Source organism: Streptomyces sp. NPDC048182 (genome assembly GCF_043202555.1).
In the GTDB taxonomy this organism is placed as follows: domain Bacteria; phylum Actinomycetota; class Actinomycetes; order Streptomycetales; family Streptomycetaceae; genus Streptomyces.
On the sequence record NZ_JBIDAQ010000005.1, the window covers coordinates 340,854 to 397,253 of the forward strand.

The 56,400-nt window shown below is 75.1% G+C and carries 47 protein-coding genes (2 of these 47 running past the window's edge); 29 read left to right on the top strand and 18 right to left on the bottom strand.

Annotation, left to right across the window (positions count from 1 at the left end):
• Positions 1-592: the 3' portion of a dihydroxy-acid dehydratase gene (ilvD, locus tag ACGFZL_RS12860; RefSeq protein ID WP_393691046.1), read on the top strand. Its footprint begins 1,055 nt before the window's first position; 592 of the gene's 1,647 nt are visible here — the last part of the coding sequence; its start codon lies off the left edge, out of view; its stop codon occupies positions 590-592.
• Between the two features lie 98 nt (positions 593-690).
• Here ilvD and ACGFZL_RS12865 read toward each other — a convergent pair whose 3' ends face one another.
• Both ACGFZL_RS12865 and ACGFZL_RS12870 read right to left on the bottom strand, forming a co-directional pair.
• On the bottom strand, positions 691-1,893 hold the full coding sequence (locus ACGFZL_RS12865) for a saccharopine dehydrogenase family protein (protein WP_393691048.1): 1,203 nt from the start codon (positions 1,891-1,893) through the stop codon (positions 691-693).
• Between the two features lie 64 nt (positions 1,894-1,957).
• Positions 1,958-2,947, bottom strand: coding sequence for a hypothetical protein (locus tag ACGFZL_RS12870; RefSeq protein ID WP_393691050.1), 990 nt, complete (start codon positions 2,945-2,947; stop codon positions 1,958-1,960).
• Positions 2,948-3,103: 156 nt separating this feature from the next.
• Between ACGFZL_RS12870 and ACGFZL_RS12875 the strand changes: the two genes are divergently transcribed.
• Together ACGFZL_RS12875 and ACGFZL_RS12880 are read left to right on the top strand one after the other, a co-directional pair.
• Complete coding sequence (locus tag ACGFZL_RS12875) at positions 3,104-3,706, top strand: hypothetical protein (RefSeq protein ID WP_393691052.1); 603 nt, start codon at positions 3,104-3,106, stop codon at positions 3,704-3,706.
• A 78-nt stretch (positions 3,707-3,784) separates the two neighbouring features.
• A complete protein-coding gene (locus tag ACGFZL_RS12880; RefSeq protein WP_355171231.1) occupies positions 3,785-4,555 on the top strand; it encodes a DeoR/GlpR family DNA-binding transcription regulator in 771 nt (256 codons plus the stop codon).
• A gap of 22 nt (positions 4,556-4,577) precedes the next feature.
• On the opposite strand, the gene ACGFZL_RS12885 is transcribed toward ACGFZL_RS12880, so the two are convergent.
• A complete protein-coding gene (locus tag ACGFZL_RS12885) occupies positions 4,578-4,907 on the bottom strand; it encodes a hypothetical protein (protein WP_393691054.1) in 330 nt (109 codons plus the stop codon).
• A 207-nt stretch (positions 4,908-5,114) separates the two neighbouring features.
• On the opposite strand from ACGFZL_RS12885, the gene ACGFZL_RS12890 reads away from it, so the two are divergent.
• From ACGFZL_RS12890 to ACGFZL_RS12925, 8 genes are all read left to right on the top strand, one after another.
• Positions 5,115-6,416: an ABC transporter substrate-binding protein gene (locus ACGFZL_RS12890; RefSeq protein ID WP_393691056.1), complete on the top strand. Its 1,302-nt coding sequence runs from the start codon at positions 5,115-5,117 to the stop codon at positions 6,414-6,416.
• A 29-nt stretch (positions 6,417-6,445) separates the two neighbouring features.
• The gene (locus ACGFZL_RS12895) at positions 6,446-7,399 is read left to right on the top strand and encodes a carbohydrate ABC transporter permease (RefSeq protein WP_393691058.1); all 954 of its coding nucleotides are present in this window, start codon (positions 6,446-6,448) and stop codon (positions 7,397-7,399) included.
• A 63-nt stretch (positions 7,400-7,462) separates the two neighbouring features.
• Positions 7,463-8,335, top strand: coding sequence for a carbohydrate ABC transporter permease (locus ACGFZL_RS12900; RefSeq protein WP_355171239.1), 873 nt, complete (start codon positions 7,463-7,465; stop codon positions 8,333-8,335).
• Positions 8,335-9,342, top strand: coding sequence for a D-2-hydroxyacid dehydrogenase (locus ACGFZL_RS12905; protein WP_393691060.1), 1,008 nt, complete (start codon positions 8,335-8,337; stop codon positions 9,340-9,342). The genes ACGFZL_RS12900 and ACGFZL_RS12905 overlap by 1 nt, the downstream gene beginning before the upstream one ends.
• Positions 9,332-10,105 (top strand): DeoR/GlpR family DNA-binding transcription regulator, encoded by a 774-nt coding sequence (locus ACGFZL_RS12910; RefSeq protein ID WP_393691062.1) that lies wholly within the window; start codon positions 9,332-9,334, stop codon positions 10,103-10,105. Before ACGFZL_RS12905 ends, ACGFZL_RS12910 begins: the two co-directional genes overlap by 11 nt.
• Positions 10,106-10,151: 46 nt before the next feature.
• Entirely contained in the window at positions 10,152-10,991 is an 840-nt protein-coding gene (locus tag ACGFZL_RS12915; RefSeq protein ID WP_393691064.1) for a class II fructose-bisphosphate aldolase, read from the top strand.
• A 45-nt stretch (positions 10,992-11,036) separates the two neighbouring features.
• Positions 11,037-11,318 carry a hypothetical protein gene (locus tag ACGFZL_RS12920; protein WP_393691066.1) on the top strand — a complete coding sequence of 94 codons (282 nt, stop codon included), beginning with the start codon at positions 11,037-11,039 and terminating at the stop codon, positions 11,316-11,318.
• A complete protein-coding gene (locus tag ACGFZL_RS12925; protein WP_393691068.1) occupies positions 11,315-12,007 on the top strand; it encodes a polysaccharide deacetylase family protein in 693 nt (230 codons plus the stop codon). Before ACGFZL_RS12920 ends, ACGFZL_RS12925 begins: the two co-directional genes overlap by 4 nt.
• 10 nt (positions 12,008-12,017) lie before the next feature.
• On the opposite strand, the gene ACGFZL_RS12930 is transcribed toward ACGFZL_RS12925, so the two are convergent.
• Entirely contained in the window at positions 12,018-12,980 is a 963-nt protein-coding gene (locus ACGFZL_RS12930) for a polysaccharide deacetylase family protein (RefSeq protein ID WP_355171251.1), read from the bottom strand.
• A gap of 249 nt (positions 12,981-13,229) precedes the next feature.
• On the opposite strand from ACGFZL_RS12930, the gene ACGFZL_RS12935 reads away from it, so the two are divergent.
• Positions 13,230-13,403, top strand: coding sequence for a CsbD family protein (locus ACGFZL_RS12935; RefSeq protein WP_355171253.1), 174 nt, complete (start codon positions 13,230-13,232; stop codon positions 13,401-13,403).
• 158 nt (positions 13,404-13,561) lie between these two features.
• Here the strand turns inward: ACGFZL_RS12935 and ACGFZL_RS12940 are convergent, their stop codons facing one another.
• Positions 13,562-15,034, bottom strand: a complete 1,473-nt coding sequence (locus ACGFZL_RS12940) for an MFS transporter (RefSeq protein WP_393691071.1) — start codon at positions 15,032-15,034, stop codon at positions 13,562-13,564.
• Positions 15,035-15,197: 163 nt separating this feature from the next.
• On the opposite strand from ACGFZL_RS12940, the gene ACGFZL_RS12945 reads away from it, so the two are divergent.
• The 4 genes from ACGFZL_RS12945 to ACGFZL_RS12960 all read left to right on the top strand — a co-directional run bounded on the left by ACGFZL_RS12945 (position 15,198) and on the right by ACGFZL_RS12960 (position 20,251).
• On the top strand, positions 15,198-15,845 hold the full coding sequence (locus tag ACGFZL_RS12945; RefSeq protein ID WP_355171588.1) for a helix-turn-helix domain-containing protein: 648 nt from the start codon (positions 15,198-15,200) through the stop codon (positions 15,843-15,845).
• A gap of 324 nt (positions 15,846-16,169) precedes the next feature.
• Entirely contained in the window at positions 16,170-16,940 is a 771-nt protein-coding gene (locus ACGFZL_RS12950) for a DUF2382 domain-containing protein (RefSeq protein ID WP_393691073.1), read from the top strand.
• A 268-nt stretch (positions 16,941-17,208) separates the two neighbouring features.
• Positions 17,209-19,314 carry a hypothetical protein gene (locus tag ACGFZL_RS12955; protein ID WP_393691075.1) on the top strand — a complete coding sequence of 702 codons (2,106 nt, stop codon included), beginning with the start codon at positions 17,209-17,211 and terminating at the stop codon, positions 19,312-19,314.
• A 16-nt stretch (positions 19,315-19,330) separates the two neighbouring features.
• Complete coding sequence (locus tag ACGFZL_RS12960) at positions 19,331-20,251, top strand: AEC family transporter (protein ID WP_393691077.1); 921 nt, start codon at positions 19,331-19,333, stop codon at positions 20,249-20,251.
• Between the two features lie 67 nt (positions 20,252-20,318).
• Here the strand turns inward: ACGFZL_RS12960 and ACGFZL_RS12965 are convergent, their stop codons facing one another.
• The 5 genes from ACGFZL_RS12965 to ACGFZL_RS12985 are packed head-to-tail and all read right to left on the bottom strand — an operon-like array spanning position 20,319 to position 24,951.
• A complete protein-coding gene (locus ACGFZL_RS12965) occupies positions 20,319-21,125 on the bottom strand; it encodes an ABC transporter permease (protein ID WP_393691079.1) in 807 nt (268 codons plus the stop codon).
• Position 21,126: 1 nt separating this feature from the next.
• The gene (locus ACGFZL_RS12970; RefSeq protein WP_393691081.1) at positions 21,127-21,936 is read right to left on the bottom strand and encodes an ABC transporter permease; all 810 of its coding nucleotides are present in this window, start codon (positions 21,934-21,936) and stop codon (positions 21,127-21,129) included.
• The gene (locus ACGFZL_RS12975) at positions 21,933-22,922 is read right to left on the bottom strand and encodes an ABC transporter ATP-binding protein (RefSeq protein ID WP_393691083.1); all 990 of its coding nucleotides are present in this window, start codon (positions 22,920-22,922) and stop codon (positions 21,933-21,935) included. The genes ACGFZL_RS12970 and ACGFZL_RS12975 overlap by 4 nt, the downstream gene beginning before the upstream one ends.
• Positions 22,919-23,716 (bottom strand): hypothetical protein, encoded by a 798-nt coding sequence (locus ACGFZL_RS12980; protein WP_393691085.1) that lies wholly within the window; start codon positions 23,714-23,716, stop codon positions 22,919-22,921. Before ACGFZL_RS12980 ends, ACGFZL_RS12975 begins: the two co-directional genes overlap by 4 nt.
• Complete coding sequence (locus ACGFZL_RS12985) at positions 23,713-24,951, bottom strand: M16 family metallopeptidase (RefSeq protein WP_393691087.1); 1,239 nt, start codon at positions 24,949-24,951, stop codon at positions 23,713-23,715. The genes ACGFZL_RS12980 and ACGFZL_RS12985 overlap by 4 nt, the downstream gene beginning before the upstream one ends.
• 464 nt (positions 24,952-25,415) lie before the next feature.
• On the opposite strand from ACGFZL_RS12985, the gene ACGFZL_RS12990 reads away from it, so the two are divergent.
• The 8 genes from ACGFZL_RS12990 (at position 25,416) to ACGFZL_RS13025 (ending at position 34,248) form a co-directional block, all read left to right on the top strand.
• Complete coding sequence (locus tag ACGFZL_RS12990; protein ID WP_393691089.1) at positions 25,416-26,618, top strand: hypothetical protein; 1,203 nt, start codon at positions 25,416-25,418, stop codon at positions 26,616-26,618.
• Positions 26,615-27,751: a hypothetical protein gene (locus tag ACGFZL_RS12995; protein WP_355171273.1), complete on the top strand. Its 1,137-nt coding sequence runs from the start codon at positions 26,615-26,617 to the stop codon at positions 27,749-27,751. The genes ACGFZL_RS12990 and ACGFZL_RS12995 overlap by 4 nt, the downstream gene beginning before the upstream one ends.
• A gap of 28 nt (positions 27,752-27,779) precedes the next feature.
• Complete coding sequence (locus ACGFZL_RS13000; RefSeq protein ID WP_393691091.1) at positions 27,780-28,616, top strand: sugar phosphate isomerase/epimerase family protein; 837 nt, start codon at positions 27,780-27,782, stop codon at positions 28,614-28,616.
• On the top strand, positions 28,610-29,596 hold the full coding sequence (locus ACGFZL_RS13005) for a cyclase family protein (protein WP_393691094.1): 987 nt from the start codon (positions 28,610-28,612) through the stop codon (positions 29,594-29,596). The genes ACGFZL_RS13000 and ACGFZL_RS13005 overlap by 7 nt, the downstream gene beginning before the upstream one ends.
• Before the next feature lie 20 nt (positions 29,597-29,616).
• On the top strand, positions 29,617-30,714 hold the full coding sequence (locus ACGFZL_RS13010) for a Gfo/Idh/MocA family oxidoreductase (RefSeq protein WP_355171279.1): 1,098 nt from the start codon (positions 29,617-29,619) through the stop codon (positions 30,712-30,714).
• Positions 30,715-30,844: 130 nt separating this feature from the next.
• Positions 30,845-31,843 (top strand): hypothetical protein, encoded by a 999-nt coding sequence (locus tag ACGFZL_RS13015; protein ID WP_393691096.1) that lies wholly within the window; start codon positions 30,845-30,847, stop codon positions 31,841-31,843.
• Positions 31,840-32,937 carry a hypothetical protein gene (locus ACGFZL_RS13020; protein ID WP_393691098.1) on the top strand — a complete coding sequence of 366 codons (1,098 nt, stop codon included), beginning with the start codon at positions 31,840-31,842 and terminating at the stop codon, positions 32,935-32,937. The genes ACGFZL_RS13015 and ACGFZL_RS13020 overlap by 4 nt, the downstream gene beginning before the upstream one ends.
• A 111-nt stretch (positions 32,938-33,048) precedes the next feature.
• A complete protein-coding gene (locus tag ACGFZL_RS13025) occupies positions 33,049-34,248 on the top strand; it encodes a methionine adenosyltransferase (protein WP_393691100.1) in 1,200 nt (399 codons plus the stop codon).
• Positions 34,249-34,255: 7 nt separating this feature from the next.
• On the opposite strand, the gene ACGFZL_RS13030 is transcribed toward ACGFZL_RS13025, so the two are convergent.
• Positions 34,256-35,107: a phosphotransferase family protein gene (locus ACGFZL_RS13030; RefSeq protein WP_393691102.1), complete on the bottom strand. Its 852-nt coding sequence runs from the start codon at positions 35,105-35,107 to the stop codon at positions 34,256-34,258.
• Positions 35,108-35,273: 166 nt separating this feature from the next.
• Here ACGFZL_RS13030 and ACGFZL_RS13035 point away from each other — a divergent pair, with 166 nt between their 5' ends.
• The gene (locus tag ACGFZL_RS13035; RefSeq protein WP_393691104.1) at positions 35,274-36,023 is read left to right on the top strand and encodes a coenzyme F420-0:L-glutamate ligase; all 750 of its coding nucleotides are present in this window, start codon (positions 35,274-35,276) and stop codon (positions 36,021-36,023) included.
• Between the two features lie 138 nt (positions 36,024-36,161).
• Positions 36,162-37,169, top strand: coding sequence for a shikimate dehydrogenase (locus ACGFZL_RS13040; RefSeq protein ID WP_393691106.1), 1,008 nt, complete (start codon positions 36,162-36,164; stop codon positions 37,167-37,169).
• Here the strand turns inward: ACGFZL_RS13040 and ACGFZL_RS13045 are convergent.
• Positions 37,056-37,754: a helix-turn-helix domain-containing protein gene (locus ACGFZL_RS13045; protein WP_393691108.1), complete on the bottom strand. Its 699-nt coding sequence runs from the start codon at positions 37,752-37,754 to the stop codon at positions 37,056-37,058. The genes ACGFZL_RS13040 and ACGFZL_RS13045 overlap by 114 nt on opposite strands.
• Before the next feature lie 183 nt (positions 37,755-37,937).
• Between ACGFZL_RS13045 and ACGFZL_RS13050 the strand changes: the two genes are divergently transcribed.
• The 3 genes from ACGFZL_RS13050 to ACGFZL_RS13060 all read left to right on the top strand — a co-directional run bounded on the left by ACGFZL_RS13050 (position 37,938) and on the right by ACGFZL_RS13060 (position 40,452).
• A complete protein-coding gene (locus ACGFZL_RS13050; protein ID WP_355171295.1) occupies positions 37,938-38,228 on the top strand; it encodes a helix-turn-helix transcriptional regulator in 291 nt (96 codons plus the stop codon).
• A 782-nt stretch (positions 38,229-39,010) separates the two neighbouring features.
• Positions 39,011-39,679, top strand: coding sequence for a response regulator transcription factor (locus ACGFZL_RS13055; protein ID WP_355171299.1), 669 nt, complete (start codon positions 39,011-39,013; stop codon positions 39,677-39,679).
• A complete protein-coding gene (locus ACGFZL_RS13060) occupies positions 39,667-40,452 on the top strand; it encodes a thioesterase II family protein (RefSeq protein ID WP_393691111.1) in 786 nt (261 codons plus the stop codon). Before ACGFZL_RS13055 ends, ACGFZL_RS13060 begins: the two co-directional genes overlap by 13 nt.
• Before the next feature lie 8 nt (positions 40,453-40,460).
• Here the strand turns inward: ACGFZL_RS13060 and ACGFZL_RS13065 are convergent, their stop codons facing one another.
• The 6 genes in view from ACGFZL_RS13065 to ACGFZL_RS13090 are tightly spaced (at most 2 nt apart) and all read right to left on the bottom strand, a layout consistent with a single transcriptional unit that may run on beyond the window.
• Positions 40,461-41,420, bottom strand: coding sequence for a kinase (locus tag ACGFZL_RS13065; protein WP_393691236.1), 960 nt, complete (start codon positions 41,418-41,420; stop codon positions 40,461-40,463).
• A 2-nt stretch (positions 41,421-41,422) separates the two neighbouring features.
• Positions 41,423-44,752 carry an amino acid adenylation domain-containing protein gene (locus ACGFZL_RS13070; protein WP_393691113.1) on the bottom strand — a complete coding sequence of 1,110 codons (3,330 nt, stop codon included), beginning with the start codon at positions 44,750-44,752 and terminating at the stop codon, positions 41,423-41,425.
• A complete protein-coding gene (locus ACGFZL_RS13075; protein WP_393691115.1) occupies positions 44,749-46,050 on the bottom strand; it encodes an ATP-grasp domain-containing protein in 1,302 nt (433 codons plus the stop codon). Before ACGFZL_RS13075 ends, ACGFZL_RS13070 begins: the two co-directional genes overlap by 4 nt.
• Positions 46,047-47,525 (bottom strand): argininosuccinate lyase, encoded by a 1,479-nt coding sequence (locus ACGFZL_RS13080; protein WP_393691117.1) that lies wholly within the window; start codon positions 47,523-47,525, stop codon positions 46,047-46,049. Before ACGFZL_RS13080 ends, ACGFZL_RS13075 begins: the two co-directional genes overlap by 4 nt.
• Positions 47,522-48,592 (bottom strand): pyridoxal-phosphate dependent enzyme, encoded by a 1,071-nt coding sequence (locus ACGFZL_RS13085; protein ID WP_393691119.1) that lies wholly within the window; start codon positions 48,590-48,592, stop codon positions 47,522-47,524. The genes ACGFZL_RS13080 and ACGFZL_RS13085 overlap by 4 nt, the downstream gene beginning before the upstream one ends.
• Positions 48,589-56,400, bottom strand: the 3' portion of a protein-coding gene (locus ACGFZL_RS13090) for an amino acid adenylation domain-containing protein (RefSeq protein WP_393691121.1). The gene runs 252 nt beyond the window's last position; the window shows 7,812 of its 8,064 coding nt (coding positions 253-8,064); its start codon lies beyond the right edge, outside the window — the gene reads right to left on this strand; it ends in the stop codon at positions 48,589-48,591. The genes ACGFZL_RS13085 and ACGFZL_RS13090 overlap by 4 nt, the downstream gene beginning before the upstream one ends.

Genomic DNA, 56,400 nt, shown 5'->3' on the forward strand with positions numbered 1-56,400 from the left:
GCCGGGACAGGAGGTGGTGGCGAGCGTGGCCGAGCCGGTGAAGCCGCCGGGTGCGCTGGCGGTGCTGCGCGGTTCGCTGGCGCCCGACGGCTGCGTGCTCAAGCTGGGCGGCAGGCCCGACTTCCGGCGCGAGGGGCCGGCCCGCGTCTTCGACTCCGAGGAGGAGTGCTTCGCGGCCATCCAGGCCGGCGTGGTCCGCGCCGGGGACATCGTCATCGTGCGCTACGAGGGCCCGGCCGGCGGTCCCGGCATGCGGGAGATGCTGTCCATCACCGGCGCGCTGGTCGGCCAGGGCCTCGGCGACTCGGTCGCGCTGGTCACGGACGGCCGGTTCAGCGGCGTCTCGCACGGCCTGGTCATCGGCCACGTCGCCCCGGAGGCCTTCCAGGGCGGGCCGATCGCGCTGGTGCGGGACGGGGACACGGTGGTCGTCGACTCGGCGGCCGAGACCCTGGACCTCCAGGTCGGCGACGAGGAACTGGCCCGGCGGCGCGCGGCCTGGCGGCGCCCGGAGCGGCCGGCCGAGCGGGGCGTGTTCAGCAAGTACGTCGCGACGGTGGGCTCGGCCTCGGACGGGGCGGTCACCGTCTGACACCGGCGTACCGGCGCACCGGCGCACCGACGAACGGGGGCACGAGGAAGGGGCGGGAGGCGATCGGTCGCCTCCCGCCCCTTCTCATCGGGCCCGGGTCACTGCTCGCGCATCCCCCAGGGAGAGCCGTAGTCGGCGAGCAGGTCGAGGAACGGGTCGGCGGGCAGCGCCTCCGGGCCGAGGACCCCGGTCCCCCGCCACACCCCGCCGGCGAGCAGCTCCAGGGCGACGACCGGGTTGAGGGCCGTCTGCCAGACCACGGCCTGGGAGCCGTACTCGGCCATCGACCAGGCGTTGTCCACCACGTGGTACAGGTACACCTCGCGCGGCGCCCCGTCGCGCACGCCCTTCACCCAGGTGCCGGCGCAGGTCTTGCCGCGCATCCGGTCGCCGAGTCGCGCGGGGTCGGGCAGGCAGGCCGCGACGACGTCGCGCGGGGAGACCTTCACCCCGCCCACCTCCACCGGCTCGGTGCGGTCCAGGCCCAGCTTGTGCAGGGTCCGCAGCACCTCGATGAACTCGGCGCCGAGCCCGTACTTGAAGGTCACCCGCTCCGCGTCCACCCACCGCGGGACGAGCAGCACCTCCTCGTGCTCCACATTCACGCACTCGACCTCACCGATGCCCTCGGGGAAGTCGAACACCTCCGGCTCGGAGAACGGCGGGGTGGTGTACCACCCGCGCTCCCGTTCCCAGACCACCGGCGGGTTGAGGCACTCCTCGATCGTGGTCCAGATGGAGAAGGAGGGGGCGAAGTCGTACCCCTCCACGGTCAGGTCGGCGCCGTCGCGTACGCCGATCTCCTCGACGCGGTCGAAGAGGTGGTCGGCGGCGTAGCGTGCGAAGACGTCGGACAGGCCGGGCTCGACGCCCATGCCGACCAGGGCGAGCCGGCCCGCGCGCTCCCACTCCTCGGCCAGGGCGAACTGCTCGTCACCGAGCTTGACGCCGGTGCGGGCGTACGGGTCGCCGGGGTGCGGCCGGGACAGGGACATCGCCATGTCGAGGTAGTGCGCGCCGCCGGCCAGCGCGGCCCGGAAGAGCGGCATGACGAAGCGCGGGTCGGTGGCGTTGAACAGCACGTCGCACCGGTGCTCGGCGAGCAGGGCGCGCACGGCCGCCTCGTCGGAGGCGTCGACCCGGGCGGCGGTGAAGCGCGGGTCGCCGGTGGAGGCCGCGGCGGCCTCGGCGCGCTCGGCCACGTGGTCGGCGACGACGCAGGCCTCGAAGAAGGGGCGGCGGGCGGCGATCCGGGCCGCGGCGGTGCCGACGCCTCCGGCGCCGACTAGGAGGATCCGCATGGGGTTCCTGTTCTCTGACTCGGACGTTCGGGTTCGGGAGAGGGCTGGAGACGCCACTGGGGGGTCAGCGGCGGTGGACGGGGGCCGGGTCGGCCGGGTCGCGGTTCAGGCGGCTCGTCAGGAGGCGGTGGACCGGCTCCGTCCCGGGCCCGCGGTCGGTCAGGTGCCACAGGGCGCCGCCCCGGCGCAGCACCAGGTCGGTGCGTCCAGGATCGTGCCGTACGGGAGTGGCCGCCAGCGCGGTGACCGTGCCGGTGCCGGGCAGCGGGAGCGGGCGGGGCGGTTCGGCGCCGGCGCGTGCGGCCAGGGGGCGGGGGCGCACGGCGAGGAGGCCCGCGTCCCCGTCCGCCAGCAGGACCAGCGGGCCGTGCGCGCCCCAGGCGCAGGCGGCGTGCGCGGCGCCGGGCAGTTCGGTGCTCCGGCCCCGGGGATCGGTCCAGCGGGCGCCCTCGGCGGAGTACGCCAGGGTGGCGGGGCGGTCGGCGTCCGGGCCGGCCGCGAGCAGCACGGTGCGCGGCGGCTGCGGCGGCACCGGCGGACCGGCCGGGGACCAGGTGAGCCGGGGGTAGCCGGCCGGGTCGGCGCGGTGCGGCCGGACGGGCTCGCCGTCGGCGGGCGCGAGGGCGGTCCACAGCGCCCCGTCGGCGGTCTCGGTGAGTGTCGGGTGCGGGCCGAGCCGGCCGGGGGGCGGGTCCTCGGGGGTGAACGCGGCCTCGGGGCTCCAGCGCAGGCGGTGCGGGTCGGTGCCCGAGCGGGCCAGGACCTCCAGGTGGTCGGGTCCGTTGCGGCTCTGCAGGACGCGGACGTCGTCGTAGCGGCGGCCGGCGGCGAAGCGCAGGGCGCCGCTCCACTCGCCGGGCGGCGGGGCGCCCTCGGGGGTCGCCGCGCCCTCGGGGTCGGTGTTGTGCCAGAGCACCCACAGGCCGTCGCGTTCGTCGCAGAGCACCAGCTCCAGATTGCCGCGCGCGCCGTAGCGGCCCTGGGCGAGTCCGAGGCCCCCGCGGGACGGGGGCGGCGCGGCGTCGGTGAAGGGCGGGGAAGGGGCGAGTGCCATGGTGGGCACATTGGCACGGCTCGGAATGCGCGTCAATGAGCACACTCGCGCAAAAATGAGCAGCACCGCTTGCCGTGGTGGCGCGGGCGGCCGAGACTGGGGCCCCGCCGCGGTCGGCAGCGGCGGCGCCGAGCCCCCGAGAACGGAGCAGCCGCGATGCCCCGACGCATCTCCCCCGCCCACCTGCTGGTCGTCGGCGCGACCGGCGCTCTGCTCCCCGCGGTGCACGCGGTGACGGACCGGGGCGACCGGGTCACCGCGCTGGCCAGGACCGCCACCACCCTGGCCGACCTGGAGCGCCGTACGGACGGACGCGCCCGGCCGTTCCCCCGGGACGTCGGGGCACCGGGCCTGGAAGCGGCGCTGGCGTCGGCCGCCCGGGACGTGCCGTTCACCGGCGCCCTGCTCTACTGCCCCTTCGCCGGCCCACCCGCCGTACGCACCCTGGTGCGGGCGGTGCCACCGGGGCGGCCGGTGGTCCTGGTGCTGACCAGCGCGCACGCGGCGCCCGTGGGGCGGGAGTCCGCCACCGGCCCCTGGCACCCCGCCGAGCTGCCGCCCGAGGCGCGGCCGGCCCCCGACTGCCGCCTGCTCGTGCTCGGATGGCACGAGGAGGGGGACGGGGCGGGGACGGGCGCCCGGTGGCACACGCCGGAGGAGATCTCCACCGCGGCCCTCGACCTCTGGGACGCCGGGCGGGCACGGGACGCCGTGCTGGGCACCCTGCGCCCCTGGGGTGCGCGCCCGGGGAGCGGGTGAGCCGCGTCCGCGTAAGGTTTCCTGGACATCGGCAGGCGTCTCCGCACGAGGTGCCCGGAACGAGGGGGCGAGGAACGGATGCTGGGCGCCGAACGCCGCAACAAGCTGCTGCGGATGGTGGGCGAGGCGGGTGTGGCGCAGGTGGGCCTGCTGGCCGAGCGGCTCGGGGTGAGCCCGTCCACCATCCGGCGCGACCTGTCCCACCTCCAGGACCAGGGGCTGCTCAACCGCACTCACGGCGGCGCGGTCGCCCAGCAGCCGGCGGCCGACGGCGGGGGTGAGGAGCCCGACCGCCCCGCCCGCAGCGATGTCGCCTCCTGGGAGAAGCGCCAGCTGGCCGAGGAGGCGGTGCGCCACCTGCGCCCGGGCACCACGGTGCTGATCACCGGCGGCACCACCACCGCGATGCTCGCGCCGCTGCTGAGCGCGGTCCCCGACCTGACCGTGGTCACCAACTCCCTGCACCTGGCGGGCGAACTGGCGCACCACGAGAGCGTGACCACGGTGGTCCTCGGCGGCTACCTGCGGCACCGGGAGATGTCCCTCCTCGGCCACCTGACCCGGCAGGCGCTGGAGGAGCTGCACATCGACGAGGCGTATGTCGGCGCCTACGGCATCAACGCGGCCGGCATCAGCGGCGCGCACGTGGACGAGGCCGAGACGGACCGCTGGCTGCTGTCCCGGGTGCAGCGGGTGACGGTGCTGGTCGACGGGTCCAAGTTCGGCCGCTCCGGACCGGTGCGGGTCGCCTCGGCGGCCCGGCTGCACCGGGTGATCACGGACGCCTCGGCGCCGGAGGCGGAGGTCGCCGCGCTGGCCGCGGCCGGCGTGGACGTGATCAGGGCCTGATCAGGGCTCCGGCACGGCCGGATCACGGCCTGCCGGGCAGCCGTCCGGCGCTCCACTCCACCCACACCTCGTCCGGCGCGACGCCCCACTGTGCCGCCAGTACCCGCCCGGCCGCCTCCAGCGCGGCCTCGGTCGCCGGCGCCGGCCGCGCCGAGCCGTGCACGACGGCCGTCGGCCAGGCCGCGACCGGGCCCTGGCCGGTCACCGTGGCCGACACCGCGGTGAGCGCCGCCACCACCCCCGAGCCGGGCAGCCCCAACTCGTCGGCGACCGCCCGGCACAGAGCCGTGAGCCGTGCCGCGTCGCGCTGCGCGTCACCCGTCCCGGGCGCGCTGACCTGGATGACCGGCATGTCTCCCACCTCGCCTCCCGCCCCCGTCGAGGGGCCTTCGGATGCGCAGACGCTAGGTGGCCCGGGGAGCAGGGTCAAGGGAAAACGAGCAAAAGAAAGCATGACGTGCTTGTTATTGACTGGTCTTGGCGGGAGGGATAGAAAGCAGTCACGCCGGCTCCGACGGGGCCGGACACCCCCGCATCCGACATCGGGAGGACTGCGCCAATGTCTGTCACCAGGCGCGCACTGCTCGGCGCGGCCGTGGCCGGAGCGGGCGCCGTCGGCTTCGCCCGCCGCTCGGGCTTCACCCCCTCCGCCACCGGCAGCGCGGGCCCGGACACGCTCACCTTCGCCCTGTGGGGCACCGAGACGGAGACGGCCGTCTTCCACTCGCTGGCCCGCGCGTACGAGCAACGCAACCGCGGAATCCGGGTGGAGATCAAGAGCGAGCCCTACCAGCAGATGTACACCAACATGGACGCTCTGCTGGCCGGCGGCCGGGCCCCCGACCTGTTCCGCTGCGACTACGCCAACCTGGGCATGTACAGCGCCAGCGGGCAACTCCTGGATCTCTCACCGTACTTCAGCGAGGGTGAGCGATCTGCCTTTCTGCCGGCCCTGTGGAAGGCGGTGTGCCACGAGGGCCGCCCCTACGCGGTGCCGCACCAGACGGACACCACCGCGGTCCTGTACCGCAAGGACATGTTCGAGCGGGCCGGCATCACCGAGGTGCCCACCCGGCTCGAAGACGCCTGGGACTGGGCCGAGTTCGGCGACGTCTGCGCAAGACTGCGCAGCAAGCTGCACGGGGTGTACCCCTTCACCTACGGCTGGCAGCAGGCGGGCGCCTTCCGCTGGCTCTCCTGGCTCTGGCAGGCGGGCGGCAGCCTGCTCACCCCCGACCTGAAGGCGCCGGCCCTGGAGTCGGCGGCCGGGCTGAAGGCCCTGCGCTTCACCCAGGACTTCTTCCGCCGGGGCTGGGTGCCGCCCAACAGTTCCGTGAAGACCGCGTCCTTCCCGGACTCGCTGTTCACCGCCGGCACCACCGCGATGGCCTTCGCCGGCGACTTCCTGCTGCCGAACATGGTGGCCGGCCTGGACGAGGACCTGTTCGGCGTCACCTACCAGCCCCGCGACCGCCGGGCCGCGACCGACCTCGGCGGCAACGCCGTGGTGGCGACGCACTCCACGGAGAAGCCCGAACTGGCCGCCGACTTCCTCAAGTTCCTGGTGAGCGAGGAGAACATGCGCCGCTTCTGCGAGCAGTGCGTGGTCCTGCCCACCCGCAAGGAACTCCTGCAGAGCCGCCTCGACTACGCGGTGCGCCCCGATCTCATGCCGGCCTTCGCCGACCAGGCCACCACCCTGACCCCGGCCATGACCGCCGAGATCGCCGTGCCGTTCTTCGGCCGCGTCAACGCCGCGCTCCAGGACGAACTGGAGGCCGCCTTCGTGAACGGCAAGCCGGCCGAGGCCGTCCTGCGGCAGATCGCCGACGCCACCCGCGCGGCGCTCGCCGCCCAGTGAACTCCTCTCCTCCCCGCCACGGAGCTGCCATGGCCACCCTCACCACCACCGCCGCCCGCACCCCGACAGCCGGGCGGCCGGCACCGCCACCGGGCCGCCGACCGGGCCGGGCGGCCCGGGTGCGCGAGTCCCTCGGCGCCTGGACGATGCTCGCCCCGAACCTGACCCTGGTCACCGTCTTCCTGCTGGTGCCGCTGGTCATGGCGTTCGTGCTGAGCTTTCAGTACAGCACCGGCCTGACCTCGCCGACCTGGGCCGGGCTCGCCAACTACCGCCAGCTGGTTCAGGATCCGGTGTTCTGGCAGACCGTGGGCAACACGGCCGTCTTCTGCGTGGCGACCGTTCCGGTGGAGATGGCCCTCGGCCTCGGCCTGGCCCTGCTGTTCGACTCCGTGCTGCCGGCCCGGCCGCTGTGGCGCACCCTCGTCTACCTGCCGATGGTGATCTCCGGCGTCGCCACCGCCCTGATCGGCACTCTGATGTTCGACGAGAACATCGGCCTGCTGAACAAGCTGCTCGGCACGGTCGGCATCGACGGGCTGCCCTGGCAGACCGACGGCACGGCGGCGATGGCGTCGGTCGTGCTGATCACCCTGTGGATGCGGGTCGGCTTCAACATGGTCATCTACCTGGCCGGCCTGCAGGGCATCTCCCCCGAGCTGTACGAGGCGGCCCGGGTGGAGGGGGCGAGCTACTGGCAGCGGCTGCGCGACATCACCGTGCCGATGCTGGGCCCGTCCACCTTCTTCCTGCTGATCATGAACGTCATCTACTCGTTCCAGGTCTTCGACACCGTCTTCGTGATGACACTCGGCGGCCCCGGCCACGCCACCGACGTGATGATCACCTACGCCTACCGCAACGGCTTCGAGGGCCGCCAGCAGGGCTACGCGGCGGCGATCGGCATCGTGCTGTACGTGCTGGTCATGGCGTTCACCGCGCTCCAGTGGCGGTTCAGCCGCAACCGGGACACCGTCGGCTGACCCCGAGCGGCCGCCACCTCCCCAACGGCTCGCCGTCCACAGCCTCTTCCGAAGGGCTCCCGCATGTCCACCACCACCCTCACCGGGCCCGACACCCGGCACCTGCTCCTCGTCCGGCAGCGGCGCGCCAAGCGCCTGAAGTGCCTGCGAGTGGCCGCCGCGGCGCTCGTCGGGCTGGCGATGGCGCTCCCCCTGTACTGGATGCTGCTGACCGCCTTCTCACCCCTGTCCGACCTGCACTCCACCCGGCTCAGCTGGTGGCCGAGCACCTTCACCCTGGAGAACTTCCGGACCGTCTTCGCCTTCCCGGTGTGGACCTGGGTCATGAACTCCACGGTCGTCACGGTGTGCGTGGTGGCGATCACCGTGACCGTCAACCTGCTGGCCGGCTACGTCTTCGCCAAGATGCCCTTCCGGGGCCGCGACCTGGTCTTCCTGCTCCTGCTGAGCACGATGACCGTGCCCGTGCAGGTGCTGATGGTGCCACAGTTCAAACTGGTCAGCGCCATGGGCATGTTCGGCAGCTTCTGGGCCGTGATCCTCCCGTCCTCCTCCACCGCCTTCGGCATCTTCCTGGCCCGCCAGTTCATGCTCGGCATCCCCGACGAGATCCTGGAGGCGGCCCGGGTGGACGGGGCGGGCCGGATCCGCACCTTCGTGACGGTGGTGCTGCCGCTGTGCAAGCCGCTGATCGCCGTGCTGTCGCTGCTGACCTTCCTCTACCAGTGGAACGACTTCGCCTGGCCGCTGACCGTCCTGAAGGACACCCGGCTCTACACGCTGTCCGTCGGGATGCAGTTCGTCAACGGCGAGTACACCGCCAACTACGGCGCGATCATGGCGCTCGCGCTGCTGTCCGTCCTGCCCATGGTCGTCATCTTCCTGTGCTTCCAGAAGTACTTCGTCCAGGGCTTCGCACGATCGGGAATCAAGTGATGAGCACCGTCCACTACCTCAGCACCCTGTCCTTCCCCGACGCCTGGCTGGACCGGCTGCGCGAGCGCCACCCCCGCCTGGAGGTCACCCAGATCACGGCGGACAGCGCGGCCGACGTGCCCGCGGAGGTGTGGGCCCGGACCCAGGTCCTGCACACCGGCGGCGTCTTCCCCGGCGCGGGGCAGGCGCCCCGCCTGGAGTGGATCCAGCTGGACACCTCGGGCGCCGACCACCTGAAGGACACGCCCGTCTGGCAGCTGCCGGTCCCCATCACCTCCATCGGCGGCATCTCGCCGGTGCCGATGGCCGAGTACGTGCTGATGATGGTCCTCGGCCTGGCGCACCGCCTGCCTCGGGCCATGGCCGTCCAGCGCTCCGCCGTCTGGCCCTCGCTGGGCGAGCGCTGGGACACCCTGATGCCCCGCACCCTGCGCGGCGCCACCCTCGGCGTCATCGGCTACGGCCGCATCGGCCAGGAGATCGGCCGCCTGGCCCGCGCCCACCACATGGACGTCCTCGGTCTGAAGCGGCAGCGGACGGCGCGCGCGGGGGCGTACTTCGGCGCGTCGGCGCGCGACGAGGCCGAGGCGGAGATCTACACACCGGACCGGCTGCACGACTTCCTGGCCCGCTGCGACTTCCTGGTGGTCACCTGCCCGCTCACCGAGGAGACCCGCGGCATGGTCGACGCGGCGGCGCTGGCCGCGCTGAAGCCGGGCGCGATGGTCGTCAACGTGGCGCGCGGCGGCATCGTGGACGAGGACGCGCTGCTGCGGGCCCTGCGCTCGGGCCATGTCGCGGGCGCCGCGCTGGACGTCTTCGACGAGGAGCCGCTGAGTCCGGACAGCCCGTGGTGGACCGAGCCCGGTGTGCTGCTGACCCCGCACGTGGCGGGCTTCGCGCCGGACTACGCGGAGCAGGTGCTGCGGCTGGTCGGCGAGAACGTCGGGCGGCACCTGGCCGGCGCGGACCTGCTCAACCTGGTGGACCGCGGCCGTGGCTACTGACTTCCTGCTCGCGCCGCAGCGCCACCACGCCGTCCTGGACCGGCTGCGCATCCGGGGCGCGGTGAACGTGGTCGAGCTGTCCCGGCTGCTGCGCATCAGCCCCTCCACCGTCCGGCGCGACCTCAGGGACCTGGAGCTGCAAGGGCTGCTGCGCCGGGTGCACGGCGGGGCGACCGCGCTGGCGGAGTCCGTGGAGCCCGACCAGCCGGCCCGCGCGGCCGAGCAGCCCGAGCAGAAGCGGCGCATCGCCGCCGCCGCGCTCTCCCTGATCCGGGACCGCAGCACCATCCTGATCAGCGGCGGCACCACGACCGAGGCGCTGGCCGGCCGGCTGACCGAGCGCCGGGACCTCACCGTCGTCACCAACGCCCTGCCCATCGCCCGCATCCTGTCCGCCACCGCGTCCGTCGACGTGATCGTGCTCGGCGGCGTGCTGCGCCACCGCGAGCAGTCGCTCCTCGGCCACCTCGCCGAACTCGCCCTGGCCGAGCTGCAGATCGACCAGGTCTTCAGCAGCGCCTACGGCCTGGACGCGGCGGCCGGGCTGACCGGCGCCCACGTGGACGAGGCGCAGACCGACCGGGCCCTGCTCGGCGCGGGCCACGACATCGTCGTCCTCGCCGACGAGTCGAAGCTGGGCCGCCGGGGGCCGGTGCGGCTGGCCCCGCTGGGACGGGTCGCCACGCTGGTCACCGACGCGGCCCCCGACCACCCCGTGCCGGCCGCGCTCACGGCGAGCGGCGGCCGGGTGCTGCCCGCCTGAGCACCGCCCCCCCCCTCACGTACCCGTCGAGCGGAGACACACCCCCATGCCCCTGACAGCCACCCCGCACGTCGTCGGCCTGGCGACGCGGTCCGGCACCGCGGCCCTGGCCTTCAACGTGATCACCCTGGAGCACGCCGAGGCGATAGCCGCCGCCTGCGAGCGCACCGGCCGGCCCGCCCTGCTCGCCGTCAGCCACAACGCGGTGCGCCACCACGGCGACGACCCGGCCGCCCTCGTCGCCGCCTGCGCCGCCGTGGCCCGGCGCTGCCGCCTGCCCCTCGCCCTCCATCTGGACCACGTCGAGGATCCGGAACTCGCCCTCGCGGCGCCCGGACTGGGCTGCACGTCGGTGATGTTCGACGCCTCGAAGCTGCCGCACGGGGAGAACGTGGCCGCCACCGCCGAGGTGGCCGCCCGCCTGCACACCCGGGGCGTGTGGGTGGAGGCGGAGCTGGGCGAGATCGGCGGCAAGGACGGCGTGCACGCGGCGGGCGCCCGCACCGACCCGGCCGACGCGGCGGCGTTCGTCGCGGCGACCGGCGTGGACGCGCTGGCCGTCGCGGTCGGCAGCTCGCACGCCATGACGACCCGCACCGCCCGCCTCGACCAGGACCTCATCGCCCGGCTGCGCGACGCGGTGGACGTCCCCCTGGTGCTGCACGGTTCCTCCGGCGTCCCGGACGAGGAGCTCCTCGCGGCGGTCCGCAACGGCATGCGGAAGATCAACGTCGGTACGCACCTCAACACGGCTTTCACCGGGGCGGTACGGGAGACACTCGCCGCCTCCGACCGCGTGGACCCGCGCGGCTACCTGGCCGCGGGCCGGGCCGCCGCGACCGACGCCGCCGCGGAGCTGCTGGCGCTGCTGCGCCCGCGCACCTGACGCCACCCTCACGCACCTGACCAGAAAGGCACGACCATGCCCCCCGTGGACGACCCCCGACAGGTCCTCGCCGACGCCCGCGAACGCACCCTCGAACGCGAGGGCATCCCCATGTTCCTGGCCTTCCAGAGCGCGGACCCCGTCCCCGCCGCCGAGGAGCCCGTACGGGCCGAGGGCGGCGCGCTGGCCGAGCTGCTGACCCACTACCGCGCGGAGCTGGCTCCCGATGCCGCGGACGACTCCGAAGAGGCCCTGATCGACGTCCTCCAGGTGATGGCCGTCGCCCACTTCACCGGCGCGCGCGACGAGCACGAGGAGCAGCGATGACGACCACCCCCGCCACGGCAGCCTTCACCGTCCACGAACGGGCCTTCCGCGAGGGCCGCTTCCTGCGCGTGGTCAACTACCACAACACGCCGCACGCCGACACGGAGAAGGTCCGGGCCGAACTCAAGGCGCTGGCCGCCGAGTTCGACCCGGTCACCCTGGCCGACCTGGACGCCTTCCGCACCACCGGCCGCTGGCACAAGTCCCGCCCGGGCGTCATCCCCGTCTTCTACGAGGGGTACCGCAACAACGCGGAGGTGGCGGCGCCACTGGCCGAGGAGGCCGGCCTGACGGCCTGGTTCTTCGTCTGCACGGCCTTCCTCGACGTGCCGGTCGCCGACCAGTACGACTACGCGAACGCGCACAACATCGACCTGGTCCCCGAGGACCGGCGCGGTGAGCGGCTCGCCATGACCTGGGACGAGGTGGCCGGCCTCAGCACCCGCCATGTGGTCACCCCGCACACCGCGAGCCACGCGAGCGCCGCGTCCCTGACGACCGAGGAGGCGATCCGCGCGGAGGTCCTGGAGCCCAAGCGCCGCCTGGACGAGGTGACCGGTCAGGACTCGGCCTGCACGGCGTTCCTGTGGGGCACCCCGTACGGCCCGCATCCGCGGGTGGACGCGGCCGTACGGGAGGCGGGGTACCGCTACCAGTTCAGCAACACGATGGTGCAGCACCTCGGCTGACCGAGCCGGTTCAGATCCGCTGCACCATGGTGTTGGCGAACAGGTACCGGTAGCCGGCGTCGGTCAGGGCCCGGTCCGGGCCGGTGCCTCCGGTGTAGGAGGTGCCGGCCAGCCAGGCGGTGCAGGCGGCGTCGCCGCCGGTGGCCGCGTCCATCAGCCGCTTGGGGTCGGTCACCTCGCGCCGCACGTCCTGCGGCGTCACCACCCGCTCGGCCAGCTCGTGGGAGGCGGTGTGCGGGGTGACCACGTGTCCGCGCCGGTGCAGGTCGGCGATCTCGTCCCAGGTCATGGCGATGCGCTCGTCGCGCGGGTTCTCGGCGACCAGCTTGATGCGGTGAGCGAGCGCGAAGTCGTACTGCTCCGGCACGGGGGTGTCGAGCCAGCCGGTGCAGACGAAGAACCACCCGACGACGCCCGCCTCCTCGCAGGCGGCGGCGGCCACCTCGTAGTTGTCCCGGTACCCCTCGTAGAAGACGGGCAGCAGCGGCTGCCGCTCCTTGTGCCAGGCGCCGGTACGGGTGAGCCGGTCGAGGTCGTCGAGGGTGACGGTGTCGTACCTCTCGGCCAGCTCCCCCAGCTCGGTGACGAGCTCCCCCCGCATGCTGGGCGGGGTGTTGTGGTAGTTCATCACCCGCAGGAACCGCCCCGCGCGCAGGTCGTCGGCGACGGCCCGGTGCCGGCCCCCGCTCCTCCCGGCAGCACCAGGACCCTGAGCCCCGCCCTTCAGGGACGCGTACGCGACGGCCTGGAGCGTCTCGATCACCGCGGCCTCGTCATCGGCCCCGTCGGGGTGGAGCTGCTCCCGGTACGCCTCGAACAGGCCGGCGAGCCCCTCGTCCCCGCCTGCGGCGGCACCGCCTCCGCTGCCCCGCGCATCCCGCAACGACACCACCATCGGCACCCCCTTCCGCCGCGCGACCAGCTCCCGGCTGGCATCGAGGGCGAGGTGGGCGGGACTGGACTGGACAGGCATGGAGGCTCTCCGCGATGCGACGGGTGCAGGTTTTCCCCACCCTGGTACGCCCCGCCCGAGGCAAGCAATATCGCGCAGAGATTGCACGGTATTGCTCATTCGTCGGTGCCGCGCGGACGCCGGCGCCGGGCTGGGCTCTGCCCCTGGAGCCGAGGGTGACGGGCGGCTGCCGGGCCCGGTGTTTGCCGGCGGGATGAGCGGTCACAAGCGGGGTGCACCGAGAGCACGGCGAGAAAGGGAGTGGCGCGAATGGCCGCCAACGAGAAGGCCCAGGCGAAGTCCGAGCAGGTCGAGGGCAAGGTCAAGGAGACCGCCGGCCGTGCGGTCGGCAATGAGCGCCTGACCGCCGAGGGACGCGCCGAGCAGTCCACGGGTGACGCCCGCCAGGCGAAGGAGAAGGCCAAGGACGCCCTGCGTCCCTGACTCCGGACAGCCGCGCGCATCCGGACCTCCGTCCCGATGCGCGCGACAGGTCCGACATGTGGCCGGGGGCGGGCCGGCATCAGCTGGTCCGCCCCCGGCCGCACGCGTGAGCGAGCGGGACGGTCCCGCGGTGACCTCGGCATGGATCGGCCGCCGAGTCAGCCGTCGCTTCCGGAGCCGTGCTCCTCCACGGCGTGCGAGTCGGTGAGGGTGAGGGCGCCGGCGGTCGCGATCAGGCCGACCACGGCGGCGAGGACGGCGTAGGTGATCCGCTCGCCGTGGAAGAACGACCGCACGAGGTCGCCGCTCCAGGCACCGGCGGGCAGCCGGGTGGTGACCAGGGCGGCGATCATGGTGCCGACCACGGCGGTGCCGACGCTGGTGCCGACCTCCTGGGCGGTGTCGTTCAGCGCCGTGCCGATCGAGGTGCGGTTCTCCGGCATCGCCTCGACCAGGGCGACCGCGCAGATCGTCATGACGGTGCGCAGGCCGACGGTCATCACGACCATGCAGACGGCGATGGCGGCGTACCCGTGCTGCACGCCCCAGGCGAGGCCGGCCAGCGCGCCGGCCAGACAGGCCGCGCCCACCAGGCAGGCCACTCGGTGGCCGAACCGCTTCGCGAGCCACTCCGACAGCGGCGTCGCGACGAGCATGGTCGCGATGATCGGCAGGTTCGCCAGACCGGCCCGCACGGGGCTCCACCCGTAGGCGTACTGGAAGTGGAGGATGAGGCCGAACATCACGCCGGCCATCGCGATGGACGTCCCGGTCTGGGCGATGGACGCGCCGCGGACGGTCCCACTGGCGAAGATCCTCAGGTCCAGCATGGGCGCCGCGCTGCGGCGCTCGTGCCGGACGAACGCGGCGCCCGCGGCCACGGCGCCGAGGACCGACACGGTCGTGGTCGCGGAGAGCCAGCCGTGCTCGACGCCGCTGGTCAGCGCGTAGCAGGCCAGGCCGATGGTGAGGACGCTCAGGGCGGCGCCGGGCAGGTCGAGCCGGTCCCCGGTGAGGTCCTCGCGCCGGTCGGCGGCGACGCCGAGCCGCACGCCGACGGCCGCGATCAGCGCGATCGGCGCGTTGATCAGCAGCAGCCACTGCCAGCTCACGTGGGCGAGCGCGGTGCCGCCGAGGAGCGGGCCGAGGACGAAGCCGGACATGCCGACGACGATCATCACGGTCATCGCGCGCATGCGCAGCGCCTGGTCGTCGAAGAGCCGGAAGACCAGCGAGTTGGTGATGGGCGCCATGGCCGCGGCGGCGACGCCGAGTCCGGCCCGCAGCGCGACGAGCTGCGCGGTGGAGTCGACGGCGACGACGCAGAGGCTCAGCAGGCCGAACACGGCGAGGCCGACCAGCAGCACGCGCCGGCGTCCGAGGCGGTCGGCCATCGACCCGGCGGTCAGCAGGAGACCGCCGAACGTCAGCGAGTAGGCGCCGGTCACCCACTGCAGGGCGGTGGTGCCGCTGCCGAGGTCCCGGCCGATGGTGGGCAACGCGATCGACAGCAGCGTGTTGTCGACCATCTCGACGAAGAAGGCCAGGCAGAGCGCGGCCAGGGGGATCCACGCCGCGCGCAGCGACGGGTAGGTGCGGGATGAGAGGGGCTGGGTGGTCGTCGTGGTCATGGCCGGCCTCCTTGGCTAGAACGTCGTTCGATGATGGAACATGGTTCTAGAGTAGAACATCGTTCGATGCTGGCCAAGCTGTGATTGGATGAGGGACATGACGCCCCCGCGAACCCGCCCCGCCGGCGGACCTCCCCGAGGACGCAGGCGCGCTTCGCACTCTCTGGAGGCCGTCCTCACCGCGGCCGTCGCCCTTCTCGACGAGGCGGGCGGCCCGGCGCTGACCTTCCGCGCCCTGGCCGCCCGGCTCGGCACCGGGGTCGGCACCATCTACTGGTACGTCGCGAACAAGGACGAGCTGCTCGACCGCGCCACCGACCACGCGGTCGGCGGGATCCTGGCCGCCGTCGAGGCGCAGCCGGACAGCGACGACCCGATCGCCGACCTGCGCGCGATGGCCGTCGCGCTCTTCGACGGGATCGTGGACCGGCCCTGGCTGTCCGGGTACTTCATGCGCAACACGGACGTCCAGGGCAACTCGCTGCGGCTCTACGACAGGCTCGGCCGGCAGACGCTCCGCCTCGACCTCACGCCGCGCCAGCGGTTCCACGCCGTCTCGGCGATCACGGGTGTCGTCGTCGGCACGGCCGCCGACCTGGGCGTGGAGATCCCCCAGGAACTGCTCGACGGCGAGGTGGACCGCGACCAGTTCCTCGGCCGCTTCGCCGAGACGTGGCGCTCGCTCGACGCCGCGGAGTTCCCCTTCGTGCACCAGATCGCCGACGAGTTCGCCGGACACGACGACCGCGACCAGTTCCTCGCCGCCCTGGACCTCACCCTGGCGGGCCTGCGCCTCCAGGCCGGGGCCTGAGCTCCGCGCGCCGCGGTGCCGCCCCAGGCGTCCGCGCCGGACAGGCGGGCACAGCGGCCGTCGTAGCCGAGGCCGCGCCGCCGTCGTCGCCACTCTCGGCGAGGGCCACACCGAGCTTCGGGGCAACGGCATGCGCACGGCGGTCCCCCTCGACCGGGGCATGGGGCGAACAGATGTGGCCCGGGCTGCTCCGCGCGGACAGGGGCACTGGTCAGCGGAGAGAGGAGCAGGGCGGAGCCGCAGGTGAGTCCGCTCCTCCCACCCCACGGTCAGGACGCTCACACCGTCCTGCCATCGATGGCACGACTGGCTGGAAGGCTCGGGATGACAACCTATCTGCGCAGCGACGAGTTGGCCGACCTCACCGTTCACGACCAGGCCGGCGAAAAGATCGGTCTCGTCGACCATGTCTACTGCGGTGACGACTCCGGACGGCCCACCTGGGTCACCGTGAGCACCGGGCTCCTCGGGTTGAAGGAGACCTTCATCCCCCTTGCCGGCGCGCAGGCTGTGGGAGAGGAGCTGCGGGTCCCGTTCTCGAAGGACCTCATCAAGTCCGCCCCGTGCGCGGACACCGACGGCCTCCTCACCCGCGCCGAGGAAAGGCGCCTGTACGACCACTACGGTCTGCCGCACCACGAGCTCGCCGACGACGCGGTCGGACTGTCGGGCACCGACCCGTACGACGCGTCGCCGGGCGCCGTCGAGAGCGTCGTGAGTGATGACGGCGAGACGATGGTGCGCTCGGAGGAGCGGCTGCACGTCGGTGCCGAGGAGCAGGTGGTCGGCACGGCACGGTTGAGGAAGGTCGTGGTGACCGAGCATGTGACCACCACCATTCCCGTCAGCCACGAAGAGGTGCGGGTCGTGCGCGAGCCCGTCCGCCCGGGCGAGCGGGTCGACGCGCCGATGGGCGAGGCCCAGAGCGAGGTGACCCTCCACGCGGAGAGGCCCGTCGTGGTGAAGGAAGAAGTACCGGTGGAACGCGTCCGCCTCAGCACGGAGCGGGTCACCGAACAGCGCGAGATCCACGACACCGTCCGCAAGGAGGAGATCGCGTTCGAGGACGGCACGGGTTCCACGCCACCCGCCTGACGGCCCACCGGTCCGGCCCGGCGATGTCGTGGGTGAAGGTGAGGGAGCGGCCTGCCGGCTGGGGATCGTTCAGGCTGCTGACCGGCAGCGGGCGCATCCGCGCCGAAGTGGCCGTTCTCCGCCCGCAGAGCACACCGGTGACGCCGGGCAGAGCCGATTCGAGGCAGGACACGGGCCGTCTGCCCCGTGTGACAGGGTGAGTCGCGCACCGGAGCCCGTCCGGCGGCGCACCCGGGCACATCCCGGACACCTCAGGGAGCAGCGGTACATGAACAGCCCCGACTCGACCCCGCGAGGGAACCCTCGGGCACGGCGGCCCACAGATCTCGCCGCCGTCACCGACTGGTGGCAGAGGCTCGGCGGCGACGAGTTCTTCGTGCTGCCGCCTCCCCGACGGGACCGCTACACGCAGTCCGACGGCCATGAGGACGCCGCCGAGCTCCTCGCCCATCGCGGGTCCGCCGCTCCCGCCTCTTTCGCGTACTGGCACTGGCAGTCCCACGAGCGGGCCTTCGACAGCCGCGGACGACTCCGGGGCGAACTGCTGGTGCACTGGGGCGGCGACCACACCGTCGTGGCCGCCGGACTCGGCGACGGTCCGGACGGCTTCCGGATCGTCGACGGTGGGCCGCGGGGCGCCTTCGCCCTGGACCGGGTCACTCATCGCGACGATGCCGGACTGCCCGAGCCCGCGGACCCCGACGGCGTACGCCAGTTCCTGGACGCGCTCGACGAGCCGGTGGACCGCGGTGCTCGCGCGTTCCGCTACCGACCGCTGTCCCCGGCCGAGTCGGAGTGGCTCCACGAGCGGCTGCGCGACCCTCTGGACCTCTCCGCCGTCGCCCGGTACGTCGTCTGCCTGGAACGGCGCGAGGGACTCACCCGCGCGGAGACGGACCTGCTCCTGCGTGTCTGGCGGGCGGAGTACGCCGGACGGCTCGCGGAGTGGAGCGCCTGGCGGGCCCTGCTGCACGCGCTGCTGCGCCACGACCACCACGAGGTGTGGGAGGTCACCGCCCTCCTCGGCCCCGAAGCGTCGAGCGTCCTGGGCCGCAGGCCGTCCGAACGGAGCCTGGCCGTCGTACGGGAGTTCGCGCTCGCCGGCGACCGCGGTTCCCTTCCTCCCTGGTTGGCGATGCAACGAGCGCTCGATGCGGCCGACCTGGCGCGGGCAGCCGCAGTCGTCGCGGCGGAACTGACCGCGCACGACGCTCCGGAGACCTCACTGCGCACCCTGTACGGAGCGCTGATCGAGGGTGTCACGGACGACTGGTGCCGGGAGACGGGGGCGGACCACGATGCCGCACGGACCTACGCCCGCCTCGCAGCGGTCCGCTTCAGCACCGACGAACGGCTGCCCCGTGCCCTGCGGGTCGTCGCGGCGCAGGCAGCCCGTGACCAGGTGGGACTCGTGCGGGACGCGGCGAACCGGCCGGGCGTCCCGGCGCTCGTCGGCACCGACACCGCCGGGATGCTGTCCGCCGTGAACCGCTTCGAATCCGCCCGGGACGGTCTCCTGACCGGCACCGGGCCCGATCTCACCGCCTACGAGGGCGCACTGGGCGACGTGTGGCACCGCTACCGGATCCTCACCGACGACGACGTGCGCTGGCTGCGGGAGCGGGTGGCCGACCCGGAGACGGGCCTGCAGGGACTCGGCTTCTGCCTCGAACTCCTGCACGCCCATGGCGTGGCCGCGTACTCCGAGGTCGAGGCGCTGCTGCCGCGACGACTGAAGGACCTCACCAGGCCCTACCGGACCACCTACACCGAGTGGCGCCACCCGCTCGTGACCCTGACCTGCCTTGCCCTCGACCTGGGCCACCCGGCCGCGGAGAGACTGGTCGCCTGGTGGCACAGACCCCGGCCGGTCTGGAAGGACGAGCTGCGGCTCCTCACCCACCTCGGCGCTCCCGACGAGGCCAAGGCCGCCGAACTGTGGGACTTCGCCACCTCCCGGGCCGATGATGTCGGCCAGCTCATGACATGGGTCCTGCTGAGGGCGCGCCTGGACGGAGAGCATCCGCTGCTGGTGGCCGACCGGCTGCTCGGCACTCCCGGCCTGCGCGACCACGTCCTGCACCGGGTCCTGCTCGCCGTGGCCGACCCCGCACAACCGCTGTGGCACTACGCCATCGACCCCCGCAGCCGGGGCTGGTGGCAGCGCGCCGTCGAGGTCGCCGACCACCCACGGCTCTCCCCGAGGGCTCGCGCCCTCGGTCTGCGGACGGCCCGCGAGCACCTCCTGATCCGCCACCCCGACCAGCTGAGCCCGTCGCCCACCGGGGCGGAACGGGAGACGGCCCTGGCCTGGATCGAGCACCACGCCGTCGCCGGGACGGAGGTCGCCGTTCGACGCGCGGGGCAGATGTGAGGGCCGAGGAGGCGCCGTGCAGGGGGTGTTGACGGGCTTCGCCGTGATCGCCGTGGTCATCGGCGTCGGATACGTCATCGGCCGGCGCGACTACCTAGGGGACAACGGGCAGGAGGTGCTGACGAAGCTCGCCTTCCACGTGGCCTCGCCCGCGCTGCTGTTCACCACGCTCGCGGGGGCCGACCTGTCGGAGGTCCTCTCCACCCGGCTCCTGGTGACGGCGATGAGCACGGCGGTCGCGGGCGGGGTGTTCGTCGCGGTGGGGATCGGACGGCGCTGGGGCCTGGGCCGCACGACGATCGGCGCGCTCTGCTCGAGCTACGTGAACTCCGGGAACCTGGGCATCCCGATCGCGGTGTACGTGCTGGGGGACGCGTCGCTGGTGGCGCCCGTGCTGCTGTTCCAGCAGATCATGGTGACGCCGATCGCCCTGACCGTGCTCGACCTGTCCGGCGACGGCGAGCAGGGGCCCCTGTGGCGGCGGCTGCTCACCCCGCTGCGCAATCCCATCGCGGTCGGCTCGCTGAGCGGCGTGGCGGTGTCGGCGTCCGGGCTGCGCGTTCCGGGCCCGGTCCTCGATACGTCGCAGCTCATCGGCGGCATGTCGGTGCCCGCCGTGCTGATGGCGTTCGGTATCTCGCTGTGCGGCAGCAGCCTGCCGGGCCGCGGTACCGACAGGGCGCCGGTGCTGCTGTCGGTGGCCCTGAAGGCGGTGGGCCAGCCGCTGGCCGCCTGGGCCCTTGCCGTCAGCGTGTTCGGCCTGCACGGCGCCCCGCTGCTGGACGTCGTGGTCACCGCGGCCCTCCCCGCCGCCCAGAACCTCTTCACCTACGCCTCCCGCTACCGCGTCGCCGAGACCCTGGCCCGCGAGTCGGTCCTGCTGTCGACGATCGCGGCCGTACCGGTGCTCGGGGTCGTGGCGGCGGTGCTGGGGTGAGACGGATGCGCGCACGGTGACGGTCACCCTGACCCGGGCGTCGGACGACTGTCCGTGCCGCGACCCGTCAGGCGTAGCCGAAGCTGCCGGTCGTCCTCTCGTGGCGGCGGACCCAGGACGCCGCCAGGTGCGCGAGGGCGTGCCAGCACGCGCCCGTGACGAGCGCGAGCACCACCGGCACGGCGACGGGGGCGGTGGAGTGCGGGGCGGCGAGGGCGCGCACGGCGGTGAGGCAGTGGGTGAGCGGCACGACGGCGGCCGCCGCCCGCACCCAGGCGGGCCAGAAGTCCACCGGTACCTGCACGCCGCACACGGCCGTCATCAGCAGGGTCGCCGAGTTGGAGACGATGTTGCGCGCCCCGGGGAACGCGATGACCAGCGCGGAGAGCAGCAGGCCGAAGCCGTACGTGCTCAGCGCGGTCAGCACGACGAGCAGCAGCAGGAGCGGCATGTGGCCCGGGGGGATCCGCACGCCGAACAGCGGGGCCAGCACCAGGAGCGAGACCGCGCTGGTGAGGGTGCCCCCGGCGGGCGCGTACAGGCCGCGGCCGAACAGGACCGTGCCCCAGGGGGCCGGGGTCGAGGAGAGGGCGACGAGGGTGCCCTCGGCCCGTTCGCGCGAGCCGGCCGGGACGACCATCATCGTCTCGATCACACACACCATCAGCGCGTTGCCGACGACGAGGTAGTGCACGCTCGCCTCGGACCCCAGCAGCCGGCCCACCAGGGTGAAGAAGGTGACCTGGGACAGCATCCGGCCCAGCCAGCCGAAGGTCCACGAGCGCCAGGTGTAGAGGTGGCGGTACTCGGCGACCGCCGCCGCGGCGGCGTGGCGGACGATGACGAGCTGCGCCATGAGCGGACGGGTGGGCACGTCACACCTCGCTGAGGGTTCCGGCGGCACGCGCGTGCCGCAGTACGCGGGTGACCGCCACCGACCCGGCCAGGGCTCCGGCCAGGCCCAGTACGGCGATGACGGCCAGGGAGCGGCCGGCGCCGGCGACCGGTCCCGCGGTCAGGGTCGCCCGCAGCAGGTCGGCGCTCCAGGACAGGAACACCACCGAGGACAGGGGCCGTACCCAGGCGGGCAGCATGCTCAGGGGGACGAACACGCCGGCCAGCAGGTAGACCGGGTAGGACAGGGTGTTGGTCATGAAGCGGGCGTGGGGGGCCAGGACGAACAGGGCGGACATGAGCGTGGCGGTGCCGGCCATGGCCAGGGACGAGACCGTCATGGTCAGGGCGAACAGCGCCGGGTGGGCCACGCCGATCGTGACGCCGAAGACGGCGCGGGCCACCAGCCACGCCTCGACGGTGCTCAGCAGGCTCACCGTGGTGACGGTCAGGACCCGGGCGAGGACCACGACGGCGAAGCGGGCGGGGGTGGCGGCGAGGAGTTCGAGGGTGCCCCAGGAGCGTTCCTTCGTGATCACGTCGCTGGCGATCAGCAGGGCCATGTCCCACAGGGTCATCAGGACCGGTGCGAGGACGGCGTAGGCGGCCAGGTCGGGGCGGCCGGCGTGGGTGCTGAGGGCCAGCAGGATCAGCGTGGTCAGCGGGGTGCGGACCAGGACCAGCAGGAAGTCCGGGTTGGTGCGGGCGAAGGCGAGCTGGAAGCGGGCCGAGCCGGCGAAGACGACGAGCGTGTCGCGCAGCGGGCCGGCGGCCGGGCGGGGCGTGGTCATCGGCCCACCTCCATGCTGCGCCGCCCGACCAGGCGCAGGTAGAGCTCCTCCAGGCCGGGCGGGGCGGTGCGGACCGAGGTCACGCCGGAGGTGACGAGGTGGCCGAGCACCTCGCGGGTGGCGGTGACGGAGTCGGTGGTCCAGCACCGCGCCCCGTCGGCGGTCGGTGCGGCGTTGCTGACGCCGGGCAGTGCGGCGATGCGGGCGGCCGTCTCCTCGGGCACGGCGTCGGCGACGATCCGCTCCCCCGCGCTGAGGTCGCGGGCGAGGTCGCGCGGGTTGCCCTCGGTGAGGACGCGGCCGTGGTCGATGAGGGTCACGGTGTCGCACAGCGCCTCGGCCTGTGCCATGTCGTGGGTGGTGATGAGGAGGGTGCGGCCCTCGGCGCGCAGCCGGCCGACGAGGTCGCGGAAGCCGTTCGCGGCGACGGGGTCCATGCCGGTGGTCGGCTCGTCCAGGAGCAGGACCCGGGAGTCGCCGACCAGGCCGCGGGCGAGGTGGAGGCGTTGTTTCATGCCGCGGGAGAATCCGTTGACACGGTCGCCCGCGCGGTCGCCGAGGCCCACCTGGTCCAGGAGCCGGTCGGTGCGGGCGCGCAGTTCCCTGCCGCGCAGGCCGAAGAGGGCGCCCCACAGTTCGAGGTTCTGCCGGGCGGTGAGCCGCCCGTAGAGGCCGTGGTCGCCGCCCAGGACGATGCCGATGGCTCGGCGCACGGCCCGGGTGTCGCCCACCACGCTGTGGCCCAGGACGAGGGCGTCGCCTCCGGTGGGCAGCAAGGTGGTGGCGAGGATGCGGCACAGGGTGCTCTTGCCGGCGCCGTTCGGGCCGAGGAGCCCGTGCACCGTGCCGATGGGCACGGACAGGTCGACGCCGTCCAGAGCGGTCAGGGTCCGGGCGTGCGCGCCGCGGCCGACGGTGAAGGTCCGGCGCAGCGCGCGTGCCTCGACGGCGGGCCGGGCGGGGACGCGGACGGGGGTCGTCGTCATGGTGTCTCCCCGGGGCGCGGTGCCTCGGCACGCCAGTACTCGTGGTCCAGGCGCCAGCCGTGCGCGAGCAGGCGCGTGACGATCCGCCAGGTGTCGCGGCCGCCGGCGGCCGGGTCCTGGCAGGGGGTGTGCACGACGTTGCCGACGAGAGGCTGCCCCTGGGCGTGGCAGTGCAGGGCGGCGGCCCGGCTCAGGGCGGCGGTGAGGGGACCGACGGCTTCGCCGGGGGCGATGAGGATGTCGACGAGTTCGCCGTACGTCTCCCCGGTGGTCTCGTCCGCGGCGCCGGTCAGGACGGTGGCGTGTCCCAGGAGGCGGCCGGTGGGCTCCTGGGCCACGAGGGAGACGCGGCCGGGGCGGCGGTAGAGGTCGGCGGCGATGTCCCGGGCGGTGTCCGGCGGGACGGGGGTGCCGGAGTCGGCCCCGCCGTTGACGAACGCCTGGGCCAGCCAGGCGCGGACCTGCTCGTCGTCGGCGGGCCCGGCCGCCGGGCGGATCGGCGGGTGGGGGCCGGGGTCGGGCAGGGCGGCGGGGTCGGGGCAGCGTACGTAGGTGAGGTGGCGGCGCCACGGCGGGCGGGGGGTCGCGGGGCGGGCGACGCGCAGCAGTGTCGCGGTGGCCTCGGGGTGCCGGGTGTGCAGGGCGTGGCGCAGACGGTCAAGGGAGGCGGGGTCGGTGGGGTGGTCGCCCAGGTCCTGGACGAGCACGAGCCGCTCGCCGGTCAGCGGTTCGGCGTACGGGCCGGCGACGACGTCGGACAGGTCGGCGAGGGCGTGGGAGGCCGGGGCGGTCATGATGCCTCCGGGCGGACGACGACGACGTGTTCGGCCAGGAGCGCGGCGGCGGCGGCCGAGACGTCGGCGGCGGTGACCGCGGCCAGTTCGGCGCGGTTGGCGTCGATGGACCACGGCTGGGTGCCGGCGCGCCCGCGCAGGGCGATCAGGAGGGCGTGGTCGAGGGGGTTCTCCGCCTGGAGGACCAGGCTCATCTCCGTCTTGCGGCGGGCCGCCAGCAGGTCCTCGTCGCGTATCCGCCCCTCGGCGATGTCCGTCAGCAGGCCGCGCACGAGGTCGACGAGCCGTTCGACGGCGTGCCCTTCGACGCCGGCCAGCAGCCGCCACAGTCCGCCTTCGGTGTAGGGGCGGGACCAGGCGGCGAAGGAGTAGGAGAGCGACTCGTCGCCGCGCAGGGTGCGGTAGAGCAGCGACGAGGGGCTCGATCCCAGGAGGGTGGCGAGGAGTTCGTACGCGGCGGTGCCGGGGGTGCCCGCGGCGGGGGTGCGCCCCGCCAGGCAGACCCAGGCGATGTCGTCGCCCCGGGGCAGGGCGGGCAGTGTGGTGTCCGGCGCGCTCAGCGGGGGCCGCTCCACGTCGCCGGGCGCGGTGGTCCGGGCGGTGGGCAGCGCGTCGCGCAGCAGCGCGTCCAGGCCGGGGACCGGGGCGGGGCCGACGACGACCAGGGACATCGGGGCGCGCAGGAAGACCTCGCGGTGCTCGCGCAGGACACCCTCGGGGGTGAGTGTGGCCAGTTCGTCGAGGTCCCCGCCGACCGGGCGGGCCAGCGGGTGGCCGGGGAAGACGGCGGCGGCCGCGGCGTCCTGGACGGTGTCGGCGGGGTCGGCGGCGGCGGTGCGCAGCTCGGAGACGACGACCGCGCGCTCCCGGTCGAAGGGGGCGGGGTCGGTGAGCCGGGGGCGCAGGACCGCGCGCAGCAGGGCGTCCGCGGTGCCGGCCGCGTCCTCGGCGGCGACCTGCGCGTAGAAGAGGGTGGTCTCGACGCCGGTCTGCGCGTTGGCGTGGCCGCCGCCTCGTTCGACGCGCTCGGCGAAGGAGGTGGCGCCGTCCGAGGGCAGCGAGAAGAGCAGGTGTTCCAGCAGGTGGGCCACGCCGCATCCGCCGCGCGGGTCCTGCCGGGCGCCGTGCGCGACGGCGAGGCAGAAGGTCGTGGTGCGCAGCCTCGGCTCGTACACCCCGATGACGGGCAGGTCGCGGGTCGGCGGGGCGGCGACGGCGGCGGGTTGAGTGAGCATGGGGGCCCTTTCGGGAAGGGGCGCGGGCGCCGCCGCCGATGGTCTGCGGCGGCGCCTCGCACTCGGGTGTCCGATCGCCGCGTCAGCCCTTCTTGACGACGACCTTCTCCAGGCGCGGGGTCAGGGCGGTGGCGTGGTTACGGGTCATGACACGTTCCTTTCTCAGGGCTCCACGGACCTTTTCCGCGGAATCGGTTGACCGGAGGGCCGGGCGGAAATTCCCCGTCCTTTCCGGCCCTCAATGACTAACAGGCCGCCGCGACGCTTCTCAAGGGATTGCCCACATGTTTTCACTCAGTGGAACGGCGGGCGGCCGGATCCCTGGTCGCGTCCGTGTCACGTGATTCCGGTCCAGGAAAGCAGGGACTCGAAGTCGGCTGCCCGGTGCCCTAGTTTGACGCCAGTGGCACCGGCCGCAGAAAGCTTCCGGGCCACTCCCTATTCGCGGTGAGGAGTGTTTTCCCGTGGCGAATCACAGCGCGGGCGCGTATTCCCGTACCGATTCCTTCGATCTGCTGACGGCCCTGGGTTCGGTGCGGGTGGAAACGGAACTCGCCGGGGTGCGCGACGCCCTCGCGGAGGAGTGCGCGCCGCTCTTCCGCGTCGCACCGCCGTCCGCTTTCCGCGGCGCACCGGCCGGCGCCGGCGTCGGCCCCGGGCTGACCGTGCGGGTCGGTGTCGTGTCCCGGCTCGACGTTCCCGACGACCTGGCGGACCACCTCGCGCAGACGCCCGTGCTCGACCTGGACGCCAGCCGGTACCACATCGTCGAGTTCGGCCGCCGCTTCCTCCTGTGGAGCGCCGGGGACGCGGTGGCCGCCGCCATGACGGTGCGCGGGGTGCGCGGGGGGCGCGTCGTGCAGGTGGACGTGGCGGGGGCGTCGCCCGGGGCCGTGCGGGCGGTGGTGCGGTGGCTGCGGTTCGCGGCGGCGGCCCGGATGACGGCCGCGGACCTGCCCGCGCTGCACGGCTCCGCGGTCGGGCACGACGGCCGGGCCGTCCTCATGCTGGGCGACCGCGGTTCCGGCAAGTCCACCCTGATGATGCTGGCGACGACGCTGGCGGGCTGCGACTTCGTCACCGACGACGTGGTCCTGCCCTACCGGGACCCCGCGGACGGCACGGTACGGGTGACCGGCCTGCCGAAGCGGATCGGGGTGAGCGTCGCCGCGCTGGAGGGCCACCCGGCCCGCGAGCGCTTCGAGCGCACGCCGCTGCGCCACCACGGCGGCCCCTACGGGCCGCTCGCCGTCGACCCGGACCGCGCCTGGGGCGCCGAGCACCGGGTCCGTGTCCACTGCGACGTCGGCGAGTTCCTCGCCCTCACCGGGGCGCGGGCGGTGGGCGGTGTGGCCCCGGCCGGGGTCGTCCTGCCGTGCGCGCGGCGCGAGATGCGCGGCTGGCTGATCGAGGGTCCGGCGGGCGGCGACGCCTCCTGGCTGCCCCGTCACCGGGCCTCCACCCGCCAGCTGAAGTACGTGACCGACTTCCTCGGCCTGCTGCCCGACGACACCCCCGCGGGCAGCGGCGACGTGACGGCCGCCCTCGCGGCGCTGCCGGTGGTGCGGGTGACGTACGGCCCCGACGTCAACGTCGACTTCGCCCGCTTTTGGGACGACGTCACCTCCGCGCTGGCGGCGGCGACGCCCGTGGGGGTGGCCCGATGACCGGCACCGCAACGGCCCCGGGCGCCGCTTGCCCCACGACCGGAACCTGGCTGGACTTCGGACTGCTGGCACGGCTCCTGGACGCGGCCGACGAGACCGAGACCCCGCGCGCGCTCCTGCGCCGGGCCAGGGCTCGCTCGCTCACCCTCCCGCCGCTGCTGCTGTCCGCGCTGGCCGCCCGCCACGAACCGCTCGGTTCGGGTTCCGGCGACGAGCTGCGCCGGGCCCGCCGCCGCGCCGCGGTCTACGCGGACATCTCCGGGTGGGCGGCGGAGCTGGGCGTACGGACCCTCAAGGGCCCCTCGCTCGCCCGCCGCTACCCGGAGCCGCTGCAGCGCCCGGTGGGTGACCTGGACCTGGTCGCGCCCGGCGAGGGCGTGCTGTGGGAGGTGGTGCGCCGACTGTACGCGCGCTACCCGGTGGACGCCGTCCAGCTGTCGGTGCTGCGCGCCGACGACGAGCGGCAGCTCCTGGTGGGCCTGTACTGGCCGGACGAGGACCCGCTGCTGGACCGCTCCCTCAACGTCGAGATCACCACGTTCGCCCTGGCCGGCGACGGTGCCGCCGTGCCCTCGCGGGTGGCCGTCCCCGCCGACCAGGGGCTCGCCGACCTGCTCGCGCTGGCGGACGAGCGCTTCCAGCGGGAGTTCGGGATCAAGGACTGGCTCGACGCCGCCCTGGTCCTGACCGCGCCCTCACCGCCCGACCCGGCCGCCCTCGTGCGGTGGGCTCGGGAGTACCGGATCGCGCCCGAGCTGCTGGAACTCGTCACGCAGACGGGCGAGCGGACCGGTCTCGCCCCGCTGCTGCCGGGGGCGGCACTGCGCGGACTGCGGGACACGGCGCGGCGCGAGCGGGAGCGCAGGGCCCGCCGCACGGCCGGGCCGCGCCGGCCGGCGACGGGCGTCGACGGCCGCTACCGGGCGGGACTTCCGGTGTACGGCTTCGCCCTGGAGGAGATCCGCCCGCGCGAGGGCGGCGGCCGCACCGCGGAGTGGCGAACCCACGCCGGCGCACCGGTCCTGCGCACGCCGATCGGCCACTTCCTGCTGGTCGGCGGCGCGTCGGTGGCGCCCGAACAGTACGCCGCGGCCCGCGCGGCCATCACGACGACGGAAGAGAGCGGCCGATGAGGCCCGCGACGACAGGAGGAGGCGGCCGATGAGGCTCGCACTGATCACGGACGAGGTCGGCCAGGACGTCGAGGCGGCGATCCGGCTCGGCCGGGACCACGGCATCACGGACTTCGCCGTCCGGTCCGCCTGGGGACGCAACGTCGCCGAGTTCGAGGAGCCCGAGCTGGACCGCCTCGAAACCCTGCTCGACCGTCACCGGGTGCGTGTCTCCAGCGTGCTGTCGCCGCTGTTCAAGTGCCACCTGCCGGCCGACGGGAGGCCGGACGAGGAGGATCCGCACTTCGTCGGGTTCTCGCGGCGCTTCGACGACCACCGCGAGCTGCCCCGGCGGCTGGCCGCGATCGCCGCGCGGCTGGGGGCGCCGGTGCTGCGGCTGTTCTCCTTCCTGACCGCGCCCGCGTCCGCACCCGCGCACACGTCTGCGTCCGCGCCCGAGGAGTGGCCCGCCCGCCTCGACGGCCTCCCGGCGCTGCTGCCCGAGGGGGTGACGGCCGGTCTGGAGAACGAGCATGTGTGCCACGTCGCCTCGCTGCCGGACCTGCGCGCCTTCCTGAGCGGCCCGCACGGCGCCGGGTTCGGGGCCGTCGTCGACCTGTCCAACCACGTCCTGGCGGGCGGCACCGCCGACCCCGGCCAGCTCACCCCGGATCTGGTCGCACGCGCCGTCGACGTCCACGTGAAGGACCGCAAGGACGGCCGCTACGTCCCGGTGGGGACCGGCACCTTCGACTGGCCGGCCCTCCTGCGGCGCCTGGACGAGCTGGGCTACGACGGCCCGGTCACCCTGGAGTCCCACCTGCGCGGCGACGAGGCCGGGGTGCGGGCCTCGCTGGCCGCCCTGCGCGAGGCACGGACATGGTGACCCCGGCCCCCGAGGCGCCGCCCGACCTGGACCTGGTGCGCCGCCTCGCCGAACGCTTCCGCACCTGGGGGCGGTGGGGCGCGGACGACGAACGCGGCACCCTCAACCTCATCGGCCCGGACGCCGTGCGCCGCGCCGCGGCCGAGGTGCGCGAGGGCCGGATCCACTCCCTGGCCCTCCCGCTGGGCGCCGACGGGCCGCAGAACGGCACCCTGGGCCGCTTCAACCCGGTCCACCTGATGCTGCGGGACGGCGGCGACGCGGTCACCGGCGCCATGGTCGACGACTTCTACGACGGCCGGGACCGCCATCTGCGCGGCACCGACGGCCTGGTCATCCTGCCGTTGCAGGCCGGAACCCACTGGGACGCGCTCAGCCACGTCATCTTCGACGGGACGATGTACAACGACCGCCCCGCCTCCGCGGTGAGCAGTCGCGGCGCCCGGTGCAACGCCATCACCGGCGCGGCCGACCGGGTCGTCACGCGCGGGGTGCTGCTCGACCTGCCGGCCCTGCGCGACGGCCGCCCGCTGCCGCCCGGACACGCCGTCGGCGCCGACGACCTGGAGGCGTGCGCGCGCCGCCAAGGGGTGCGGGTGGAGCCCGGCGACGCACTGCTGATCCGCACCGGGCACCTGAGCCGCTACCGCGAGACGGGCAGCTGGTCGGATTACGTCGCCGGGCCCGCGCCCGGCCTGGGACTGGCCGCCGTGCCCTGGCTGGCGCGGCACGAGGTGGCGGCGGTCGCGGTGGACACCTGGGCGGCCGAGGTGCTGCCCAACGAGACCCCGGCGGTGATGCAGCCCCTGCACATCGTCCTGGTGTGGGCGATGGGCCTGCTGCTCGGCGAGATGTTCGACCTGGAGGCACTCGCGACCGACTGCGCCCGCGACGGCCGCTACACCTTCCTGTTCAGCGCGCCCCCGCTGCCCTTCACCGGGGCGGTGGCCTCCCCGGTCAACCCGGTGGCCGTGAAATGACGTACGAGAGGACGCACCCCATGAAGCCCCGTCACGACAGGATTCCCGCCGGGCCGTCCGCCGGTCCCGGCGAGCCCCTCCCGGCCGGACCGCCGGTCGGCGTGGCGGTCCTCGGCTACGGGCCGTGGGGCACCAACCACGCGCGAGCCCTGACCCGTACCCGGGGCGCCCGCCTGGCCGGGATCGTCGAGCCCGACCCCCACCGCCGGGCCGCCGCCCGCGCCGCCCACCCCGGCGTGCCGGTCCTCGCCGACGCCCGGGACGCGCTGCGCGACCCGGACACCGAGGCCGTCGTGGTCGCCACCCCGGCGCGCACCCATCCGGAGGTGGCCGCCCGGGTGATCGGCGCCGGGCGGCACGTGCTGGTGGAGAAGCCGTTCGCGCAGCGCGGCCGGGACGCCGAGCGCCTGCTGCGGGCGGCCGGCGAGGCGGGCGTGGTCGCCATGGCCGGGCACACCTTCCTGTACTCGCGGCCCGTCCTGAACATCGCCCGGATGCTGCGCACAGGGCAATTGAGCGCCCCGCTGTTCGTACGCAGCGAGCGGCTGGGCAGCCGCCGCCATCCCGACTGCGGCGCCCTGTGGAACCTCGCGCCGCACGACGTGTCGATCCTGCTGCACGTACTGGACTCGCCGGTCGTCTCGCTCACGGCCCGCAGCCACGTCTTCGGCCGTGGCGAGCACGACGACGCCACCGGCATCGACCTGGAGTTCGCCTCCGGGGCCGGCGCGGTGGTCCAGGTGTCGTGGTGCGCCACCGAGAAGCGGCGCGCGCTGTCGGTGCGGGGCGAGGACTGGACGGTGGACTACCGGATGCGCTCCGGCGGCGACGACCTCACCCTCGCGTTCGACGCCGGCTCCGAACGGCCCGTCCCGGAGCGGTTGCGGCGGGCGCTGCGGCGGGGGCTCGACGTCGACACCGACGGCCGGGTCCGCTACGAGGAGCCGCTGCAGGGCGAGTTGGAGCACTTCGCCCTGTGCTGCCGCACCGGGCGGACGCCGCGCAGCGGGGCGTGGCACGCGGCGGAGACGTCCCGGGTCCTGGAGGCGGCGGCCCGGTCGGCCGCCGCGGGCGGGGCACGGGTCGGGCTGACGCCCGGCACCGGACTGGCCGCCTGAGCCGACCGCGTCCGCGCCCGCCCCTCGGCCCGGAACCTCGCGCGTTCATGGCCGCCGCTCACACCTACGCGTCCCTCACCCTCCGTTCGTGACCGACCGCCCGTAACCGCCCACCCGTAAAGGTCACCTCATGTCCGACACCGTCACGCGGCGATCCCCCCGCCCCGCCGGGCCTGCCACCGGCCGGTCGCGGCGGACCCTGCTCGCCTCCGCCCACGGCAGATGCCTGGTCGTCACCGACCACGCCGTCGACCTCACCGCCACCGCCGCCGCGCCGTGGAGCCCGGGGCTGCGCGCGCTGCCGGCCGGGCGGGCCACCCCCACCACTCCGGTCCTGCGCTACGAGGAGGCCGGCGGGCCGCCGGAGTTGTCCTGGGACGAGGCGGGGGCCCGGCTGCGGGCGCCGTGGCGGGACACGGCCGACGGGGCCGTGCTCGGCTATCTGGCCGCCGTCCTCATGGAGCGGGACCGCCAGCGCCGCGGCTACTTCAGCATGCACGCGGCGGCGGCGTCGCTGGACGGGCGCGGGGTGCTGCTGCTCGGCAAGGAGGGCGCGGGCAAGACCAGCGTGCTGAGCCGCCTGTGCCGGCACCACGGGGCGCGCCTGATCGGCAACGACCTGACCGTCCTGGGCGGACGCGCGCCGCGCTGCGAACTCGTGGCGGGCACACGGTTCCTCTTCCTGCGCCAGGCCTCGGTCGACCGGTCGATGGCGGACCTGGACCTGCCGCTCCCCCGGCGCGCCGGGCTCGACCCGTGGCGCACCAAGTGGCGGGTCGAGCCCGCCGAGGTGTCCATCGACGTCGACACACGGCCCCGCCCCGTGGAGCGCGTGCACCTGGTGCACGTCGACGAGAGCCAGCCCGACCTGCGCACCGGCAGGGCCGACGACACCGCGACCCTGCTGCACCTGCACGAGAACGCCGCCCGCTACATCCGGGGCACCGCCACCCACGCCCTGCACGGCGCGCCGCAGCGCCCGCTGGGCTACATCCCGAGCCTGGACACGCCCGGGCTGTACCACCACCGGGCCGCGGTCCTCGCGCACCTGGCCCACGAGGTGGGCATCGAGTACGTGTCCGGCCCGGCCACCGCGGTGGCCGCCCATGTCGCGCGGGGGCTGCGGTGAGCCGCCCGCCGCTGCTGGCCGTCTGCCTGCCCTCGTACGCGGAGGAGGAGACCGTCGGACCCGTGGCGCGGACCGTGGCGGAGGGCCTGGAACGGCTGGGCGGGCGGGTCCGGCCGCTGATCGTGCACGTCGACTGCGGCAGCCCAGACCGTACCGCCGCCCGCTTCCGCGCGCTGCGCCTGCCGGTGCCCGCCCTCCAGCGTGTCGCGCCGCGCGGCAAGGGCAACGCCCTGCGGACGTTCTTCGCCGTCTGCGGGCAGGAGGGTGCCCGGTTCGCGCTCAGCTTCGACACCGATCTGACCGCCGTCACCCCGCGGTGGGTGGCCGCCTTCGCCGACCCGCTGCTGGACGGCACGGCGCAGGCGGTGCTGCCCGCCTACCCGCGCAGCGCCTACGAGGCGAGCGCCACCCACCACCTGGCGCTGCCCGCCGTCTTCGCCCGCACCGGGCGGCTGGTGCCGCAGCCGATCGGTGGCGAGTTCGGCCTCGACCTCGACGTGGTGGACCCGGCCGGCCTCGACTGGTCGGGCAGCACCCTGCGGTTCGGCGTGGACATCGCGCTCACCTTCCGGATGCTGGAGCGGGCACGTACCGTCGCGCTCGCCGCGCCGGGCGTCAAGCGGCACAAGCCCAGCTTCTTCCACTTGTCCGAGGTCTTCGCCGAGGTCGCCGAGACGACGCTGCGGCTCGCCGCGGCGGGGCCCGTCACCGCGGCGGCGGAGGTGTCCGGCGGGGACGGCCCCGCGCTGTGGCCGGGAAGCTGGGCGCACCGGGCGGCGTCCCGCGCCCTGTTCGAACGCGCCCGGACCGGCCTGTTGCGCCAGGGCCAGTCCGTGCCCGCCTGGGCCGATCCCGCGCTGCCCGGCTGGGCGGCCGAGCGGTGGGTGCGTTCGCTGAGCGCGGCGCTGGCGGACGCCGGACTGCCGGGCGCCGACCCGGCCGCCGCCGCCCGCGCCCTCACCCCGCTGTTCGTGGTCCGCGCCACCAGTTTCTGGCTGGCCGCCGAGCGCGGCGGCCTGCCCGCCGCGCGTACGGCGCTGCTGGACCAGGCGTACGCGCTGCGCCGCACGGCGCACCCCGCCCCGACCGTGTGACCCCGCGGGCGAGGAGGACACGCGCCCGACCGACCTGACCGACCCGATCCGACCGACCGACCCGGCCGAGCCGGTAGACCGACCGACCTGATCGAAAGGACCCCGACCGCCATGCAGATCTCCCGGTCCCTGACCTCCGTAGCGGATCTCCCCGTCGAGACCGTCGAACGCAAGGGCTTCGGCCACCCCGACACGCTCGCCGACGGCATCGCCGAAGCCGTCTCACAGGCCTTCAGCAAGGCCTGCCTGGAGGGCGAGCCGGGCGCCGTGCTCCACCACAACGTCGACAAGGTGTACATCGGCGCCGGCCACATCGCCTCCTGGTTCGGCGGGCACGAGGTGCGCGAGCCGGTCGTGGTGCGCATCAACGGGCGGATGAGTTCGTCGTACGGCGGCACGGACCTCGGTATCGAGGACATCCAGATCGCGGCGGCCACCGAGTACCTCTCGGTGTTCGCCCCGCACTACCGCGTCGGCGAGACGATCCGCATCGAGCCCAACGCCACCCAGCACACCAAGCGCCCGCACTGGTTCACCCCGCGCGACCTCGCGGACGTCCCCGATGCCAAGGAGCCGCGGGCCAGTGACACCGCCCTGTGCGTGGCGCACGCCCCGCTGTCCCCGACCGAGTACATCGTGCGGGAGCTGGAGTACGCGCTGTGGGACTGGTCGGGTGAGCACCCGGTGCCGCGCTGGAGCGATGTCGGGCAGGACGTCAAGGTGTTCGCCTGGCGCACCGGACGCCGGCTCGAAGTCACCGCGTGTGTCCCCCTGCTGAGCGACACGGTCGCCTCCCTCGACGCCTACCTGGAGCGGATCCGGCACCTGGAGGGCGAGCTCCAGACCATCGCGGAGCGCCTGGCGGCGGGCCGGCTCGACGTGCGGCTGCGCGTCAACCCGGTCGACACCCCGCAGGGGCACCGCTGCTACATGCTGGCCCTGGGCAGTTGCATCGAGTGCGGCGAGGAGGGTGTCGTGGGGCGGGGCAACGGCTGGAACGGCCTGATCAGCCCGCTGCGCCCGCGCTCCATGGAGAGCCCGTTCGGCAAGAACCCGGCCTACCACACCGGCAAGGTCTACGGGCAGGTCGCGCAGCGCCTCGCGGACGACATCCACCAGCGGTTCGGCGTCGCGTGCAGCGTCTGGCTGTCGAGCCCGAACGGGTATCCGCTGCTGCCCCCGCACAACATCTGGGTGGAACTGCCGCCCGGGGAGGGACCGGACGACCGCGAGCTGGAGGCCTTCGTCCAGGAGCGGTTGCAGAACACCCAGGTCCCGGGCGACATGCTGGTCCGCCGCTACCGGCCCTGACGTGCCGTCAGCCGGAATCGGTGGCGGGGCGGCGCAGCCGGGCGAGGAGGTCGCGGCCGGTCCGCTCGAAGGCGGCGTCGCCGGTCTCCCGCGCCCAGACGACCGTGGTCATGGCGTGGTGGGCGCCGCAGAGCCGGAGCAGGGTGTGCTCGGTGTCGCTCAGCGTGCGCCCGTACCCCTCGATGAAGTCGTCGCGGAGGCCGGGGTGGTCCGGCCAGACCTGGTGGTAGAGCCGGAGCAGGTCCCAGATCCGCGCCTCGACGGCGGCGTGCTCGAAGTCGATCACGTAGAGCGCGTCGCCGTCGACGAGCCAGTTGCGGGCCGTGTAGTCGCGGTGGCACGGGACCATGTCCGGCTCCGGCAGGCCCGCCAGGCAGGCCACGCTGTCCCGCACGAAGTCCAGTTCCGCGGCGGAGAGCAGGTGCGCGGCCCGCGGCCGCCACCTGGCGTGGCGTTCGGCCATGAGCGCCGCGAAGTCGCCGGTCATCGGTGGCGCGGCCTGGTGGAAGGCCCGCAGCAGCGCCCCGGCGCGCCGGTGCATCGCCCGCAGACCGTCGTCGTCGAGCCGGGCGTCGACGCCGAGGACGCCGGGCACGGCGCTCACCACGAGAACCGCGGCGTCGTCGTCGGCGGTCACCAGGCGCGGCGCGCCGCCGCCGAGGGCCGGCACCCACTCGCGGTAGGCCGTGACCTCGCGCCGGTAGGCCCGGCGGTCGCGGTGCAGTTTCGCGAACCAGTCCTCGCCGCGCGGCCCGGTCAGCCGGGCCACCGTGGTGGTCCCGCCGGGCCGGCTCCGCACGTCGTGGACACGCGTGCCCGGCAGGAAGTCAGCTGCCCATGCGGTCAGTTCGGTGCTCACCGGTGCAGGATAGCGACGGCGGCCCGGCCCGCCCGGCGCTCCCGCTCCTCCGCGTCCCCGACCGTCACGTCTTCGCCCCTCACGTCCAGGTGTGCGCGCACCTACGTGCAGACCCGCGCCCGACCCGTACCGATGCACTCGTCCCGAAGGAAGGCCCGGAAGCCCCATGTCCCATCCGCCCACCTCTGCCTTCACCGCCTTCGCGCTGGAGCCCTTTCCCGAGCTGCGTCCCGGTGACGACCTCGCCGGAGCCGTCACGACCTTCCTGACGCGGCATCACATCGCGCTGGAGGACGGCGACATCGTGGTGGTCGCCTCGAAGGTCGTCTCGATCGCGGAGCGGCGGTGGGTGGACCTGTCCGCCGTGACGCCCGGTCCCGAGGCCGTCGAGCTGAGCCGGCGCACCGGGAAACCGGCACCGGTCGTGCAGGTCATCCTGGACGAGTCCACGGACCACTACCTCGCCACCGAGCGCGGCCCCATCATCGCCCGGCACAAGCTCGGCCTCGGCCTGACCTCCGCCGGAGTCGACCGGGCGGGCCCCGACGGTGTCTGGCTGCTGCCCGCCGACCCGGACCGTTCGGCGCGCGGGCTGCGCGACGCGCTCCAGGCGGCCACCGGGGTGCGGGCGGCGGTTCTCGTCGTCGACTCCGACGGGCGTCCCGACCGGCGCGGGGCGACCGTGATCGCCATCGGGGCCGCGGGCATCGCGCCCCTGCGGGTCACCGAGTGCGTCCAGCCCGACGGGCGGACCAAGCGGCAGGAGGAGACGTTCGCCGACCTGCTGGCCGGGGCCGCCGGGATCCTGCTCGGCCAGCGCGGGCGCGGCGCCCCCGTGGCCGTCCTGCGCGGGGTGGCGTACACGGACGACGATGCCGGTGTCGCCGCCATCCTGCATCACCGGCAGGGGGACTGAGCCGGACCAGGGGGCGGCCCGGGGCCGACCCCGTGGGGATCGACACATCGGCGCATCAGCGCATCGGCGCATCAGCGCATCAGCGCATCAGCGCATCAGCGCATCAGCGCATCAGCGCATCGACGAGGAGAATGTGGCATGCAGAAGTCCACCGCACCACCGGCCGTGCGGCACCTCGCGGTGCTCGGCGCGCCGGTCGCGAGCGCCCTCTCGCCCGTCCTGCACCGCGCCGCTTACGCCGAGTTGGGGCTGCCGTGGACCTACCGGGCCGTCGAGTGCGACGCGGCGGGGCTGCCCGGGTTCCTGGCCGCACTGGACGACAGCTGGGCGGGCCTGTCGCTGACCATGCCGCTGAAGCGCGCGGTGGTCCCCCTGCTCGACGAGGTCTCGGCGGCGGTGACGACGACCGGTTGCGCCAACACCGTGGTGGTGCGCGACGGGCGGCTGATCGGCGACAACACCGACGTGCACGGCATGGTCACCGCGCTGCGGTCGGCCGGGGTGTGCGGCGCCGGGGACGTCACCGTGCTCGGCGCCGGCGCGACGGCGGGCACGGCGCTGGCGGCCGTCCGGGAACTGGGCGCGGACCGGGTGCGCGCCGTGGTGCGTGACCCGCGCCGGGCCGGGCCGCTGGCCGCTACGGCGCGGCGGCTGGGTCTGCGCCTGGAGACGGTGCCGTGGTCGCGCCTGGAACGGTGGCTGTCCGCCGAACTGGTCGTGTCGACCGTGCCCCGCGGCGCCCTCGACGCGGAGGTGCGCTGGCCGGCCGGTCCCGGCCTGCTGCTGGACGTCACCTACCGCCCGTGGCCGCATCCGGCCGCGCGGGCGGCGGAGCGGGCGGGCCGGACCGTGGAGTCGGGCCTGTCGATGCTGGTGCACCAGGCGGCCCGGCAACTGGTCCTCCAGACCGGGGTGCGGCATCCGCCGGTCGAGGTCATGGCGCGGGCCGCGCGGGAGGCGGTCGCCCGGGACGGCGACGGTGACCGGGAGACGGGGCGGGAGCCGTCGGGCGGCGGGGCGGGGGGCGCCGGGTCAGGCCGGCTGCTCGTACGTCGCCCGGCGGCCGGACTCGTGGACCTCCCGGTGGATGGCGCGGGCGGTCGCCGCGGCCCGTCGTACGGCGGCCGGCGGGAGTTCGAGGCGTGAGCCGACCAGGACGAGCAGGGTCGTACCGGTGCGCGGGCCGGCCGACAGCGGCAGGCACACGCTGACGAGGTCGGCCCCTTCGGCGTGCACCGGCACCGGCCCGTCCGGGGTCGTGGCGCGGCCCGCCGCGGCGAACGCCCGCTCCGCCGCCCTGGCCCCGGCCAGCCGCCGCTGCGCGAGGGCGGCCCGGCTCAGGGCCGGTTCGTACGCGGCCACGGTGGCGGGTGACATGGGTGCGGACGACGTGGTGTGCGCCATCACGTACAGGCCGGCCCGGACCGTCCTGCGCAGCGCCAGCAACCGGGGCTCGGCCGCCCGCAGGAGGTGCTGCTCCGGCGCGACCTCCGCCCCGAGGCGGGCCAACAGGGCTCCCAGGCACAGTTGCCGGCCCCGGCGTTGCAGGAAACCGGAGTCGACGAGTTCCTTGATGAGGCGGTGCGCGGTCGGCTTGGGCAGCCCGGTGCGGCGCGCGATGTCCGAGAGCGTCAGTCCCGTCTCGCCGGGCCGGAACGAAGTGAGTACGGACAGGCCCCGCGTCAGTTTCGACTTCGCGGGGTCGTCCACGGACACGGTCTGGTTCGCCATGCCGCCGATCGTTTCCCCGGCGGGGGCCGGCGACAAGTCACGAGTTGTCGGGGCGGCCGAAGTTGCCGGGGCGCTGCCTGGTCGTGCGGGGGCGTGCGCGGTGAGCATGGGACACGTCCCGCCGGGCCGACGGCGCGGCGGTCCGCCTGGGTGCAGACAACGCAGAGAGGGGCGCGGAGTTCCGTGAACGAATTCGAGGAAGCAGTCCGCAGGGTCAGTGACCGGGAGCGCGAGGTTCTGGGGCACCTGCTGCACGGCGACACCTACGGTTCGATCGCCCGGCACATGAACGTCAGCCCGCACACCGTCGACACGTACCTGCGCCGCATCCGCGCGAAGACGGGGGCCCGCAGCAGGATGCACCTGCTGCTGCTCGCCCTGTCGGCCCAGGAACCGTCCGCCCAGGCGTCCGACGGCACCGGTCCCGCACACGGGCAGCGGCTGCCGGGGCCGGCCGGCCCGCTGGCGCTCTGACGCCGCGCCGGATCGGTACCGGCCTCCATCGGGCACACGGAGGCGGATGTGCGCGGGCTGCATCCCCAGCAAGATGCTCGGCGCGACCGCCGACGTCGCGTCGCGAGCGTGCCTTCGGGCGCCTGTACGATGCGGTGCGCGAGCGGTGGGACCTGCGCCTGGGCCGCGAACCGACCTCCGTGGGCGGCCGTCCCGGCGCACTGCGGCTCACCCTCGGCGACGGCAGCGAGGTCGAGGCCGACGTCCTGCTGGTCGCCGTGGCGCGGCGCCCCGACAGCGACCGCCTCGACGTGGACCGGGCGGGCGTGAAGACGGGGCGACGACGGGCGGGTCATCGTCGACGAGCGGCTGCGCACCAGCGCCGAGGGCGTCTGGTCGCTGGGCGCCCTGTCCACGCCCGTGCCGCTCACGCGGACGTCGCCTACGGCTGGGCCCTCCAGGAGCCCCGCGGCTTCTGCAAGGTCCTCGCCGACCGGCGTACCGGCCGTCTTCTGGGCGCCCATCTGCTGGGGCCGCAGGCGGGACCTGCCGGCCGCCGACGCTCCGGAAGGAGACTGAGGCGGACGCCATGGACCCGGTCGCCGAGTGGAACGCGGCGCGCCGGGACCGGTCGGTGGCGGACCTGCTCGTGGGCTCCCTGGGCGCCCCCTTTCCGCCCCGCCGCCCGAAGTTGCCGGGGCGCTGCCTGGTCGCCGGGCGGCCGCGCTGTGAGCATCGGGAGCGTCACGCCCCGCCGACGGCGCGGCTGACCCGACAGGAAGGGCAGGGAGTTGAGTATTCGAGTGCTCTTGGCAGTCCCCTCGTCGATGATGCGCTTCGGGCTGCGCACCGCCCTGGACGCCGAGGCGGACATCACGGTGGCCGGCGAGGCCGCCACCGGGGACGAGTCCGTGCGCGCGGCCAAGGAGCTGGACCCCGACGTCGTGGTGTGCGAGCCCGACTTCGCCGACATGGACGGCCTCGACGTGGTGCGGGCCGTGCGCGACGGCGGCCGGGGGCTGGGCGCCCCCGGCGTCGTCATGATCGTCCCGGACGGGTGGCAGCACCCCCTGCAGGCCGTGGGCGCGGGGGTGAGCGGGCTGCTGGCGCGCGACAGCCGGCCCGAGGAGGCGGCGCGGGCCGTGCGCGTCCTGGCGGGCGGCAACGCGTTCATCGCGCCGGAGGTCACCCGCGAGGTGTTCGGCTGGATGCGCAACCGGCCCTGTCCGCCCGGTCCCGAGCTGCCGCCGGACCTGCTCACGCAGCGGGAGCGGGAGATCCTCGCCCACCTCGCGGACGGCATGTCGAACATCGAGATCTCGAAGCAGCTGCACATCGTCGAGCCGACCGTGAAGTACCACGTCTCGCAGCTGCTGCGGAAGCTCGGCCTGCGCGACCGGTTGCAGGCGGTGGTCTTCGCCTACCAGCACGACCTGTTCGGGCGGGGGGCGGTGCAGCCGTGCGAGACGTGACACGGGAGCGTGGGGCCGCCGAAGCGTGGCTGCCGTGGACGGACGGTCCGCCGCGGGCGGGCCTGCGGCGGGTCTTCTGCCTGCCCTACGCGGGCGGTGCGGCGGCCGGGTACCGGTCGTGGACGGAGCGGGCCGAGGCGTACGGGATCGAGGTGGTGCCGGTCGAGCTGCCGGGCCGCGGGACCCGCTGGACGGAGGAGCCGGTCGCGGCCATGGACCGGCTCGTGGACGCGCTGAACCGGGAGGTGTTCGCCCGGCAGACGGAGCCGTTCGCGCTGTTCGGGCACAGCATGGGCGCGCACATCGCGTTCGCCGTCGCGGCGGCCCTGGAACAGGAGGCCGGGGACCCGGACGGCGCGGGCGGGCTGTGTCACCTGTTCGTCTCGGCGTGCCGGGCGCCCGGCGTGTCTCCGCCGCGGCTGCTGCACGCCCTGCCCGACGACGCCCTCCTCGCCGCGCTGGGCGACATGGGCGGCACACCGCCGGAGGTGCTGGGCAACGCCGAGCTGATGGGGTTCGCGCTGCCCATGATCCGCGCGGACCTCACCCTCCTGGAACGCTGGCGGCCGGAGCCCGGCCTGCGGATCGCGTGTCCGGTGACCGCGTTGGGCGGCGACGACGATCCGCTGGCCGGGCCGGCGACGCTGGGCGCGTGGCGCGAGTTCACCCGCGCCTCCTTCGCGCACCGGGTCTTCGCCGGTGACCACTTCTACCTGCGCGAGCACATGGGCGCGATCCTCCACGAGATGGGCCGGTCGCTGCCGCCGCGCTGACGCTCTCCTCAGCCCTCCCCCCGGGTGCCGGTCGCCGTGCGGCGGTCGTCGAAGCCGAGGGTGCGGTGCAGGGTGACCTCGTGGCCGAGGTCGGCGCAGGCGTCCAGGGTGGCGGCGAACCGGCTGCGGTAGCCCGGGTCGCCGGGGTCCAGGACGATGCCCAGCATGGTGCCGCTGTGGGCGGCGGTGACGCCGACGGCGCCCACGTCCAGCGCGATCCGCAGGACCGCCTCCAGGGCCCGCTTGGGGCAGCGGTCCTGGTTCAGCAGGGCGCTGCGGGTGGCGAGCGCGCCGACGGCGCGCAGGTCGCGGCGGGCCACGGCGTCCGTCATGCGCTCCAGCAGAGCGGCGTACTCCTGGCGCCGGCCCCGGCCGAAGGGCGGCAGGGCGCGGTTGAAGGCGACCGTGTCGATCTCGCCGCCCTCGTCGACCCCGACGATCACCGCCTCGGGCAGGCTGCCGAGCCGGGAGCGCAGGCGTACGGCCCGGTGGTCGAAGGCGACGACGCCGGGGTGGAGCACGCCGTCCGTCGGTTCGATGTGGGCGAGCAGCCGCTCCAGGAGGGGCTCGGGCAGCGGGACGGACAGCGCGTTGGCGACGGCGCGGGCGGTGGCCACCAGGTCGGCGGAGGAACTCGCGAAGCCCTTGCCCTCCGGAAGGTCGCCGTCGAGGACGAGGTCGCCGTCCGGGGGCGCGCCGAAGGTCTCCAGGACGGCCGTCGCCATGCGCCGCGCCTTGCTCTTGTGCGCGGGCACCACCCGTACGCCGCTGCCGGGGGTCCCCCGGGTGAAGCGGGCGGTGGCCCAGCGGGCGATGGGCAGGGTGACGAGGAAGTCGCCGTCGTCGCCGCCGGAGGGGGGCAGGGCGCCCTGGAGGAGTTCGCCGAAGGTGCCGTAGCAGGTGCTGACGCCGACGGCGCGGCGGTGGCCGGGTGCGGGCGTGGCGGCGCGGGTCAGGGTGCCGGTCATGGTCACGCCGACCGCCGTCCGGTGCCGTGGGCCGCCGGGGCCGGGAGTCCGGCGAGGGCCTTCAGGACCGGTTCGGCGGCGTGCTCGGGGGCGGTGCGCGGGAAGGAGTGGCCGCCGTGGTCGAGGCGGTGGTGGAGGGTGGCGGCGGCGACCCGGTCCCAGCCGTGGGCGCGGGCCCGGTCCTCGGGGATGCCGGGGTCGTCGGCGGCGGTGATCACGACGACGGGCGTGCGCAGGGGCGGCGCGGCGCCCTCTTGGAGCGCGGCCAGGTAGTGGTGGGCGGTGACGACGTCGTGGCGGTAGGCGCGGCCGAGGACCCCGGCGCGTTCGTCCTTGAGCAGGTCCAGTTCGACGTAGGCGGTGTCGTCGTGCAGCAGGGCCACGATCCGCTGGTCGGTGAGGGCCGCGATCCCGGCGGCCTCCTCGCGCAGGCCGGCGGGGTCGTCGAGCAGGGCGGCGGCGAGCAGGAGACCGGCGGCGGGGCGGCCGGCCTCTTCCAGGGCGCGGGCGAGGGCGAGGGCGGGCGCGGCGCCCGCGCACTGGCCCCAGACCAGCACGGGCCCGTCGGCGGGGGCCAGGTCGCGCAGCGCGCGGCGGGCCGTCTCCTCGGGGCCGATCAGCGCCTCCCCGGGGCGGGCGACGTCGTGGCCGGGCGGTTCGGCGGCCAGGACGGTGACGCCCTCGGGGGCCAGGGCGGCGGCCAGGCCCTGGAAGTTGACGGCGTTGCCGCCGGCGTAGGGGAAGCACACCAGGGTGGCCCGGGGGTGTGCGGGCCCCGGCAGCGGCTGGAGGAGCGGCAGGTGCCCCTCGTCGCCGTCCTTCGGGGTGTCCGCGGCGCCGGTGTGCTCGTCGACGGCGGCGGCGACCTCGCGCAGCGTCGGCCCGGCCATCAGCCGGCGCAGCGAGACGGCCCGGTCGAGGCCGACGAGCATCCGGACCGCGGACAGGGAGGTGCCGCCGTGCCGGAAGAAGTCGTCGCCCCGTCCGATGCGGCCGACCGGGATGCCCAGGGTCTCCGCCCAGAGGGCGGCCAGCCGGCGTTCGGTCGGTGTGGCCAGCGGTTCGTAGGCGTCGGCCTCCTGGCGCAGGCGCGCGGCGCGGGCCGTCAGGCGCAGCTTGTCGATCTTGCCGTTCTCGTTGAGGGGGAGCCGGTCCACGCGGTGGAAGTAGGACGGGATCATGTAGTCGGGCAGGCTCGCGGCGAGGAAGTCGCGCAGGTCGGCGGCTTCCACCGGGTCCGCGGGGGTGGCCGTGTCGTGGTCGGCGTAGAAGGCGGTGAGGCTGCGGCCGCCGCCGGGGTGCGACTCGATGACGACGGCCGCCTGGCCGACGGACGGCATGCAGGTGAGCCGGTTCTCGATCTCGCCGATCTCGATGCGGTAGCCGCGGATCTTGACCTGTTCGTCGCGGCGGCCCAGGTACTCGATCTCGCCCTCCGGCAGCCAGCGGCCGAAGTCGCCCGTGCGGTAGAGGCGGGAGCCGGGCCGGTGCGGGTCGGCGGTGAAGGCGCGCGCGGTGCGCTCGGGGTCGTTGATGTAGCCGCGGCCGACGCTGACTCCGGAGAAGACGATCTCGCCGGGGGCGCCGAGCGGCACCAGGCGCAGCTGTTCGTCGACGACGTACGTCGCCACGTTGCGGCGGCTGGTGCCGACGGTGACGAAGTCCCGTACCGGCGGGGCGTGCAGGATGCCGTGCATGGTGTCGTCGCAGACCTCGGTGGCCCCGTAGCAGTTGACCAGGGTGATCCCGGGGTGCAGGGCGAACCAGCGGCGGACCAGTTCGTCGCGCAGGGCCTCGCCGGTGACGGCGAGGGTCTTGAGGTCGCCGAGCGGGCGCGGGTGGCGTTCGAGGTGGGTGAGCAGCACGTCGAGGTAGGACGGCACGACCTGGACGACGTGGACGCCGCCGGCGGCGATCCGGTCGACGAACCGGCCCACGTCGAGCTGGACGCCGGTGTCGATGATCTCGGTGGTGCCGCCCACCAGGAGCGGCGCCACCAGCTGCCACAGGGAGATGTCGAAGCACTGGGAGGCGGTCTGGGTGACGGTGTCCCCGGCCCGCACGTCCATGTCCTCGATCTTCATCGCGAGGTGGTTGAGCATCCCCGCGTGCTCGCACATGGCGCCCTTGGGGGTGCCGGTGGAGCCGGAGGTGAAGTAGACGTAGGCGAGGTGGTCGGGGGCGAGGGGGAGGCCCGGGTCGGTGTCGGCGACCGTGCCGGATCCGGTGCCGGCGTCGGACTCGGACTCCGTGAGCAGGATCGCGCAGTCGCGGCCGGCCTCCTTAGCGGCGGTGTGCAGCAGAGCCCGGGCGGCGGGTTCCGCGATGGCGAACCGGCAGTCACTGCGCTCCAGTTGGGTGGCGACGCGGGCGGCGGGGAAGTCGGGGCGTACGGGCAGGTAGGCGCCGCCGGCCTTGAGCACGCCGAGTACGGCGGACAGCCACTCCAGGGTGCGGTCGGCCGCCACCGCGACCACGTCCTGCGGGGCGAGGCCCGCGGCGAGGAGGCGGTGCGCGATCCGGTTGGCGCGGCGGTTCAGTACGGCGTACGTCCAGGCCCGGTCGCCGTGGACGGCGGCGACGGCGTCGGGCACGCGTGCCACCTGCGCCTGGAACAGTTCGGCGAACGTGCTCTCGCTCAGGGGGTGTTGTGGCCCGGCCAGGGCGTCGCGCTGGTACGCCGCCTCCTCGGCGGTCAGCAGGCTCTGCTCGTGGTGGCCCGCGTCCGGGTCGGCGGTCAGCAGCCGCAGGGCGGTCAGCTGGTAGCCGGCGACCCGCTCGGCGAAGTCGCGCCGCAGCGCCTCCTGGCGGTGGGTGACGCGCAGGGAGGGGCCGTCGGCTCCGGTGACGTGGGCGACCCGCAGGACGACGTGCGGCTCCGGCGTGTCGTCGGGGTCCGGGCCGCCGTGCGGCGCACCGAGGTCGAGGAGGGTCTCGGCGGGGTCGTCGGACGACTCCGCCGCGCCCGGGGCGGCCTCGGCCGCGGTGACGGCGGCCTGGGCGGTGGCCAGCACGGCGCGCCACGGCCCGTCGGCGAGGACGGCGTGGCAGCGGGCCGCCGGGGCGCCGGGGCGCGGTCGCAGCCCGGTGACGATCTCGCGTTCGGAGGCGAGCGCGGCGATCACCTTCAGGTGGGCGGCGAGGAGAACGGCCTGCGGTGCGACGCCCTCGGCGGCGGCGAGGTCGCGCACCGCGCGGGCCAGTTCCTCGGGCACGGGGACACTCACCTGGCCGGTCCCGGGGGCCGGGGCCGGGCCGGGGGTGGTCCAGCGGCCGATGACGGTCGCCGGAGTCCGCTCGGTCGGCGCGGTGGGGGTGGCGGTCTCGCTCATGGCGTCCTCTCGGGTGCGGTGGTGACGGTGAGCAGGCGCGCGGCGTGTGCGGCGCGGTCCGCGGCGGTGCGGGCGGTGGTGGGGGCCGCCGGGTCGGCGGAACCGGCGGGGTCGGTGAGGTCGGCCGGGTCGGTGGCGAGGGCGTAGCCGACGCGGTCGCGGAAGGAGTGGGTGAGGGTGATCCGCTCGCCGGGAGCCGTGGTGAACTCGGCGTGGGCGACGCCGGGGACGGCGCGCGCGGCGTCGAGTCCGCCGAGCGCGGTCACCGTGCCGGCCTCCCGCGCGACGGCGAACCGGATGGCGGTACGGGCCCTGGGCCGCGCCCTCAGGTCCGGGGAGCGGCCGACGGCCCGTGCGACGGTGGCGGACACCAGGTCGAAGCCGCTGCCGAGGCGGACCAGGGCCGGGATCATGCCGCCCGCGGGCCGGGGGTTGACCTCGATGACGACGGGTCCGTCCGGGCCGACACGCAGTTCGGTGTGGGCGGCGCCCCAGCCGAGGCCGAGCGCGGCGAGGGCGGCGAGGGCGGCGTCGGCGAGCGCGGCCGTGAGCGCGCCCGGCACGTCGGCGGGGAAGTCGTGGCCGGTCTCGACGAAGTGCGGTGCGGGGCCGAGGTGTTTGGCGACGACGGCGACCGGGGTGGTGTCGAAGGTCTCGACGGAGTACTCCGGGCCGTCGACGTAGCGCTCCACCAGCGCCCGGCGGGGCACCGGCCGGCCGCGTTCGTCGGTGGCGGCGGCGAGGAGTCCGGTCACGTGCCGGTGGAGGCTGTCGGGGCCGGGGCACAGCCGTACGCCGACCGAGCCGGAGCCGGTGGTGGGTTTGGCGACGACCGGATAGCCGAGCGCGCGGGCCGCGTCCAGGGCGGCGTCCGGGCCGGTGACGGTGCGGAAGCCGGGGGCGAGGCCGGCGGTGGCGAGCGCGGCGCGCTGGAGGTCCTTGCGGCGGCAGCGGGCGATCGCGTCGGCGTCGGGGGCGGGCAGGTCCAGGGCGGCGGCCGTCGCGGCGGCGGTGGCGACGTAGTACTCGGAGCTGGAGGTGACACCGCTCAACCCGCCCGGCGCACCGACGAGTTCATCGGCCGCCTTCCGCACGGCGGCCGGGTCCTCGGTGTCGACGGGCAGGTGGTCGACCCCGTCCGTGGCCAGGTACGGGTAGCGCTCGGGGCGGGCGGTCAGTACGACGGGCCGCAGGCCCAGGTGCCGGGCGGCGGCGGCGAACTCCCGCCCCGAACCGGTGGTGTTGCTCTCCACCAGGGCCAGGACGGGCGGCGGCGCGGGGTGCGGGGTGCCGGTCATCGGCGGGCACCCCCGGCGGCGGGGGCCGGGCGGCGGGTCAGGCGCGCGGCGACGGCCTCGTCCAGGGCGGCGCCGGCGGTGGCCAGGGCGGCGCGGCGGCGGGCGGCGCGGTCCGCGTGGGCCCGGCAGTCCGCCAGGGCGTCCGCGAACACGGCGTCGAAGTCGCCGGGACCGCCCGCCCTCTGACGCATCGTCAGGAACGTCAACGACAGTTCGGTGTCGGCCAGTTCGGGCGGCAGGTCCGCGCGCGTCAGCCGGGTGTCGCCGCGTTCCACGGCGCGGCGCACGGCGTCGCCGACGTCGCGGTGCGCGGTGCGGAACGGCACCCCCTCCCCCACCAGCAGGTTGGCGAGCGCCGTCGCACCCACGAAGCCCTCCTGCGCGCGGCGCAGCATCCGCTCCGGGACCGGGCGCGCGCCCAGCACCAGGCTCTGGGCCAGTTGCACCGTGTCGGCGACCGCGCGCAGTCCTGGCCCGGTCGCGCCGATCGCCTCGGTACCCACCTCGATGGAGTTGGTGAACGGGGTGGAGCGGGTCATCGAGGCGGCCGTCGTCCACGCCCCGATGGCCGTCGCGGCGCGCGCCTTGACGTGCTCCAGCAGGAACGCGTTGCGCTTCTGCGGCATGGCGGAGCTGCCGCCGACGAGCCGGTCGGGGAAGGTGACGAAGCCGAACTCGGTGGTGCTCCACAGCTGGAGGTCTGTGCCGAGCCGCGACACGGTCAGCGCCGCCCCGGCCGCCGCCGCGAGGGCCCGCAGCGCGGTGTCGCGGCTGGCGACCGCGTCCAGGGCGTGCCGGGCCGGTCCGGCGAAGCCGAGCAGCCCGGCCACCCGTGCCGGGTCGATGGGCAGTTCGGAGCCCGCGGCGGCGGCCGCGCCCATCGGGCAGCGGTCCAGGCCGCGGGCCGCGTCGTCGAGCGCCGTGATGTCACGGCCGAGGGCCAGTGCGATACCCGCCAGGTAGTAGCCGTAGGTGATGGGCAGCGCGGCCTGGTAGTGGGTGTGCACCGGCATCAGCACGTCCCGGTGGGCGCGGGCGCGGGCGAGCAGCACGGCCTGGAGGCGGACGAGTTCGCCGCCCAGGCCCGCGAGGGTGGTGCGCAGGTCCATGGCCTGGACAGTGGCCTTGAGGTCGTTGCGGGAGCGGCCGGTGTGCAGCCGCCCGCCGACCTCCGCGCCGAGGTGGGCGATCAGGTGGTTCTCGTAGGCGAGGTAGAGGCCGCGCGGGGTGGGCGCGTGGTGCAGCGGGGCGAACTGCTCGGCGCGCAACCGCTCGATGCGGGCCAGGAGAGCCGCGGCGTCCTCGGGGCCGACGAGCCCGCGCTCGGTGAGCATGACCAGGTGGGCCCGGTCGACGGTGCTCGTCAGGGCGAGTTCGCGGCCGATCTCCTCGGGGGTGGGCCGCCCGTAGACGAGGCGCTGGGTGCGGCGGCCGACCGTGGTGGTGAGCCGGCCCGGCGCGGTCGCGGTGCTCATCGCAGGGCTCCCGCCTCGACGGCGCGCCGGGGCCGGCTGCGGCCGGTGGCGTCCTCGAAGGCACGCCGGCGCCAGGCGAAGCGGCTCCACGCGGTGGCCGGCACGGTCGGGTCGGTGACCTCGGCCGGGGCCTGCGGCAGGACGTCCGGGCGCAGGCCCCGCGCGGCGAGCCAGGTGTCGTCGTAGACGGTCTCCTGGTAGCGGTAGCCCTCGTCGGGCAGCATCACGACGCAGCGGGCGTCGGGGTTGCGGGCCGCCCACCAGCGGCCCACCAGATACGCGGCTCCGCTGGTCGGGCCCTGGAAGAGGGCGTGCTCGCGGTGCAGCCGGCGGGTGGCGGCGTAGGCCTCGCCGACGGTGCACCAGTGGACCTCGTCGAAGACGGTGTGGTCGAGGTTGGCGGGCATCAGGCTGTTGCCGAGGCCGCGCAGGGCCCGGCTGCCGTCGTCGTGCCCGAAGAGAACGCTGCGGTGGGTGTCGACGCCGACGGCGGCGACGCCGGGGCGCGCCGAGCGCAGCGCGCCGACGGTGCCGCACATCGAGCCGCCGGAGCCGACCGGGCCGATCACGCAGTCGACCGGGCCGACGGTGGCCGCCATGTGCTCGGCGACGATCGCGTACGAGGCCGGATTGTCCGGGTTGGTGTACTGCTCGGGGCAGAACGTGTCGGGGTTCTCGGCGCGGACCTCGGCGAGCCGGCGCAGCCGGGCCTCCTGGTACCCGCCGACGGGCGCGGGCTGTTCGCACATCTCGATGCGGGTGCCGAGGTCGAGGAGGCGGCGGCGCAGGTTGGCGTCCAGGACCGGGTCGCTGACCAGGGTGAGGCGGCGGCCGAGCAGGGCGGCCTGCATGGCCAGGGCCAGGCCGAAGGTGCCGGAGGTGGTCTCCACGATCTCGGTGTCGGGGCCCAGGTCGCCGCGTTCGACGGCCTTGAGCAGGATGTGGCGGGCCGGCACCAGTTTCATCAGCGAGAAGGAGGCGCCGTAGAGGTTGTCCCCCAGGCGGATCATCCTCGGCAGGAGCTGGGCCTGCGTGATCTCTTGGAACGCGGTGTCGACGGCGGTCATGCGGACCCCTTGTCTGCGGGTGCGTGGTCTGCGGGTGTGTGGGCGGACGGCCCGGGGCGGGCCGCTGGTCCGGTGCCGGTACCGGTGGCCGCGCCGGCGGTGAGCGTCTCGACGGCGTGGTCCCATCGCGCGGCCAGCGCGTGGATGTCGCACGCGTCGAACAGGCTGGCGGGCCAGCTCCAGGTCGTCTCCAGGCGGACCGTGTCCCCGTCCGCCACGGCCAGCGCGGACAGTTCGAGGCTGTGCGACACGGGCGTCGCCGGGTCGACGCCGCTGTCGAGGACGGAGTCGGGGGCCGGCGTCCAGTCTCGGGCCGCCGCGGCGGTGAACCGGCCGAGATAGTTGACGCCGATCTGGGCGGGCGGCAGGCGGCGCAGGCGTGGCGCGGTCGCGGGGTTGAGGTGGCGCAGCAGGCCGTAGCCGAGGCCGTCGGCGGGGGTGGCGGTGTGCGCGCGGTGCGCGTCGCGCAGGGCGGCGGCCGGGTCCCGGTCGGGGGCCAGCCGCACCGGCAGGAAGTCGGTGAACCAGCCGACGGTACGGGACAGGTCGAGGTCGTCGCGGAACTCCTGCCGGCCGTGTCCCTCCAGCTCGACGACGAGCGGGCCGGTGGGCCGCCCGGTGTCGTGCCGCCATGCGGCGACGGCGGCGCCGACGGCGGCCAGCAGGAGCGTGTCGGTTGTCGTGTCCAGGGCGGCGGGTGCCGGGCCGAGCAGGGCCCGGGTGGTCGCCTCGGACAGGGAGGTGGTGTGGTGGCGGACGGTGCCGAAGGTGTCGCGGCCGGGATCGACCGGCCGGTGCGCGAGCAGTGGCCCCGGATCGGCCAGCACCCCTTCCCACCACGGCAGTTCGGCGAGGCGTGCGGGGGTGCGGGCCTCGGTGTGCAGCGCCTGGGCCCAGGCGCGGTAGGAGGTGCCGACGGCGGCGGGCGTGGTGGGCAGGCCGTCCCGGGCCGCCTGCCAGGCCCGTTCCAGGTCACCGGAGAGGATGCGCCAGGAGACCCCGTCAACAGCCAAGTGGTGAATGAGCAACAGCAGTTGCCCGGCCTCACCGGGTCCGGCGTCGAACCAGGTGGCGGTGGCCATCCGCCCGGTGACGGAGTCCACCCGCCGGGCGGCGCGCTCGCTCTCCCGGGCGTGGACCGCGCGCAGGTCCGCCTCGCTCAGCCCCTGGCAGTCGACGCGTACGAGGTCGGTGAGGGTGCCGGCGAGGTCGGCGGGCAGGACCTCCAGCACGGGTCGGGTGTCGGCGTGCGGGTCGGTGGCGGCTCGCGGACCGGAGTCGGCGTGCGGGGCGGGAGCGGCCCGCGGATCAGGGGCGGCCTGCCGGTCGGGAGCGGTCCCCGTGTCCTGGGTGAGGCGCAGGCGCAGGGTGTCGTGGTGCCGGACCAGGGTGCGCAGCGCGTCGCGCAGGGTCTGCTCGGTGGCCGCGGCCGGGGTGCGCAGCAGGACCGACTGGCAGAACGGTTCGGCGCCGCGCAGGGTCTCCAGGTAGAAGTCGATGATCGGGGTGCGGGGGGCGCGGCCCTGCGAGGGTTCGGCGGACCGGGTCTCGTGCGGTGCGTCGTCGGGGGCGGGCCGCCGGGCGATCCGGGCGAGGGCGGCCGGTGTCTTGTGCCGGTAGATGTCCCTGGGGCGCAGCAGGAGGCCGGACTTCCGGGCGCGGCTGATGAGCTGGATGGACAGGATGCTGTCGCCGCCGAGGCGGAAGAAGTCGTCGTCGGCACCGGCCCGGGGCAGGCTCAGGATGTCGGCGAACAGGGCGCACAACAGGCGTTCGGTGCCGGTGGCCGGTTCGCGGTGGCCGGCTCCGGCGGCGAAGTCCGGTTCGGGCAGGGCGGCGCGGTCCGTCTTGCCGTTGCCGGTCAGCGGCAGGGCGTCGAGGACGACGACCGCACTCGGCAGCAGGTGGGCGGGGAGCGTCTCGGCGAGCCGGTCGAGGACGGCGGGGCCGTCGAGGGCGGTGCCCGGGGCGGGGACGACGTAGCCGAGCAGCCGCTTGTCGCCGCCGGGACCGGGGCGGGCCACGGCCGCCGCCTGGGCGACGCCCGGGTGCCCGGCCAGGGCCGCCTCGACCTCGCCGAGTTCGACGCGGTGGCCGCGGATCTTGACCTGGGCGTCGGTGCGCCCCAGGTAGACGACCTGGCCGTCGGCGCGGCGGCGGCCCCGGTCCCCGGTGGCGTACATCCGCGAGCCCGGCGGCCCGAACGGGTCGGGCACGAAGCGCTCGGCGGTGGTGGCGGGCCGGCCCAGGTAGCCGCGCGCCAGGCCGTCCCCCGCCAGGTAGAGCTCGCCGGCGGTGCCGGGCGGGACGAGGCCGAGTCCGGCGTCGAGGAGATGGGCGCGGAGGTTGCCCATCGGGGTGCCGATGACCGGTTCCGGGAAGTCCGCGACGGGCGCGGTGAGGGCGTAGACGGTGGATTCGGTGGGGCCGTACAGGTTGACGGACCGGACCTCGGGGTGGGTGCGCAGCCGCTGCCACAGGCCGGGCGGGACCTCCTCGCCGGCGATGAGCAGGAGGTCCACGGCGGAGTGGGCCGACAGGAGCCCGGCGTCGAGGAGCTGGGCCAGGTAGGTGGGGGTGAGGCTGAGGACCGAGACGTCGTGCGCGTGGAGGTAGGAGACCAGGAGGTCGGCGCTGAAGCGGGTGTCGGCGTCGATCAGGTGCAGTTCGTGGCCCGCCACCATCCAGAACAGGCCGTCCAGGGACACGTCGAAGGACCACGAGGTGGTGTGCGCGACGCGGCGCCGCCGCCGGTGCGGTTGCCCCATCGCCGGGCAGGTGCGGTCGCGCATCGCCGCGAACAGGTTGGTGAGGGCCCGGTGTTCGACGACGACACCTTTGGGGCGTCCGGTGGAGCCCGAGGTGTAGATGACGTAGGCGGGGTGTGCCGGGTGGACGGCGGCGCGGCGGTCGCGGTCCGTCAGGTTCTGGGGGGCCTGCTCCGCCAGGGCGGCACGGGTGTCCGGGGCGTCGAGGGTGAGGCGGGGGGTGCCGGTCGCGGGGACGTGCCCGGCGGCGGCCGTCTCGGTGACGACCAGGGCGGCCCGCGAGTCCGCGCACAGGTAGGCGATGCGCTCCGCCGGGTAGTCCGGGTCGACCGGCACGTACGCCGCGCCCGTCTTCAGGACGGCCAGCAGGGCCACCACCATCGAGGCGGCGCGCGGCAGTACCAGCGCCACCCGCTGTTCGGGGCCGGCGCCGCGGTCGGCGAGGAGGCGGGCGAGGCGGTTGGCGGCGGCGTTCAGCTCGCCGAAGGTGAGCCGGGTGCCGTGGCAGACCAGGGCGGTGACGTCCGGTTCGGCGGCGGCCCGGTCCTCGAACACCTCGACGACGGAGCGGTCCGGCACGCCGAGCGCGGTGTCGTTCCAGTCGTGCGTCAGCGTCCGCCGCTCGTGCGGTGAGAGAATGTCGAGGCGGGACAGCGGTGCGTCGGGCTCGCGCACCACGTGCGCCAGGACCCGGGTGAACCGTTCGGCCAGCGTCGCCGCCGTCGCCCGGTCGAAGAGGTCCTCGGCGTACTCGACGACGCCGCGCAGCCCGGCGGGGGTCTCGGCGATGCCGATGTTCAGGTCGTACTTGGCGGTGTCGCCGTCGGCCGGGACGGGACGGACCGTCAGCCCCGGCAGCTCCACGGCGGCGTCGGCGGTCTGCTCCAGCTGGACGCCGACCTGGAAGAGGGGGTTGCGGCCCGCCTCCCGCGCCGGGTTGACGGCTTCCACGACCCGCTCGAACGGCACGTCCTGGTGGGCGTAGGCGGCGAGGTCGGCGGTCCGGCCGCGGGCGAGCAGGTCCCGGAAGGTGGGGTCGCCGCTGAGGTCGGCGCGGAAGACGAGGGTGTTGATGAAGCAGCCGACGAGGTCGTCGAGGGCGGCGTCGGCGCGGCCCGCCACCGGGGTGCCGATCGCGATGTCCTCGCCGGCGCCCAGCCGCCGCAGCAGCGCGGTCAGGGCGGCGCGCACCACCACGAACAGGGTGACCCCGGCGTCGCGGGCCAGCGCGGCGAGTCCCTCGCGCAGGGCGGCGTCCACGTCGAAGGTCACCCGCCCGGCGCGGTGGGTGGGCGCGGCCGGGCGGGGCCGGTCGGCGGGCAGAGCCGTCTCTTCGGGCAGGCCGCGCAGCGCCTCGCGCCAGTACGCCGTCTGCCGGGCGAACGCGCTGTCCGGGTCGGCGGGGTCGCCGAGCAGGTCGCGCTGCCACAGCGTGTAGTCGGCGTACTGCACGGGCAGCGGCGGCAGGTCGGGGGCCCGCCCCGCCAGGCGGGCGGCGTAGGCGGCGCTCAGGTCGCGCCCGAGGGGGCCCAACGACCAGCCGTCGGCGGCGATGTGGTGGAGCAGCAGCACCAGGACGTGCTCCTGGGGGCCGGTGCGGATCAGGCGGGCCCGCAGCGGCAGTTCGGTGGCGAGGTCGAAGGCGTGGACGCGGGCCCGGGCGAGGTGGGCGGGCAGGTCGCCGGGGGAGCATTCGGTGTGCTCCAGGCGCAGCCTCTCGCCGATGTCCCCGGGGGCCGTCACCTTCTGGTGGGGGACGCCGTCGGCGGTCGGGTGGAGGGTGCGCAGCGCCTCGTGCCGCACGACCAGGTCGCGCAGCGCGGCGGCCAGGGCGTCGGTGTCGAGGGGCCCGGTCAGGGCCCAGGCGAGGGGAACGGCGTACGAGCCGGGACGCTCCTCCAGCTGCGACAGGAACCACAGGCCCTGCTGGGCGTGGGAGAGCGGGACGCGGGCGGGCCGGGGGCCGGGGCGCGGCCGGTCGCGGGCCGGGGGGCGGGCGCCGGTGAGCAGGGCGGCGAGGCCGGCGGCGGTGGGCGTGCGGAACACGTCACCGATGGCGAGGTCCGCGCCGAACGCCTCGCGGACACGATGGGTCAGCCGGATCGCGGCGAGGGAGTGGCCGCCGGAGCGGAAGAAGTCGTCGTCGGGGCCGACCGTGGGCACGCCCAGGATGCCGGCGATCAGCTCGCACATGCGGCGTTCGGCCTCGTCGGCCGGTGCGCGGCCGCCGGGGGCCGGGACGGCGGGCGCCGGCAGGGCGCGGCGGTCGACCTTGCCGTTGGCGGTGATCGGCAGGGCGTCCAGGACGACGAGGGCCGAGGGCACGGCGTAGGCGGGCAGCCGCTCGGCGGCGAAGCGGCGCACCTCGTCGGCGAGGGTGTTCGCCGGGGGCGGGTCGGCGGCGCCGTCCCGGGCGACGAGGTAGCCGACGAGCCGGCGTCCGCCGCCCGCGCTGTCGGGCTCGGCGGTCACGACCGCCCGCCCGACGGACGGGTGGGCGGTCAGCGCGGCCTCCACCTCGCCCACCTCGACACGGAAACCGCGGATCTTGACCTGCCCGTCGGCGCGGCCGACGAAGGCGAACAGGCCGTCCCCGGTGCGGCGCGCCAGATCGCCGGTGCGGTACATGCGCTCGCCGGGCGGCCCGAACGGGCAGGGCACGAACCGGTCGGCGGTCAGGGCGGGCTGGGCGACGTAGCCGCGCGCGAGGCCGGACCCGGCGATGTACAACTCGCCGGTCACACCGGTCGGCACCGGTTCCAGCGCGCTGTCCAGCACGTACAGGCGGTTGCCCGCCATGGGGCCGCCCAGCGGGACGGGTCCGTGCGCCGCGTCGGGCGTGTCCATGCCGTGCCGGGCGGCGAACGTGGTCGTCTCGGTGGGGCCGTACCCGTTGTGCACGGTGAGTCCCGGGCACGCCGCCAGGGCGCGGCGGACGGCGTGCGGGGGCACCACGTCGCCGCCGGTCCACACGTCGAGCACGCCGCGCAGGCACTCCGGGCGCTCCTCGGTGACCAGGTCGAACAGGGCGGCCGTCAGCCACAGGCCGGTGACGCCCTGCCCGGCGGTGACCCGGGCCAGGGACGCGGCGTCGACGGGGCCCGGCGGGTGCACGACGACGGTCCGGCCGTTCAGCAGCGGCACCCACAGTTCGTAGGTGGAGGCGTCGAAGGAGTGCGCGGAGTGCAGCAGGACCCGGCGGTGCGCGTCGCCGCGCCAGCACGGGTCGGCGGCGAGCGCGGCGACGTCGCGGTGGCGGACGGCGACGCCCTTGGGCCGTCCGGTGGTGCCGGAGGTGTACATGACGTAGGCGGTGGCGTCGGGGTGGCCGGACGCGGCCTCCGGTGCGCTGTCCGATGTCGTGTCCGGCGCGATGTCCGGTGCGGTGTCCGCGAGGGCGCCCGCGGGCCCGACCGGCAGGACGGTCAGGTGCGCGGGCAGCCGGGTGCCGTCGCGGTCCGTGTCGGTGAGGGCGACGCGCGCGCCGGTCTCGCGGGCCATCAGCCCCACCCGCTCGGCCGGGTGGTCCGGGTGCAGCGGCACGTAGTGCGCGCCCGCCTTGAGGATGCCGAGGAGGGCGACGACCAGGGCGGCGGAGCGTTCCATGTCGACGACCACGGCGTCCTCGCGCCGCACCCCGAGCGCGGTGAGGCGGCGGGCCAGGCGGTCGGCGCGGGCGTCGAGCCCGGCGTAGTCGAGGCGGACCCCGGTGCCGGTGTCGGTGACGGCGGGGGCCGTCGGGTCCTGGGCGGCGCGGGCCGCGAACAGGGCGGGCACGTCGGCGGCGGGGGCCTCGGCGCCCGTCGCCTCGTGCGGGTCCTGCCCGCCGCGCAGCGCCGCGTCCCGCTCGGCGGCCGACAGCGGGCTGACCCGGCCGGCCGCTCGGTCCGGGTCGGCGACGAGCCGGTCCAGGAGGCGTACCAGCCAGCCGGCGATCCGTTCGGCGCTCGCGTGGTCGAACAGGTCCGCCGCGTACTCCACCACGCCGTGCACACCGGCCGGTTCCCCGTCGGGCGACCGCCGCTCGGTGATGCCGAAGCTGAGATCGTACTTGGCCTGCTGCGGGCCGACCGGGTACGGCTGCGTACGCACTCCCGGCCACTCCGCCCGGCCGGCGCCGCCGGGGCCCTCGGGCCCGGCCGTGTCCTGTACGGAGAGCCCGACCTGGAAGAGGGGGGTGCGCCCGGCCACGCGGGGCGGGTTGACGGCCTCCACGACGCTCTCGAAGGGCACGTCCTGGTGTGCCCAGGCGGCGAGGTCGGCGCGCCCGGTGCGGCGCACCAGGTCCCGGAAGGACGGGTCGCCGGAGCAGTCGGTGCGCAGCACCACGGTGTTGACGAAGCATCCGACCAGGTCCTCGACGTCACTGTCGGTGCGGCCCGCGACGACGGAGCCGACTGGGATGTCCGGGCCCGCGCCGAGCCGGTGCAGGAGGGTCGCGAGCCCGGCGTGGAAGGCGGAGAAGACGCTGGTGCGGCAGGTGCGGGCGAGCGCGGCGAGCGCGCGGTGGGTGTCCGCGCCGATCTCGAAGGGGACCACGCCCGAGCGGCGGCCGGGTACCGGGGGCCGGGGCCGGTCGGCCGGGAGTGCGATCTCCTCCGGCAGACCCGTCAACGCTCCCTTCCAGTAGGCGATCTGGGTGGCGAACACGCTGTCCGGGTCGCTCTCGTCGCCGAGGGCGGCGCGCCGGCGCAGGGTGTGCTCGGCGTAGCGCAGGGGCAGCGGCCGCCAGGCGGGCGGGCGGCCTTGGCGGCGGGCGGCGTAGGCGGTGGCCAGGTCGCGGGTCAGGCGGCCGAGGGACCAGCCGTCGGCGGCGATGTGGTGCAGCACGAGGAGGAGGACGTGGTCCTCCGGTCCGCGACGGAACAGGGCGGCGCGGAAAGGGAGTTCCGCGCTCAGGTCGAAGGTGTGGGAGGCGGCCCGGTCGATCGCCCCGGCCGCCTCGGCCGCTGCCGCGCCGGCCTCGAAGGTCGTGAGGTCGAGCAGGTCCCCGGCGGCGGCCACGCTCAGGACGCGCTGGTGGGGGACGCCGTCCACCTC

What these genes read in the sequence shown, in the direction of transcription:
- ACGFZL_RS12865 (WP_393691048.1), bottom strand. Translation starts at nt 1,893, where the DNA reads ATGCGGATCCTCCTAGTCGGCGCCGGAGGCGTCGGCACCGCCGCGGCC.
- ACGFZL_RS12870 (WP_393691050.1), bottom strand. Translation starts at nt 2,947, where the DNA reads ATGGCACTCGCCCCTTCCCCGCCCTTCACCGACGCCGCGCCGCCCCCG.
- ACGFZL_RS12875 (WP_393691052.1), top strand. Translation starts at nt 3,104, where the DNA reads ATGCCCCGACGCATCTCCCCCGCCCACCTGCTGGTCGTCGGCGCGACC.
- ACGFZL_RS12880 (WP_355171231.1), top strand. Translation starts at nt 3,785, where the DNA reads ATGCTGGGCGCCGAACGCCGCAACAAGCTGCTGCGGATGGTGGGCGAG.
- ACGFZL_RS12885 (WP_393691054.1), bottom strand. Translation starts at nt 4,907, where the DNA reads ATGCCGGTCATCCAGGTCAGCGCGCCCGGGACGGGTGACGCGCAGCGC.
- ACGFZL_RS12890 (WP_393691056.1), top strand. Translation starts at nt 5,115, where the DNA reads ATGTCTGTCACCAGGCGCGCACTGCTCGGCGCGGCCGTGGCCGGAGCG.
- ACGFZL_RS12895 (WP_393691058.1), top strand. Translation starts at nt 6,446, where the DNA reads ATGGCCACCCTCACCACCACCGCCGCCCGCACCCCGACAGCCGGGCGG.
- ACGFZL_RS12900 (WP_355171239.1), top strand. Translation starts at nt 7,463, where the DNA reads ATGTCCACCACCACCCTCACCGGGCCCGACACCCGGCACCTGCTCCTC.
- ACGFZL_RS12905 (WP_393691060.1), top strand. Translation starts at nt 8,335, where the DNA reads ATGAGCACCGTCCACTACCTCAGCACCCTGTCCTTCCCCGACGCCTGG.
- ACGFZL_RS12915 (WP_393691064.1), top strand. Translation starts at nt 10,152, where the DNA reads ATGCCCCTGACAGCCACCCCGCACGTCGTCGGCCTGGCGACGCGGTCC.
- ACGFZL_RS12925 (WP_393691068.1), top strand. Translation starts at nt 11,315, where the DNA reads ATGACGACCACCCCCGCCACGGCAGCCTTCACCGTCCACGAACGGGCC.
- ACGFZL_RS12930 (WP_355171251.1), bottom strand. Translation starts at nt 12,980, where the DNA reads ATGCCTGTCCAGTCCAGTCCCGCCCACCTCGCCCTCGATGCCAGCCGG.
- ACGFZL_RS12935 (WP_355171253.1), top strand. Translation starts at nt 13,230, where the DNA reads ATGGCCGCCAACGAGAAGGCCCAGGCGAAGTCCGAGCAGGTCGAGGGC.
- ACGFZL_RS12940 (WP_393691071.1), bottom strand. Translation starts at nt 15,034, where the DNA reads ATGACCACGACGACCACCCAGCCCCTCTCATCCCGCACCTACCCGTCG.
- ACGFZL_RS12950 (WP_393691073.1), top strand. Translation starts at nt 16,170, where the DNA reads ATGACAACCTATCTGCGCAGCGACGAGTTGGCCGACCTCACCGTTCAC.
- ACGFZL_RS12955 (WP_393691075.1), top strand. Translation starts at nt 17,209, where the DNA reads ATGAACAGCCCCGACTCGACCCCGCGAGGGAACCCTCGGGCACGGCGG.
- ACGFZL_RS12970 (WP_393691081.1), bottom strand. Translation starts at nt 21,936, where the DNA reads ATGACCACGCCCCGCCCGGCCGCCGGCCCGCTGCGCGACACGCTCGTC.
- ACGFZL_RS12975 (WP_393691083.1), bottom strand. Translation starts at nt 22,922, where the DNA reads ATGACGACGACCCCCGTCCGCGTCCCCGCCCGGCCCGCCGTCGAGGCA.
- ACGFZL_RS12980 (WP_393691085.1), bottom strand. Translation starts at nt 23,716, where the DNA reads ATGACCGCCCCGGCCTCCCACGCCCTCGCCGACCTGTCCGACGTCGTC.
- ACGFZL_RS12985 (WP_393691087.1), bottom strand. Translation starts at nt 24,951, where the DNA reads ATGCTCACTCAACCCGCCGCCGTCGCCGCCCCGCCGACCCGCGACCTG.
- ACGFZL_RS12995 (WP_355171273.1), top strand. Translation starts at nt 26,615, where the DNA reads ATGACCGGCACCGCAACGGCCCCGGGCGCCGCTTGCCCCACGACCGGA.
- ACGFZL_RS13000 (WP_393691091.1), top strand. Translation starts at nt 27,780, where the DNA reads ATGAGGCTCGCACTGATCACGGACGAGGTCGGCCAGGACGTCGAGGCG.
- ACGFZL_RS13005 (WP_393691094.1), top strand. Translation starts at nt 28,610, where the DNA reads ATGGTGACCCCGGCCCCCGAGGCGCCGCCCGACCTGGACCTGGTGCGC.
- ACGFZL_RS13010 (WP_355171279.1), top strand. Translation starts at nt 29,617, where the DNA reads ATGAAGCCCCGTCACGACAGGATTCCCGCCGGGCCGTCCGCCGGTCCC.
- ACGFZL_RS13015 (WP_393691096.1), top strand. Translation starts at nt 30,845, where the DNA reads ATGTCCGACACCGTCACGCGGCGATCCCCCCGCCCCGCCGGGCCTGCC.
- ACGFZL_RS13025 (WP_393691100.1), top strand. Translation starts at nt 33,049, where the DNA reads ATGCAGATCTCCCGGTCCCTGACCTCCGTAGCGGATCTCCCCGTCGAG.
- ACGFZL_RS13035 (WP_393691104.1), top strand. Translation starts at nt 35,274, where the DNA reads ATGTCCCATCCGCCCACCTCTGCCTTCACCGCCTTCGCGCTGGAGCCC.
- ACGFZL_RS13040 (WP_393691106.1), top strand. Translation starts at nt 36,162, where the DNA reads ATGCAGAAGTCCACCGCACCACCGGCCGTGCGGCACCTCGCGGTGCTC.
- ACGFZL_RS13045 (WP_393691108.1), bottom strand. Translation starts at nt 37,754, where the DNA reads ATGGCGAACCAGACCGTGTCCGTGGACGACCCCGCGAAGTCGAAACTG.
- ACGFZL_RS13065 (WP_393691236.1), bottom strand. Translation starts at nt 41,420, where the DNA reads ATGACCGGCACCCTGACCCGCGCCGCCACGCCCGCACCCGGCCACCGC.
- ACGFZL_RS13070 (WP_393691113.1), bottom strand. Translation starts at nt 44,752, where the DNA reads ATGAGCGAGACCGCCACCCCCACCGCGCCGACCGAGCGGACTCCGGCG.
- ACGFZL_RS13075 (WP_393691115.1), bottom strand. Translation starts at nt 46,050, where the DNA reads ATGACCGGCACCCCGCACCCCGCGCCGCCGCCCGTCCTGGCCCTGGTG.
- ACGFZL_RS13080 (WP_393691117.1), bottom strand. Translation starts at nt 47,525, where the DNA reads ATGAGCACCGCGACCGCGCCGGGCCGGCTCACCACCACGGTCGGCCGC.
- ACGFZL_RS13085 (WP_393691119.1), bottom strand. Translation starts at nt 48,592, where the DNA reads ATGACCGCCGTCGACACCGCGTTCCAAGAGATCACGCAGGCCCAGCTC.